This window comes from Burkholderia sp. SRS-W-2-2016, from assembly GCF_001931485.1.
Lineage (GTDB): Bacteria > Pseudomonadota > Gammaproteobacteria > Burkholderiales > Burkholderiaceae > Paraburkholderia.
On the sequence record NZ_MSDV01000046.1, the window covers coordinates 227,370 to 283,934 of the forward strand.

Here is a 56,565-nt window from a genome sequence, read left to right on the forward strand (position 1 = left end):
CATGAAAGTCGTAAGGGTATCGCTAATCCCCTTTGGAATCAACGTTCGACGGCCCAGACGCCGCGTACCGCCGGCCGGCCAGGCCGATAGCCGCTGGTTTGACGAGGTTTGACAAAGCACTTAGCTCATTCAGGCTAAACTTAGCTCGACCGTGAACGAACATCGATGCCGGGAGCGCATGCGGTTGTCGGGAAGGTGTCCGGTTGCGGTTGAAAGTGCCTGGAACTGCTCAGCCGAAAGGCTGCGTCGTTGCCATTTTTCGGGGTGGCATTTCCCCAGCTTGCCCTGAGGCGTGCCCATTGCGGGCACGTCTTTTTTTTCAGGGACGCGCCGGTCGGGTGACCGGCTCGTGGGCCTGCGAGAGATCAGCGACTTCAGACCCCTGCGGCAGGCCAATCCTTCAGTCGAATCGACTCGTGCGATCAGCGGGTCGCGGTGACGTCCGCCACCAGCAGCGCCGTCATGTTGACGATCCGGCGCACCGTCGCCGACGGCGTCAGCACGTGCACCGGCTGAGCCGCGCCGAGCAGCATCGGGCCGATCGCGATGTTGTTGCCGGCCGCGGTCTTCAGCAGGTTGTACGAGATGTTGGCCGCGTCGATGTTCGGCAGCACCAGCAGGTTCGCGTCGCCTTCCAGCGTCGAATCCGGCAGCACTTCACGGCGCAGGTTCGCGTCGAGCGCGACGTCGCCATGCATTTCGCCGTCGATCTCCAGTTCCGGCGCGCGTTCACGCAAGATAGCGAGCGTATCGCGCATCTTCTGCGCGGTCGGCGCGTTGCTCGAACCGAAGTTCGAATGCGACACCAGCGCGACCTTCGGCTCGATACCGAAGCGGCGCACTTCTTCCGCCGCCATGATCGTGATCTCGGCCAGTTGCTCCGGCGTCGGGTCGACGTTCACGTGCGTATCGACGAGGAAAATCTGCCGGTTCGGCAGCACCAGCGCGTTCATCGCCGCGTACACGTTGCAGCCCGCGCGCTTGCCGATCACCTGGTCGATGAAGTGCAGATGGCGGTGCGTCGTGCTGACCGTGCCGCAGATCATCCCGTCCGCCTCGCCCTTCTTCACCATCATCGAGCCGATCAGCGTGGTGCGGCGGCGCATTTCGAGCTTGGCCATCTGCTCGGTGATGCCCTTGCGCGACATCATCTTCGAGTAGTCCTGCCAGAACTCGCGGTAACGCGGGTCATGGTCGGTATTGACGACCGTGTAGTCCTGGCCGTTGACGAGGCGCAGGCCGTACTTCGCGATACGCTGCTCAATCACCGCCGGACGGCCGATCAGGATCGGCTTGGCGAGCTTTTCGTCGACGATGATCTGCATTGCACGCAGAACGCGCTCTTCTTCGCCTTCCGCGAACACGATGCGCTTCTTCTCCGGCTCGACGCCGCGCGCCAGCTGGAAGATCGGCTTCATCGTCGTGCCGCTGTGGTAGACGAACTGCTGCAGATGCTGGCAGTACGCGTCCATGTCTTCGATCGGACGCTCGGCGACGCCGCAATCCATCGCGGCCTTCGCCACCGCCGGCGCGACCTTGACGATCAGACGCGGATCGAACGGCTTCGGAATCAGGTACTCGGGACCGAACGACAGATCCTGGATGCCGTACGCGGTCGCGACGATGTCGCTCTGCTCCTGGCGCGCCAGTTCGGCGATCGCATTGACCGCGGCGATTTCCATTTCGCGGGTGACCGTCGTCGCGCCGGCGTCGAGCGCGCCGCGGAACAGGAACGGGAACACCAGCACGTTGTTGACCTGGTTCGGATAGTCGGTACGGCCCGTGCACAGCACCGCGTCCGGACGCACTTCGAGCGCCAGTTCCGGCAGGATTTCCGGGGTCGGATTGGCGAGCGCGAGGATCAGCGGCTTGTCGGCCATCTTCTTGACCATGTCCTGCTTCAGCACGCCGCCGGCCGACAGACCGAGGAAGATGTCCGCGCCTTCGATCACTTCGGCGAGCGAGCGCGCATCGGTTTCCCGCGCGAAACGCTCCTTGTCCGGATCCATCAGCTCGGTGCGGCCCTTGTAGACCACGCCCGCGAGGTCGGTCACGGTGATGTTTTCCAGCGGCAGGCCGATGTCCACCAGCAGATCCAGACACGCGAGCGCCGCGGCGCCGGCGCCGGACGACACCAGCTTGACCTTCTTGATGTCCTTGCCGACCACCTTCAGACCGTTGGTGACCGCCGCCGCGACGACGATCGCGGTGCCGTGCTGGTCGTCGTGGAAGACCGGAATCTTCATCCGCTTACGGCATTCGCGCTCGACGATGAAGCAGTCCGGCGCCTTGATGTCTTCGAGGTTGATGCCGCCGAAGGTCGGTTCGAGCGCGGCGATCACGTCGACCAGCTTGTGCGGGTCGGTTTCGTTGATCTCGATGTCGAACACGTCGATGCCGGCGAACTTCTTGAACAGCACGGCCTTGCCTTCCATCACCGGCTTCGACGCGAGCGGGCCGATGTTGCCCAGACCCAGCACCGCGGTGCCGTTCGTGACGACGCCGACGAGGTTGCTGCGCGCGGTGAAGCGCGCGGCATTCAGCGGGTTTTCGACGATTTCCTCGCACGCGAACGCGACGCCCGGCGAATACGCCAGCGCGAGATCGCGCTGGTTGATCATCTGCTTGGTCGGGGCGATCGCGATTTTGCCGGGAGTGGGGAACTCGTGGTAATCGAGGGCGGCTTCGCGGAGTTTGGTGTTCACGGGATTCGACATAAGGCGGGCTTCGGTGCAGATTAGAATAGATGTTCGACGGCATTGTAGCCCCAATTGCCCGCTCAATTCCTTCAATACGGGTACAACTGCCGCGACTGAAACAGCGTGAACGGGCAATGCCGGATGGACTGCCGGGCACGCGCTTTGGTTCTCGTCGGTTCTCTGTGCTTCTCCACCGTAATCCGCTCTTTTTCCGCCAACATGCTTTCCGAGTTCTCGCTGATCGACCGCTTTTTCGCCCGCCGCGCCGCCGCGGCACGACCGTCCACCGCTGACGGGGGCACCCTCGGCATCGGCGACGATTGCGCGCTGCTCGCGCCACGTAGCGGCGAGATGCTGGCGATTTCGACGGACATGCTGGTGGAAGGCCGCCATTTCTTCGCCGACGTCGATCCCGAGGCGCTCGGTCATAAAGCGCTGGCGGTCAATCTGTCGGACCTCGCGGCGATGGGCGCCGAGCCGCAGGCGTTCACGCTGGCGTTTTCTCTGCCGAAAGCCGAAGAAGCATGGCTCGCCGCGTTCAGCGAAGGGCTGTTCGCGCTGGCTGAACGCCACGGCTGCGAGCTGATCGGCGGCGATACGACCGGCGGTCCGCTCAATCTGTGCATCACCGTGTTCGGCAGCGTGCCGCCGCAAACCGCGCTACGCCGCGACGCGGCACGCCCGGGCGACGACATCTGGATCTCCGGCACACTCGGCGACGCGCGCGCCGGCCTCGGCGTGCAGCGCGGCGAGTGGCACGCGGAAGCAGACGACGCCGCCCTGTTCCGAACCGCGCTCGAACGCCCAGAGCCGCGCATCGCGCTCGGTCTCGCGCTGCGCGGCGTCGCCCATGCGGCGCTCGATCTGTCGGACGGGCTGGCCGGCGATCTGATGCATATCCTCGAACGCTCGGCGCTGCGCGCGAGCGTCGATATCGACGCGGTGCCCCGCTCGGCCGCGCTGCGCCGTCTCGCGCCCGAGATCCAGCGGCGCTGCACGCTGGCCGGCGGCGACGACTACGAACTGTGCTTCACCGCCCCCGCCGGCGCGCGCGCCGCGGTCGAAGCGGCGGGCCACAAGGCCTCGGTCCCGGTGACCCGCATCGGTACAATAAGCGCTCTCGATGCGGCCCACGACCGGCCGGCCATCGCATGGCACGACGCGGCCGGCGCGCCGCTCTCTCTCACGTTGCAAGGTTTCGACCACTTCCATGCAGAATGACCCCTCGCTCGGCCCCGCCGACGATCTGATCGGCGCCCCGACGCCCGGCCCGAGCGCGCCGAAACCGCAGCCGCCGCGCCGCGCGAGCGCGCGTTTCATGCTGTCGCATCCAATGCACATCCTGTCGCTCGGCTTCGGCAGCGGGCTCTCGCCGATCATGCCGGGCACCGTCGGCACGCTGTTCGCGTGGGCCTCGTTCATCGTGCTGAACCGCTATCTGACCGTGCTCGGCTGGGGTGCGCTGATCATCGTCGGCTTTATCGGCGGGATCGCGCTGTGTGGGTTTACCGCGCGGCGGCTCGGCGTCGGCGATCCGTCGGCGGTCGTGTGGGATGAGATCGTCGCGTTCTGGCTGGTGCTGCTGATGGTGACCCCCGCCACGCTCACCGGACAGTTCTGGGCTTTCGTCGTGTTCCGCTTCTTCGATATGGTGAAGCCGCCGCCGATCGGCTATTTTGACCGGCGCCTGAAAGGCGGCTTCGGCATCATGTTCGACGACCTGATCGCTGCCTTTTTCACGCTGCTCGTAATCGCGTTGTGGCGGATGTCGGTTTGATTTTGCGGTGAGCGCCGGTTGCCGCCGGCGCTTTCGCCGCCCCCGATCATCGCTATTCGCCGTGCCTCGCCGCCGGCTTCGTTTCCCGGATTGACGCCATGCCTACCGATTCCGTCGTTCACCAGCTTGCGATCCGCGTGAGCAACCGTCTGCGCGACGAGCGCCTGATGCTCGCGACCGCCGAATCCTGCACCGGCGGCATGGTCGCGACCGCGATCACCGACATCTCCGGCAGCAGCGGCTGGTTCGAGCGCGGCTTCGTTACCTATTCGAATCAGGCGAAAAGCGAAATGATCGGCGTGCCGGCCGATCTGATCGACAAACACGGCGCGGTCAGCGAGCCGGTCGCGCGCGCGATGGCCGAAGGCGCGCTGCGCAACAGCCGCGCGCAGGTCGCGCTGTCGATTACCGGCGTCGCCGGCCCCGGCGGCGGCACCGCGACCAAGCCGGTCGGGATGGTGTCGTTCGGCTGGAGCAACCGGCTGCATACGTCGGTGGAAACGAAGATTTTCAAGGGCGACCGCGAGCAGATTCGCGTGCAGGCCGCCGCGCACGCGCTGCGCGGCGTGCTCGCGCTGCTCGATGAGCGTGAGCATTGAGCGGCGCCGCCCCGCGCGGAACAACGTCGCACCGGCGCACCGGCGCGGCAGCGGCGCCCGGCCGGCCGGCAACTTTGAACAGGTGGACCTATCTATGTCTGATTCGCGTGCGCTCGCGGACGAGCTGATCCGCCGCTTCGACCTGAAGCCGCATCCGGAAGGCGGATTTTTCGCGGAAACCTATCGATCGAGCGCCCGTGTGCGGCGCGACGGCGAGGCGGCCGACACGCGTTCAGCGTCGACCGCGATCTACTACCTGCTGTGCGACGGCGCGCATTCGGCGTGGCATCGGATTCGCTCCGACGAGGTCTGGCACTTCTATGCGGGCGCACCGCTGCTGGTGCATGTGCTCGACGAGACAAACGGCGCGCTGGTCACGCACCGGCTCGGCAATCCGCTCACCGATCCCGGCACCGTGTATCAGGCGGTAGTGCCGGCGGGCTTGTGGTTCGCGGCGGAATGCGCGGACCCCGCCACGTTCGCGCTGGTCGGCTGCACGGTCGCACCGGGGTTTGAATTCAGCGAGTTCGAACTCGCTGAGGTGGACGCGCTGAAGGCGCGGTATCCGCGCCATGCGGAATTGATTGGGCGGCTAGCGCCCAACGAGTAGCGAGCGCTCGCGGACCCTGACGCGCGGCATCCGCGACAGGTTGAGTTGGTCGGGAGGCTAGCGCCCAGCGCCAGGCAGCCCTCCACAATGTCAACGCGTGGAACGCGCGGCATCCGCCGTACCTGAAGCTGAAGCTAAAGCTGATTGGCGGCTCGCCGCAGCGCCGCGCCAATGTTCAACACCAGCGCCGCCTCCACTCCCCGCCCTACCTCACCGCTTACCGGAACGCATTGATCCGGTCGCGCGTATCCTTCGCGGCTTGAGCGGCTGCCTGCGCGAAGTCATCGCCCTTGCCCGCGTAAATGATCGCGCGCGACGAATTGATCAGCATCCCGTTGCCGTTCGCGGTGCGGCCCGCGTTCACGGTCGCCTGCACGTCGCCGCCTTGCGCGCCGATGCCCGGAATCAGCAGCGGCATGTCGCCGACGATCCCACGCACCACTTCGATTTCCTTCGGGAACGTCGCGCCGACCACGAGGCTGAGCTGACCGCTCGCGTTCCATTTGTCGGCCGCCAGTTGCGCGACGACCTGGTACAGCGGCCGCCCGCCCGTCTCCAGAAACTGCAGATCGGAGCCGCCCGGGTTCGAGGTGCGGCACAGCACGATCACGCCCTTGCCCGCATGCTCCAGATACGGCTCGATCGAGTCGAAACCCATGTACGGATTGACCGTCACCGCGTCGGCCTGGTAGCGCTCGAACGCTTCGCGCGCGTACTGCTCGGCGGTGCTGCCGATGTCGCCGCGCTTCGCGTCGAGGATCACCGGCAGGCCCGGATGGTTCGCGTGAATGTGGGCGATCAGCTGCTCGAGCTGGTCTTCCGCGCGATGCGCGGCGAAGTACGCGATCTGCGGCTTGAACGACGACGCGTACGGCGCGGTCGCATCGACGATCGTGCGGCAGAACTCGAAGATCGCATCGGCGCGGCCGGCGAGCGCGCCGGGGAATTTGCTGGGCTCGGGATCGAGGCCGACGCACAGCAGCGAGTTGGTGCGCTGCCAGGCGTCGTTGAGTGTCTGGATGAAATTGGACATGGTGGGTCTCGCGGCGAGCCGGTAATCGGAAGAAGGCGCGTATTTTACCTGCGTCCGGCGCGGCGCTCGCCGCCCTCTCGCCTGCCGCGCCTGCCGCCGCTACTGCCTGCGCCGCGACCCGCGCGCGCCCGGCATCGAGCGCAAGCCGGTGCGCTCGACGGTAAACCGGAACGTGCGCGTGAGCCGCTCGCCGCGCTTGAGCAGCGTCATCCCGTGTTCGCTCGCGCCGCCGGCGAGGTTCATCGCGTTGATCGGATGATCGACCGGTTCGAAGCAGAAGAAGTCCTCGCCGGGCGGCGTGTACAGCACGTAGTAGTCGGTATCCGCCGCGATGTTCAGCGACAGCCGCCGCTTCGGCCACACCACCGCCGCCTGCCCGCTCCAGCCGGTGAACGCGTGATTGACGATCGTCTCCGGCAACGGATACGCGACGCCGAACTGCCACGCGGGCGGCGCCGGCACGTGCCGCACCGGCAGCCAGTCGTCGCCCGACAGCCACAGCCCGCCGGCCGCCGCCGACAGCTCGGTATCCGCGTCGCGCACGAAGAACGGATGCACGCCGAGCCCGAACGGCAGCGTGTCACGCCCGGTGTTCTCGATTTCGAGCGCGATCACGAGCGTCGGGCCGTCGAGCGTATAAGTTTGCGTCGCGCGGAACGCATACGGTTTGCCGTCGCTGCGATCGAGCGTCAGCCGCACGTGCTCGCGGCCGGCCTCGAGCACCTGCCACTGCGCGAGCCAGCCGTCGCCGTGGATCGGCAGCGGCTCGTCCGCGCGGTTGCGCGGCACCTCGACACGGCGTCCGGCAACGCTGAAACGCCCGCCGCCGATCCGGTTCGAATACGGCAGCAGCGGATAGCAGGCGAGCTCATTGGGTTGCGTGGCGGCGCCGACCTGGCGGCAGCGCCGGAAGATCGGCGTCAGCGCGCCGTCGTTGCGCCAGTCGAAGCGGGTCACGCCGCCGCCGAGCGACGGCGCGACGTCGAGGCGCAACTGCGCGTTGGCGAGCGTGATGCACGCGACATCGGCGGCGCTGCCTTCGCCGCGCGCGACCGCCGCGGTACTGGGACCGGGCAGCACCGGGTTGGCCGCCGCGGCAAGTCGCGAGCGTCGGGTCTGGGCGTTCTGGGATGCGGCTGAAACGAGATTCGTCACAGTCATAGCGGGGCTCCATCGAGAGGCTTGGGACGTTGCCGTCAGAGGCTGACGGATGGTGTGGGCGATTATTTTTCTGACGGATCGCCTCTGTCCGAACTGCATGCTGCCGATTCGTTGCCGGCCGGTCGCGTGCCGCGAGTTGCCTGGAGGCGCGCTTGCCGGCGCGCCGTGACACGCACTGGCGAGCGCTTCGGCCCGCGTACCGGAACTGCCACATCGACTTCTGCTTCACCTGCACGATTGCGCGGTTCCGGCGCGCGGGCCGGAACCGCGTCATTCTGCGCTAGACAGGCGCGCCTTCAAACAGCGGCTCGGGCACGCCGCGCCGCGCGAGCGTCGCGACGAACACGCCGCCCGCGAGCGTATCGGCCGCGCGGTCGACCGCATCGAGTTCCGCGTACGCGCTCGTGATGTACAGCGTGTCGAGCTGCGGGCTGCCCGCGGCGAGGCCGCTCGGCGGACCGCCGAACGCGACGCAGCTCGGCTGCGAGGTCGGCACGTCGACCCGCTCGGTTTCGACGCCGTCGGCGCCGTAGCGCACCACCCGCGCGCCGCCCCACTGCGCGTTCCACAAGCCGCCGTCGGCGTCGACGGTCGAGCCGTCGGGGATGCCGGTCGCGTCGGTCAGGCGGGTGAACACGCGGTCGTTGGCGATGCCGCCGTCCGCGCGATAGTCGCACGCGCGAATTTCACGCGACGGCGAATCGCAGTAATACATCGTCGCGCCGTCCGGGCTGAACGCGATGCTGTTCGAAATCGCCGGCGCCGGCAACGGCAGCCGTTCGAGCGACAGATCGTGATTAAGCCGGTAAAAGCCGGCGACCGGCTGCCGCTGGCCGCTTTCGTCCTTGGTGCCGAATACGAAACGGCCCTGGCGATCGCAGCGCCCGTCGTTCACGCGCGTGTTCATCCCCGGCTCGACATCGACGATCCGCTGGGTCTTGCCGGTATCGAAATCGAAGAACGCGAAATGCGACGCGAGACCGACCAGCAGATAGCGCGGATTCGCGCACAGCGCGAAGGTCGCGAGCCGCTCGGGCATCGCGAACGAATCGCTGCGGCCGTCGGCCGGATCGTAGCGCCACAGCCGCGCGCCTTCGATATCGGTCCAGTAGAAGCGGCCGCTGCGCGCGCACCACGTCGCGCCCTCGCCGAGCTCGCATTGGGTGTCGAGCAGCAGCGTCGCCGCCTGCACGCGTGCGCCGGCAGTCACGCCCAGCCTCCGTCGACGACGATGTCCTGCGCGGTGATCATGCGGCTGTCGTCGGCGGCGAGGAACAGCGCCATCCGCGCGAGGTCGGCCGGCAGCAGCTCCGCGTCGATGCACTGGCCTTCCTTGATCTGGCGGCGGCCGTTGTCGTCGAGCCACAGGCGCAACTGCTTCTCCGTCATCACCCAGCCCGGCACCAGCGTATTGACGCGGATATCGAAGTGGCCGAGGTCGCGCGCGAGACCGCGCGTGAGCCCCTGCACCGCCGCTTTTGAAGTCACGTAGACCGGATAGCCGCCGTTCTTCAGCATCCAGCTGATCGAGCCGAGGTTGATGATCGAGCCGCTGCGCGCGGCCTTCATGTCTTCCATCACCGCCTGGGCCGCGAAGAACTGGTGGCGGATATTCACCGCGATGCCGGCGTCGAACGACTCGCGCGTGACTTCGCCGATCTGGTGGCGCTTGTCGTTCGCGGCGTTGTTGACCAGCACCTGGATCGGGCCGAGCGCGGCCTTCACGTCGGCGATCGCTTTTTGCAGCGCGTCGACGTCGGTCAGATCGACGCGCAGAAACAGCGGCTTGTGCTTCGAGTCGCCGAGCTGATCGGCGAGCGCTTCACCGGCGCTCGCGTCGATATCGAAGAACGCGACGCGCGAACCCTGCGCGGCGAAGTGCTCGACGAACGATGCGCCGATCCCGGTCGCGCCGCCCGTGATCAACACCGTACGGTCGACGAGACTCGGATAGCGCGCGTACGCGCTGTCCGCGAGGCGGGCATTTGCATTGGCCGGAGACGACATCGTGCGATTCCTTTAATGAGCTTGAGATAAGGAGAAGCGGTATAAGGTGCGCGTCGCGGGTTCAGTCGCGCGAGCCGCGGTTCTTCAACTGGTCGAGCAGCACGGCCGCGAGCAGGATCGCGCCGCGCACGAGGTACTGGTAGAACGCGTCGATGTTCAGCAGGTTCATCACGTTTTCGACGGTGCCCATGATCAGCACGCCGATCACGACGCCGGAGATCGTCGCGCGACCGCCGAGCAGCGACACGCCGCCGAGCACGCACGCCGAGATCACGTTCAGCTCGAAGCCTTCGGCGGCATTCGGCTGACCCGAGGTAATGCGCGACGCGAGAATCACGCCGGCCAGCGCGGTGACCGCGCCCTGGATCAGGAAGATCCACACTCGCGTGCGTTCCACATTGATACCGGCGAGCCGCGACGCTTCCGGATTGCCGCCGATCGCGAGCGTGTTACGTCCGTACACGGTCTGGTTCAGCATCACGCCGAACACGACGAAGCACAGCAGCGTGACCCAGATCGGCAGCGATACGCCGAACATCGTCAAGCCGCCGAGCGCGATGAAGGTATCCGACGACACCCCGACCGCCTGCCCGTGCGACACGATAAAGCCGAGGCCGCGGACAATTTCCATCGTCGCGAGCGTGGTGATCAGCGCGTTGATGCGCAGATACGCGATCACCGCGCCGTTGACGAAACCGATCACCGCACCGGCCGCGACCGCCGCAATGATCGCGATGAAGGTGTTGTTGGTCGCGTTGAGCACCATCGCGCACAACACGCCGGCGAACGCGACGGTCGAGCCGACCGACAGGTCGAAGTCGCGCGACGCGAGACAGAACATCATCGTGCACGCGACCATGCCGATCTGCGAGATCGACAGCGCGAGGCCGAGCATGTTCTCGATCGAGAAGAAATGGTCGACGGTCAGCGACATCGTCACGAACATCACGACGAAGATCACGATCAGGCTGTACTCGGTGATCTGCTGCCACCATTTGGCCTTGTCGCTGGTCTGCGGAATCAGCGCGTCGGCCGCGCTCTTGGCGGCCTGCTGCGCGAGGTTTTCTCTGGCTTGCATGTTCAATACTCCTCCCCGTTCCCCACGGGTTGCGGACTCGCGTCCGGATCAGGTTCAGGCCGCGCGCGAACCGCTCTGGTTGGCGGCGTTCGTGCTTGCGTTGGCGTTCGCATCGGCGTTCTCGGGTAGTGCGGTCGAGCTTTGCGGCAGCGCGAGGCTCAGCACCGCCTGCTCGTTCGCGTCCTTGCGCGCGAGCTCGCCGGAAATGCGGCCCTGGCGCATCACGACGATGCGGTCGGACACACCGAGCACTTCCGGCAATTCCGACGAGATCATCACGATCGCGCAACCGCGCTCGGCGAGCTGATAGATCACGTTGTAGATCTCGTGCTTCGCGCCGACGTCGATCCCGCGAGTCGGTTCGTCGAGAATCACGACCTTCAGATCGGGCTCGGCGAGCCAGCGCGACAGAATCGCCTTCTGCTGATTGCCGCCCGACAGGAAGCGGATCTTCTGCCGGCGATGCGGCGTCTTGATCTTCAGCAGCTTGATGAAACGGTCGGCGGTCTGCGCCTCTTTCTTGCGATCGAGGAACATCCCCGCGCGCAGATAGTGACGGCGGCAACTGATGTTGATGTTCTCCGCGACGCTCGCCATCGCGACGATGCCCTCTTCCTTGCGGTCTTCCGGGCACAGCACGATCCCGTGTTTAATCGCTTCGCCGGCGCTGCGCACCTTGATCGGCTTGCCGTCGAGCAGCAGTTCGCCGCCCTTCTTGTGCTCGGCGCCGTACACCAGATGCATCAGCTCGCTGCGGCCCGCGCCGACCAGCCCGAAGAAGCCGACAATCTCGCCGCGGCGCACTTCGAAGCTCGCCGGCTGCGCGAGCGGATGGCCTTCGATCGCCTTCGCCGCGAAGCGCACTTCGCCCAGCGGGCGCGCCGTATAACTGTAGATATCCGAAATTTCCCGCCCGACCATCTCGCTGACGATGGTGTCGCGCGACACTCCCGCGAGCGTCGGATGCGAGGCGACCTTGCGGCCGTCGCGGAAGATCGTGCACGCGTCGCACAGCTCGTAGATCTCGTCCATCCGGTGCGAGATGTAGATCATCGCGCGGTTGTCGGCGCGCAGATCGCGCACCAGCTTGAACAGCACCTCGGTCTCGCGATGCGACAGCGAGCTGGTCGGTTCGTCGAGCGCGATCACGCGCGCGTTGCGCAGCAGCGCCTTGCAGATTTCGACCATCTGACGCTGCGCGATCGACAGCTTGCGCAGCTTCGCGTTCGGGTCGAGCGCGACGCCCATCGCTTCGAGCCGCTCGCGCACGAAGCGTTTGGCCTCGCGTTTGTTGACCCAGCCGAGCGAGTTCGGCAGCTGGCCGAGCAGCAGATTTTCCGCGACCGTGAGGTCGGGCACGTATTGCAGTTCCTGGTGAATCACCGCGATTCCGGCGCCGATCGACGCGGCCGCGCTTGCAAAGCGCACCTCGTTGCCGTCGATCATCATGCGGCCCGAATCCGGCTGATACTCGCCGCCGAGTATTTTCAGCAGCGTCGATTTCCCCGCGCCGTTCTCGCCCATCAGGCCGTGAACCTGGCCGGCGTTGACGTCGAAGGACACACCGTCGAGCGCGCGCACGCCTGGAAAGACTTTGCCGATATTGTCAAAACGTAGCGTCGCTGACACTTCGCCTCCTCTCACGACCGGGGTCGGCGCTTGAGCGCGTTGCCCGGTCTCATGCAATTTCTTGCTGCCTCGTGTGGGCCGCGCGTATCGCGCGCGGTCCCTGTCTGTACCGCAGTTCTTCTGCAGGTCTTCTATTTGCCGTCGCCGGCGCGTGGCGAACGCGACGCGCCGGCGGCGTACTTCAGCTCACAGCGAACTCACGCGCTTACTTCGACGCGAGGCCCATCTTCTCGCGCACTTCGCCGACGTTGTCGCGGGTGGCCAGCATGCCGGTCGTCAGCGTGAGCTTCGGCGGTTCCTTGCCTTGCGTGATCCACGCGTACATCAGTTCCGAGGTTTCCTCGCCGTGGCGCTTCGGGCTGATGATCACGGTGCCGTAGAAACCGGTCGGTTGCGGCTTCTTGAACTCGTTCAATGCGGAGTCCGAACCGCCGATGCCGATGCCGATCATGTTGTCGGCCTTGAAGCCGCGGCCTTCCGCTGCGCGCACCGCGCCGAGCACGCCTTCGTCGTTCAGCGCGTAAGCGACCCAGTGCTTGTACTGCGGGTTCTTCGTCAGCGCGATGTTGGCCGCGTTGAACGCGTTTTCGGTGTCGGTCTTCGCTTGCGGCGCGGCGATGATGTTCGCCTTCGGGAAGCCCGCGGCGACCAGCGCGTCGGTCGCGCCGCTGGTGCGGTCGTGCGCGGTCGGCAGCTGTTCGTAGGTCACGTCGATCGCGCCGACGTCCTTCATGTCCCAGCCGCGCTTCTTGATTTCGGCCGCGATGCCGTCGCCGACCTGCTTGCCGATGTTGTACGCCGAGATGCCCATATGCGGGACCGATTCGATCGGCTTGCCGGCGCCGTCGACGAGGCGGTCGTCGACCGTCATCATCTTCAGGTTGTCGGCCTTCGCCTTCGCGACGATGCCCGGTCCGAGCTTGACGTCCGGCGTGCAGATCACGAAGCCCTGGGCCTTCTGCGCAGCGAGGTTGTCGATCGCGCTCATCACCTTCTCACCCGACGGCGCGCCGATCTTCACGAGCGTGAAGCCCTTCTCCTTGGCGGCCATTTCGGCGAACTTCCATTCATCCTGGAACCACGGTTCTTCCGGCTGCTTGACGAGGAAGCCGATCTTGACCGAATCGGCTGCCTGCACAACCGGCGCGTTGAACAGCACGCCCGTCGCCGCGGCTGCCAGCGTGAGGAAAATTCTGCGTTTCATGATGCAAGTCTCCTGACTAATTGATAACGAGAAGGTATCGGCCGCGTCTTCTTATACCGGTCTGACACACGCGGCCAGCGCGTCGTCCGGTTTTCTGTGCGCGCCGCCGGCGTGGGCGCGCGCGTGTCTGTTCTGTATTTCTTTTCAGTTCTTTCAGTCGTGGTACAGCGCCGAGCGCCCGCCATCGACGGTGATGCAGCTCGCGTTGATGAACGGCGCCTCGTCCGATGCGAGGAACACCGCGGTCATCGCGACTTCCTCCGGGCGGCCGATGCGGCCCATCGGTTGCAGGTCGAGCGTCGCCTGTTGCGCGGCGGCCGGGTCGGCCTGTTCGTTCCACCAGTCGTGCGTCAGTTGCGTCTCGATGTAGCCGGGCGCGATCGCGTTCACCCGCACGTTGCGCGGCGCGTATTCGATGCCGAGCGCGCGCGTGAGGCCAATCACACCGTGCTTCGCGACCGGGTACGGAAAGCAGCCCGGGATGATCTTGAACGCGTGCGTCGACGCGATGTTCACGATGCTGCCCGCGCCGCGTTCGACCATCCCCGGCAGCACCGCGCGGCAGCCGTTCCACACGCCGTCGAGATCGACCGCGAAGCAGCGCCGCCAGTCGGCGTCGGTCATCGTCAGCGGATCGCAGAACACGTTGATGCCGGCGTTGTTGACCAGCACGTCGAGCGCGCCGAATGCGCGTTCGCCTTCGCTCACTGCATGCTGCACCGACGCGGACTGCGTGACGTCGGTCTCTACCGCGAGCACGCGCGCGCCGCCTTGCGCCGCGAGTTGCTCTTCGATCAGCGCGGCCGTGCGACGGGCCGCGTCGATATCCAGTTCCGCCAGCACCACCGCCGCGCCCTCGCGCGCGAACGCGAGCGCGATCGCCGCGCCGATGCCGCGGCCGGCGCCGGTGACGAGCGCGGCCTTGCCGGCGAGCCGGCTCATTTCTTCACGCCCGCGCGGGCGATCCGCAGCCCGTTGATAAACGCCTTCGCGTGCGACGCGGTCACCGCCGCGCTCTGGCCCGGCTTGTACAGCGCCGAGCCGAGCCCGAAGCCGTTCGCGCCGGCACTGAGGAACGGCCCCATGTTGTCCGGGTTGATCCCGCCGACCGGCACCAGCGGCACCTGCGCGGCGATCACCGCGCGCCATGCCTTGACGACCTGGCAGCCGAGCTGCTCGGCGGGGAACATCTTCAGCACGTCCGCGCCGTTCTTCAGCGCGATGAATGCCTCGGTCGGCGTCGCGACGCCGGGCGCGCACGCGAGACCCTGCTGCTTCGCCGCGAGCACCACGTCCGGATCGCTATGCGGCATCACCACCAGCTCGCCGCCGGCCGACTTCACATCGGCGACGAAGCTCGGATGCAGCACCGTGCCCGCGCCGACGATCGCGTCGGCCGGCAGCACCTTGCGGATCGCGGCGATGCTGTCGAACGGCTGCGGCGAATTGAGCGGCACCTCGACGATGCGAAAGCCCGCTTCATAGAGCGCCTGGCCGTGATCGGCGGCGTCGGCGGGCGTCACGCCGCGCATGATCGCGATCAGCGGACACGCTTCGAACGCGGCGATCAGCCCCGCGTGCGGCATGTACGCTCCGGGCAGATTGATGTGAGGTTGCATGTCGGTTCCTTGTTTCGTGTGCGGCCGTGCCGCTGATTAGCCCGCGTGCGCCGCGCCGGCGGCCGGCGTGACCAGCCCCGCCTCGACGGCGACGCGCCACAGGCCGCGCTCAGTCGCTTGACGCACCGGCTCCGCGCGCAGACAGCCGAATTGCGCGAGCGCGAGACGGTAGCGCTCGCACAGCGCGTCGTTGCCGATCAGCCGCAGACTCTGCTGCGCGAGCGAGCTGTGCTGCTGCGTCAGTACCGCTTCGAGGCCGGCCAGTTCGTGGCCGATCAAGAGTCCCGACAGATAGTCGGGCTGCGCTTCGGCCGCCAGCTGGCCGGTCAGGCCGAGCGTGCGGGTGCTGAACATGGTCGCGAGCACGCCCGCCTGGCCCTTCTCGCGCGCGATGTTCACGCCGCGCAGGAATGCTTCGGTATCCGGACGATCGGGGGTGACCATCGTGCGGCCGAGGATCGTGTGTTCGCGCAGCGCGGCGAATACTTCGCCGGTCATGAAGGTGTGAAAGCGTTCGATGCGCCCGCCCTGGACGACGGCCCATTTCGCGTGGGTGCCGGGCAGGCCGATCAGCGAGCGGGAAGTGTCGGCGGAGCCGTCCGCGCTCAGCGCGCCGAAAATCTGTGTCTCCTCGCCGCGCATCACGTTCGGCAGCTCGCCGCGTTGCAGCACACCCGGCACGATATGCAGCGTCGCGCCGCACGCGGTCTGCACCCGCACGAGACCCGCCACCAGCGCATCGGCATTCGCGGGCGTGTCGACGTACGGCGCTTCGCGCCAGCCCTGCGCGCTGCCGACCATGCCGGCCGCGATCACCGGCACGCCGCGCGCCTGCTCGAGCCATGCGCCGCAGACGTCGTCGAACGCGGCATCGAAGCCGCCTTCGGCCGCGCGCTTCGGCAGATTCATGATGCCGGCCGGCGACGCGCGCAGCGCCAGCACCTGGCCGTGCGCGTCGAACAGATACGCGCGCAGCGACGAGGTGCCCCAGTCGAGCGCGATCAGCGCGGCGCGAGAAAAGTCGATGCTAGCGACTTCGACCGGCGCGTTCGCGTCAGCCTGGCGCCCCGCTTCGGTCGCGACGGCCGCCTGATGATTCGCCAGCGTGGCGGTAACGGCCGTCATCGTTTGATCCTGCGGGTAGCCGGTTGCGGCGCGCGCCAACCGAGTTCCTCCGAGATCGCGCGCGCCTCGCGCTGCACGACCGCAATCAGTTCGTCCATCCGTTCGAGCGGCATGTACGGAATCGTGCTCGCCACCGACAGCGCCGCGACGATCGCACCCGACGCGTCGCGCACCGGCGCCGCGACGCAGCGGATCGCTGCTTCGTTCTCCTCCAGATCGAACGTGTAGCCGCCGGCCGCGTAGTTCGCCATGCGCTGCATGAAGGTCGGCGCATCGGGACGGTTGTCGGGCGTGAAGCTGACGCCGGCGAGCGCGCGGCGCGACGCGTCGAACATCGACTGCCATGCGTCCGGGCTCAGGTCGAGCATCATCGCCTTGCCGATCCCGGTCGACGCCAACGGCATCCGGTGACCGACCCGCGAGCGCATTTCGAGGCCGCGTGTGCCGGGGATCTTGTCGATGTACAGCACATCGTCGCCGTCGCGCACGCCGAGGTGGATCGTGTCGAGCGTCTGCTCGGCGAGCGACTCCAGATGCGGACGCGCGACCGCGGTCAGCGGCATCTGTTCGAGCGCGATCGTGCCGAGTTCGATCAGCTTCGGTCCGAGCAGATAGCCGCCCTGCACCTGGCGCAGATAGCGCGCCTGCACGAGGCTGCTGACCAGCCGATGCGTGGTGCTGCGGGTCGTGCCGAGCGCGGCGCCGAAGCTGCGCAGATCGCGCACGCCGGCTGCCGCCGCTTCGAGAATCGCGAGGCCGCGCAGCAGCGTCTGCGTGCCGGCCTGTTGCGGAGTGATGTCGCGCAACGTGACCGGCAGTCCGAGCGCATCGCCGTTCGCGGCGCGCGCGACCGGGCGCGAGGCCCGCGCGGTCGCGGTGGCGGTGGCCGCGGCACTGGTGGTGGCGGCGCCGGTCTGGCGCGGCGCGGCGCTGGTTGCGGGGGTCACTGCCTGCGGCAGGTCGGCGGATTCGGCCGCGCTGACCGCGTGATTCGACATCGCTTTGTTCATGGCGATTCGCTGGTGGATGGTTTTTTGCGCTCAGCGCGCGGGGCCGGAGAACTGCTCGAAGCGGCGGGCGGCGGGAATGCTCGAGATGCCGCGCTCGCGCGGCTGGCTATGGCTGCCAGTCATGGTGGGCCTCGTCTCCGGTTTTTTGTGTCGCTAGTCGCGTGGTCGGCGGGCTGAAAGCGCGTGACTCGCGGTGCGTGTTGGCTGGATTGTAGGGCGAGTTTTGCGAATCACCAATATGTGAATGTTGAGTCCATATAGTGAGATTTTAGTTGTCGATCAGGGGCTTAGCGGCGCTGCGCGGACGCAAAAAAGCCCGCGCGCGGCGGGCTTCATGCTGAGGAGAACGGTGGAGATGGCGAGGCTTTCGGCGGCCGGGCGCGAGTCGCGCGATGGCTAGTTGCACTCACTAGTTGCGCCAGCGGCGCGGCTCATTGCGTGAGCCGTGATGCAGCGGTTTCACTCCGGCAATTCGGCCGCGCCCATGCGCCGCGCGATCACCCGCGAGCGTTGCGCGAGATACGCCGAATTCCTGTGTTCATCGAAGTATTTCGGGCGCGGCAGCATCACCGCGAGGCGCGCGGCCTGAGCGGCCGAGAGCTTGCTCGCCGAAGTCTTGTAGTAGTACTGCGCGGCCGCCTCGGCGCCGTACACGCCGTTGCCCCACTCGACCGAATTCAGATAGATCTCGAAGATGCGCTGCTTGTCCATCAGCGTTTCGAGCATCCACGTGATGATCAGCTCCTGCCCTTTGCGGATATAGCTCTTCTCGCGCGACAGAAACAGATTGCGCGCGAGCTGCTGCGAGATCGTCGAGCCGCCGCGCACGATCCGGCCTTTCGCCTTGTTGCGCTCCCACGCCTGCAGGATCGCATCGGTTTCGTAGCCGTTGTTGTTGACGAAGTTCGCGTCTTCGGACGCGATGATCGCGCGCTTCAGGTTGCGCGAGATCTGCTCATACGGCACCCAGGTGCGCTGCACCGCGAGGTCCGGCCGGTCCTGCGACAGACGCCACGCGTCCGAGCGCATGAACGCGGTCGAGCGTGGATCGACGACGTTCCACAGCGCGATCTGCGCGAAGTAGTACGCCTGGGTGGCGAGCCATGCGAACGCCAGCACCGCGATCAGATAAGCGAGCCAGCGCAGCGGACCGGGCCGCCTGCCGTGGCCGCCGTGGCTGACCTGAGCGCGTGCGCCTTCGGCGCGCCGCATGGCTGTCATCGCGCGCTCAGGCGGGCGACGGCGCGCTCAGCAGCGCGCGCAATTCGGCGAGCACCGGCGCGCCGTCCGGGCGCACGCCGCGCCACACGTAAAACGATTCGGCGGCCTGTTCGACCAGCATGCCGAGACCGTCGGCCCCACGCGCGCCGAGCTTGGCCGCATGCGCCATGAACACCGTCGGCTGCGCGCCGTACATCATGTCGTACGCGAGCGTGCCGTTGCCGAACGCGCGGTCGTCGCACTCGGGCAACGACGCGTCGAGGCTGCCGGCGGTCGCGTTGACGATCACGTCGTACTGGCCCGCTTCGATTGCCTGCGCGCTGCCGCCGGTGAGCCGGCAGTGCGCGTCGCTTGCGGCCTGTGCGAATTGCGCGACCAGCGCTTCGGCTTTTTCAGCGGTGCGGTTGACGATGGTCAGCGTGTGCGGCGCGCGGTCCAGCATCGGCAGCACCACGCCGCGGGCGGCGCCGCCCGCGCCGAGCAGCAGGATGCGCGCGCCTTTCAGCGGCACGCCCAGATTCACTTCGATGTCGCGCACGAGGCCGAAGCCGTCGGTGTTGTCGCCATAGATGCCGTCCGCGTCGATCCGCAGCGTATTGACCGCGCCGGCCGCCGCCGCGCGCGGCGACAGCGTGGTCGCGAACGCGTGCGCGTCGAGCTTGAACGGCACGGTCACGTTCAGACCGCGCCCGCCCGCGTCGATGAACGCGCGCACGTGCGGCACGAATGCATCGACCGGCGCCAGCAGATGACCGTAGTCGATCGGCTCACCGGTCTGCGCGGCGAAGCGGCCGTGGATGAACGGCGACTTGCTATGGCCGACCGGGTTGCCGATGACCGCGTAACGGTCGCGTGCTGCGTTGCTGCTCATCGTCCCGGCTCCGTGATGTGCTGGTCGGTGTCGTTGGTGTCGCCGTTGGTGTCACCATCAGGTTTGCCGTCGGCCGCGTCGTCTGCCGCGTTCTCCGCGCCGCCGTCCGCTTCCGCTTCGGCCTCTGCCTCACTCTCGGCGCTCTCGTCGGCGCTGTCGAGCAGTTCTTCTTCGTCGCCGTCTTCCGCTTCCCCGGCTTCAGCGCCGCTCGTGACGGCCGGCGCGTCGAGCACGTGCAGCAGACGCACCGATGCTTCGATCGTCAGCTCGTCGAGCGACATCACTTCCATCAGCAGACGCGTGCCGCGCGCATGCACGCCGAGACCCGGCACGTGCAGCAGCAGCGGAATCTCTTCGAGGCGAACCAGATCGCCCTTCACGACCGACGCCACCACCTGCTTGCGCTCTTCCTGCTTGAGCCAGCGCAGACACCAGAAGTACTCCATCCGGCGCTGATAGTCGGCGTACGCGGTGTAGGTGTCGTCGAAGCCCTGCACGACCGCGAACAGGTCGGCGTCCTTCGGCTTGAACGGCGCGGCGAGCTTGGCGGTCACGCCGTGCTGCACGCACGCGATCAGCTGCCACTGGTTCACGAGGTCGACGTAGCGGCGCAGCGGCGAGGTGCTCCACGCGTACTGGGTGACGCCGAGGCCTTCGTGCGGCGCCGCGTTGGTCTGCATGCGGGTGCGCTTCGGGCCGCTCGGCGCGCCGAACGCGCGCTGCGTGCGATAGATGCCCGGCACGCCGTGATCGTGCAGGAACGCGCCCCACGACGAGTTCGCGAGAATCGCCAGTTCGGCGACGATCGTGTCGAGCGGCGAACCGCGCCGGCGCGGAGTGATCGTGATGTGCTCGCCTTCCACATAGAAGTTGAAGTCGCTGTTGCGCTGCACTTCGCGGCGCAGACCGTAGCCGGCGCGCGCGGCCTGGCGCTTTTCGAACAGCGCCTGCGCGAACGGCCACAGCACCGCGATGTCGTCCTTGTGCGCGTATTCGCCGGTGCCGGCGGCGAGCGCCTCTTCGGTGACGATCTCGTCGAGCGTGTTGTGACGCAGATTGCTCTTCACGAACACGCGCTCGGCGCGCGTCTCGCTCGCGACGATCTCCTGCGTCTCGCGATTGACGATCACATACAGCGACAGCGCCGGGCGATAGTCGCCCTCGCCGAGCGTGAAGGTTTCGACGACGCTGTCCGGCAGCATCGTGATCTTGTCGCCGGGCATGTAAACAGTGGACAGGCGCGCGCGCGCGATCGCGTCGACCTCGTCGCCGCGCTGGATGCCGAGCGCCGGCGCGGCGATGTGCACGCCGATGCGCACGCGACCGTCGGCCAGATGCTCGACCGAGAACGCGTCGTCGATTTCGGTGGTGGTGACGTCGTCGATCGAGAACGCCTCTACGTTCGCTTGCGGCAGATCATCCGGCACGAGTGCGGGAGCGACCGGCGGAAAACCGGTGCCGTGCGGGAAGAATTCCGACAGGAACTTCGCCTCGTGCAGCGCGCGCGGCGACGCGATCGCGCCGTTTTCGAGCATCAACCGCGCCTGCGAAATCCCGCGCGCGGCGGCGGCGCCTTCGAGCGCCTTGTATTCGATCGTGTTCTTGTCCGGCTTCGTCAGCAGCCCAAGCGCCTTCGCGCCGACGAACGCTTCCGGCAGACGGCCTTCCTTCAGCTCTTCCTCGTACTGCGCCTGCACCAGCGCCTGCTGACGTTTGCGCTCGAGCCCCGCAAGCGCCATCTTCAGCTGCTCCTGCGGCGCGCGCTGGTACATGCCGCGGCCCTTGCGGCGGAAGTAGACCGGCGCGCCATGCATGCGCAGCACCAGCGCCGCACGCTCGGTCGCGCCGAAGCTCGCGCCGAAATACTCGGCGCCGAGCGTCGCGAACGGGAATTCGTCGTCAGGCGCGCATTCCCACAGGAAGTCCAGATCGATCTCCTGCGCGAGCGCGTCGGCCTGCTGCATCAATTCCGCGGCGGTGGGCTTCTCGAATTCGATCAGCACATCTTTCGCACGCACCTTCGCGCGCCGGCCGCCCGGCAACTCGACCTGAAACGCGTCACCCTGGCGCGACAGCACGCTGCCGGCCTTGAAACTGCCCGATTCCTCGAAGAAAACGTTCACTCAATAACTCTCGTTCTGACTTGCATCTGCCGGCGCGCCCGATCCAGTTTAGCGATCGATCACTGCGTGCGCGGCACGGCAACCTGTTCGTGATGAAGAAGCCGCCGCGCGCAGCACGCACGCCAGCGGGTTGAATTTTGTGTCCGGCGACTGGGGGCCGCATCACGCCGCGGCCGCCCGGGTATATATAGCTTTTGTCGCGCGCGACCGGTGCGTGTTCCGCCGCCGGTGGCCGGCCTGCTCAGACGGTCGCTTGCGGCGCCGGCGGCACCGCGTGCGCGGCGTCGCAGAACGCCACGACCTGATCGAGGTACTGCGCGAACTCGCTGATCGCGTGGTCGCTGCCTTCGATCAGCGTGGTGCGTGCGCCCGGATAATGCGCGAGCATTTCGCGGTAGTCGAGCACTTCGTCGCCGGTGGCGGCCACCAGATAATAGCGTTCGGGGCGCGTAATCGACGCGACGCCGAGCGCGCGCAATTCATCCAGATGATGCGGCTCGACCACGATGCTGCCGCCGCCATGCCACAACGGCTGCTCGCCCAGATACGCGCTGAGGTCGCGCTGCGGCACGACCGCCGGGTTCAGCAGCACGGCCGGCCAGCCGTGCTTCTCGGCCAGATGAGTCGCGAAATAGCCGCCCAGCGAGCTGCCGATCACCGTCACACGCTGCGCGCCGCCTTTGCCGCGAGCCTCGGCGACCAGCTTCTCGGCAAGCGCGACCGTCTCGAACGGCGACACCGGCAGCATCGGACAGCACCATTCGTCGGCGCGGCCGAGTTCGGCCAGATGCGCGGCGAGCACGCGCGCCTTGAACGAATTCGGCGACGAGCGGAAACCGTGCAGATAGAGAATCACGACGCGCCTCGCGCGGACAGCGCGTCGAGCAGCTTCTGATGCACGCCGCCGAAGCCGCCGTTGCTCATCACCAGAACCTGGTCGCCGGGGCGGGCCGCGTGGACCACCGCCTTGACCAGCGCGTCGAGATTGTCGAATGCCTGCGCGCGGCCGCCGAGCGGCGCGAGCGCGTCGCCGAGATTCCAGCCGAGCGCGTCGCGCCCGCTCGGCGCGCCGTAGCCGAACACCAGGTCGGCATCTTCGAGGCTCGCCGGCAGTTGCGCCTTCATCACGCCGAGCTTCATCGTGTTCGAGCGCGGCTCCAGCACCGCGAGAATCCGCGTGTTGTCGCGGCCGACGCGCGCGCGCAGCCCGGCCAGCGTGGTTTCGATCGCGGTCGGATGATGGGCGAAGTCGTCGTATACAGTCACGCCGTCGACGCTACCGCGCACTTCCATCCGCCGCTTCACGTTGCGAAAGCTCGACAGCGACTTCGCGGCCTGCGCGGGCGGCACGCCGACGTGGCGCGCGGCGGCGATCGCGGCCAGCGCGTTCATCCGGTTGTGCTCGCCCTGCACCTGCCAGTCGACCACGCCGACGCGCTCGCCGTTGTGATAGACCGCGAAGCGTTCGTCGACCGGCACGCCCGGCTCGGCCGGCTGCATCTCCCAGCCGCCCTGCACGCCGAAGCGCTCGACCTCGCTCCAGCAGCCGCGCGTCAGCACGCGCTCCAGCGCGTCCTCGCGGCCGTTGGTGACGACGCGCCCAAGCCCCGGCACCGTGCGGATCAGGTGATGGAACTGCGTTTCGATCGCGGCGAGATCGGGGAAGATGTCCGCGTGATCGAATTCGAGGTTGTTCAGCACCGCGGTTTTCGGGCGGTAATGGACGAACTTGGAACGCTTGTCGAAGAACGCGGTGTCGTACTCGTCGGCTTCGATCACGAAGAAGCTCGAATCGGTGAGGCGCGCGGACACGCCGAAATTCAACGGCACGCCGCCGATCAGGAAACCCGGATTGAGGCCCGCGTCTTCGAGCAGCCAGGTCAGCATCGAGCTGGTGGTGGTCTTGCCGTGCGTGCCGGCCACCGCCAGCACCCATTTGCCGTTCAGCACGTGCTCGCCGAGCCATTGCGGACCGGACACGTACGGCAGGCCGCGGTCGAGAATCGCTTCCATCAGCGGGTTGCCGCGCGTGACCACGTTGCCGATCACGAACAGGTCCGCGTTCAGGCCGTTCAGCTGGTCCGCGTCGTAACCCTCGATCAGTCCGATGCCTTGCGCCTCGAGCTGGGTGCTCATCGGCGGATAGACGCCGGCGTCGCAGCCGGTCACCGTGTGGCCCGCGCCGCGCGCGAGCACCGCGAGGCCGCCCATGAAGGTGCCGCAGATGCCGAGGATGTGGATGTGCATAAGCCTGTCGTGCCGCGCGGGCGTGTTTTGCGAGGGATGGGAGCGCCGCAGGACGGCCGGAACGGCCGTCTGCAAAGGACGCCTATTGTAACCGACGCGGCGCGGGCCGCCGCTTGGGGCCGCGCCCGGAGAGGCTTGCGCCGGGGCGCGCTGCCGCGTCGCCAGGGCCGATCTAGTATCATTGACGGATGGCTCGCAAATCACATTTCGACCCGCAGCGCGTGCGCGAGGAAATCGCCATTGCGGCTGCGCGCCTGATTGCCGAAGACGGTCTGGACTACGCCACCGCGAAGCGCAAAGCGGCCCGGCAGGTCGTCGGCGAGACCCGGGTGGCCGGCGAATGGCTGCCCGACAACGACCAGATCGAAGAAGAAATCCGTGAATATCAGTCGCTCTTTCAGGGCGACAGCCAGCCGGCGCTGTTGCGCCGGTTGCGCGTCGTCGCGGTCGACTGGATGGAGCGGCTTGCGCCGTTCAATCCGTATCTGACCGGCGCGGTGCTCGGCGGCACGGCCGGCGAATATTCGGACGTGCATCTGCAGGTGTTCTGCGACAACCCAAAGGAAGTCGCGATTTATCTGCTGAATGCGAACATCCAGTACGACGTATCGGAAACACGCCACTTCGCGGGCCGCGGCTACGTGGAGACGCTGAGCTTCCTGTGGCGTCCGCCCGGCGAGCGCGCGGCCGACCCGGTCGGCATCCACCTCGCTCTGTACGAGACCGACGACCTGCGCGGCGCGGTGCGCGCCGACGCGCGCGGCCGTACCGCGCGGGCCAATCTGCAGGCGGTGCAGGCGCTGCTCGACGGCGACGAACTCACCTCCTTCATCAATTGAACAGACTGAACAGGGCACGATGAATACGAGACGGATTCTGGCGGGCGCGGTCGTCGCGGTGATCGCCGCGGGCGGCGGCGTGGCGGCCAATCACTGGTTCAATCGCGACGCCGAAGTCGCGTACGCGGCGCAGCCCGACAACCATCAGGGCGCGGTGCAACAGTTATGGAACGCGCCGGTGACCGGCGTCGACGGCAAGCCGCAGTCGCTCACTCACCTGAAGGGCCATCCGATCGTCGTCAACTTCTGGGCCTCGTGGTGCGGCCCGTGCGTCGAGGAAATGCCGGAGCTGTCGCAGATCCAGCGCGAGTACGCGAGCAAGGGCATCCAGTTCGTCGGCCTCGGCGTCGACTCCGAAAAGAACATCCAGACGTTCCTGCAGAAGGTCAAGGTCGCGTACCCGATCTACGTGACCGGTTTCGGCGGCGCCGATCTCGCGCGCGCGTTCGGAAATAACGCGGGCGGGTTACCGTTTACCGTCGTGATCGACGCAAAAGGCAACATTCGCTCGACAAAATTGGGCCAGATCGACGCAAAGGCGCTGCGCCAGACGCTCGACACTCTGTAAGTTTCCGCAATTTCTCCCGTCGTTTATTTTGCTGTCCGATTCCGTGCAGAACGAGTAAAAATGCACGGGAATTTCCCGACTTTGAGTGAAGTTGGCTTTGCAGCCGGCGCGCGGCGAGCGCCGGCGCGTCCCGCCTATTTACGGGAAACTAGACAAGTTTCTCTAATCAGCGCTAAAGTGCGCCCAATTCCACGGAAATAGAAGCGACCATGACGCGACTGCTGGTACTGCACGGACCCAACCTCAATCTTCTCGGCACCCGGGAACCTGAGGTCTACGGTCGCGTGACCTTGCCGCAGATCGATCAGGCGCTGGCAGACCGGGCCGCGGACGCAGGCGTCGAACTGGCGTCGTTCCAGAGCAATCACGAAGGCGCGCTGGTCGACCGCATTCAGGCCGCCCGGACTGAAAAGACCGATTTCATACTGATCAATCCCGCCGCGTACACGCATACCAGCGTCGCGGTCCGGGACGCACTGGCGGGGGTGGGCATTCCGTTCGTCGAGATTCATCTGTCGAACGTGCATCGTCGTGAACCGTTCAGGCATCACTCGTATTTCTCCGACCAGGCAGAGGGCGTGATTTGCGGCCTCGGCTGGAAGGGGTATCTGTACGCGCTCGAATTCGCGCTCGACCGGCTCAAGGCCGGTTCGTCGCGCGACTGAATCCAAACACGTCCAATTTGAGCCGGCAACTGCACACTTGCATGCGCCGGCACACTACGCATTGAAAGGGGCACCCTGATGGATCTACGTAAACTCAAAACTCTGATCGACCTCGTCTCGGAGTCCGGTATTTCCGAACTCGAAGTGACCGAGGGCGAAGGCAAGGTCCGCATCGTCAAGAATGCGCCGCCGGTTTACGTGCAGCCGTCCGCCGCCTACGCCGCCCCGCAATTCCCGCAAGCGGCTCCGGTCGCCGGCGAAGCCGCGGCAGCCGCGGGCGCACCGGCCGCGCCGGCCGCCGCCGCGCCGCAGGGCCACGTGGTGACCTCGCCGATGGTCGGCACGTTCTACCGCGCGCCGTCGCCGGGCGCCGATCCGTTCGTGCAGGTCGGCGATACGGTCAAGGAAGGCCAGACGATCTGCATCATCGAAGCGATGAAGCTGCTCAACGAGATCGAGTCGGACAAGTCCGGCGTGGTCAAGGAAATCCTCGTCGAAAACGGCCAGGCGGTCGAGTACGGCCAACCGCTGTTCGTGGTCGGCTAACGCGGCACGCACTATTTGCCGCCCGCGCGCCGCTTCCCGAGGCGCGCGACCGATCCTCTGCGGCAGCCGGCGTCCTGAACGACCCGGCGCCCATTGATGAGTCGAAAACCCGCTATGTTTGAAAAAATCCTCATTGCCAATCGTGGCGAGATCGCGCTCCGTATCCAGCGCGCGTGCCGCGAACTCGGCGTCAAGACGGTCGTCGTCTATTCGGAAGCCGACAAGGAAGCCAAGTACGTGAAGCTCGCCGACGAGGCGGTCTGCATCGGACCGGCACCCTCGCCGCTGAGCTATCTGAATATGCCGGCGCTGATCAGCGCGGCCGAAGTCACCGACGCCGAAGCGATCCACCCCGGCTACGGCTTCCTGTCGGAGAACGCCGACTTCGCCGAGCGCGTCGAGCAGTCCGGCTTCACCTTCATCGGCCCGCGTCCGGAAACGATCCGCATGATGGGCGACAAGGTCACCGCGAAGCAGACGATGATCAAGACCGGCGTGCCGTGCGTGCCGGGCTCGGAAGGCGCGCTGCCCGACGATCCGAAAGAGATCGTCAAGATCGCCCGCCAGATCGGCTATCCGGTCATCATCAAGGCGGCCGGCGGCGGCGGCGGCCGCGGCATGCGCGTGGTCCACACGGAAGCGGCGCTCGTCAACGCGGTCAATATGACCCGCGAGGAAGCCGGCCGTGCGTTCGGCAACCCGCAGGTCTACATGGAGAAATTCCTCGAGAACCCGCGCCACATCGAAATTCAGGTGCTGTCCGACTCGTTCCGCAACGCGGTGTGGCTCGGCGAGCGCGACTGCTCGATGCAGCGCCGTCACCAGAAGGTGATCGAGGAAGCGCCGGCGCCGGGTATCGCGCGCCGTCTGATCGACCGGATCGGCGATCGCTGCGCGGACGCGTGCAAGAAGATGGGTTATCTCGGCGCGGGCACCTTCGAGTTCCTGTATGAAAACGGCGAGTTCTACTTCATCGAGATGAACACGCGCGTGCAGGTCGAGCACCCGGTGACCGAGCTGATCACCGGCGTCGACATCGTGCAGGAACAGATCCGCATCGCGGCCGGCGAGAAGCTCACGTTCCGTCAGCGCGACATCCAGTTCCGCGGTCATGCGATCGAATGCCGGATCAACGCTGAAGATCCGTTCAAGTTCACGCCGTCGCCGGGTCGACTGACCTCGTGGCACATGCCGGGCGGCCCCGGCATCCGCGTCGATTCGCATGCGTACAACGGCTATTTCGTGCCGCCTAACTACGATTCGATGATCGGCAAGCTGATCGCTTACGGCGCGACCCGCGAACAGGCGATCAAGCGGATGCGCATCGCGCTGTCGGAAATGGTGGTCGAAGGGATTCAGACCAACATCCCGCTGCATCGCGAGCTGATGCTGGACGCGAAGTTCGTCGAAGGCGGCACCAGCATTCACTACCTCGAAAACCGGCTGGCCGCGCGTCAGCAGGTTGCGCCGGAAGAAGCCTAAGTCATGAGCTATCGGGAACTGGTCGCCGAACTGGCGCGCGAGCACGCCGAGGAATTCTCCGACGCGCTGCTCGAGCTGGGTGCGTTGTCCGTGTCGGTCGAAGACGCGGACGCCGACACGCCCGACGAACAGCCGCTGTTCGGCGAGCCCGGTCTGACGCCGGATCGCACCGCATGGCAGCGCTCGCGCGTGATCGCGCTGCTCGCGCCGGAACACGACCCGGCGGTGCTGCTGACCGCCGCGGCCAACGAGATCGGCCTCGACGCCGCGCCCGCGTTCAGCGTGCGCGAAGTCGAAGAGCAGGACTGGGTGCGGCTCACGCAGTCGCAGTTCGATCCGATCCAGATCGGCGAACGGATCTGGGTCGTGCCGTCGTGGCACGACGCGCCGGACCCCGACGCGCTCGTGCTCGAACTGGATCCGGGCCTCGCGTTCGGCACCGGCAGCCACCCCACTACCCGTCTGTGCATGGAATGGATCGAGCAATCGGTCAAGGCCGGCCAGTCGGTGCTCGACTACGGTTGCGGCTCGGGCATTCTCGCGATCCTCGCGAAGAAGTGCGGCGCCGATCCGGTGTTCGGGATCGACATCGATCCGCAGGCGGTCGAATCCGCACGCCACAATAGCGAGCGCAATCGCGCCGAAGTCACCTACGGGCTGCCCGATGCATGTCCGGCCGGCGAGTTCGACGTGGTGGTCGCGAACATCCTGTCGAACCCGCTGAAACTGATGGCGTCGATGCTGGCGTCGAAGGTCAAGCCGGGCGGCCGCATCGCGCTGTCGGGCATCCTTGCGCGCCAGGCAGACGAAGTCGCGCAGGTGTACGCGCGCTGGATCGACATCAGCGTGTGGCGCGAGCACGAAGGTTGGGTGTGCCTCGCCGGAACGCGTCGCGAAAGCCATTAGAATAAGGCGTATTGTCAAACCAACGGCCCCTGGCTCAACGGCTCGATATGCTTCTGGCGACGCGTTGTCCCTTCTGCGAAACTGTTTTCCGCCTGCAACCGGCACAACTTGCGCAGCGCCGCGGTCTCGTGCGCTGCGGGCATTGCCAGGAAGTCTTCGACGCGTCGAGCAGTCTGTTCGACGTCAGCGAAGGCGGCGACTTCTCTACTGCTAAACCGGTGGCTGCTTCGGCGGTCGAAGCGCTCGCGGGCGCACAGCAGCCGAGCCCTGACTTCAGCGGCCAGTCTCTGGATCCGTGGGCGCCGGCCGCGGGCAACGCGCCCGCCGGTGCGGCGATCGGCCATGCGGCGGGAAGCGCTGTCGGCAGCTCCGGCAGCACGCTCGACACCCGTTTGCGCCATCACGCCGACAGCATGCAGTTGACGCCGCTGCCGCTCGGCAGCGACTACCACTCACCGCCCGCCGACATCCCGTCCGCCCCACCGCCGAGGCCGAGCGAGCCGAAGGTGCCCGCCGGCGGCTTCAGCGCGCCGTTCCCCCCCGATCAACAGGAACCGACGCTCGCCGACGCGCCGCTCGAACCGTTCGCCTATCCGTCCGACGAGCCGGATGACGACACGCTCGCCGCGCCGCCGCTGGCGCCACCGTTCGTGCCACCCGTCGTGCCACCAGCGCCGCCCGCGGCGTCGGCCGCCGACACGCTGGTTCGCCCGCCCGTCACACCGTCACCGCCGCCCTTCTCCTCCGCGCCTGCCGCGCCGCCGCCATTCGCCGAAGAGACACCGCGCGAAGAGTCACCGCGCGTCTGGCACCGGGCCGGCCGCCAGGAGCCGTCCGCATTCGACGAACCCGAGCTGCGCGAGCCGGCGAGCCTGCACGGCATCCCCGATAACGAGCCGCGTTTCGGTTCGATCGGCGCCGGCCCTGGCAGCTTCGGCGCGGCTGCGGGTGCGGCCACCGGCGCGGCTTTCGGCGCCGCGGCGTCGGGCGGTGCAGGCGCAGGTGCGGGTGCAGGCGCACAAGCACGCGCAAGCACGGCCGCGGGTGCCGGCGGACCGCGCGGTCCGCGGCCGCCCGGCGGCGGCACCGCCCCCCCGCCATCGAGCGGCGAGCCGTTCTCGGTGCGCCCCGTCAACGACGGCAGCGAACCGTTCCCGGTCACGCGCGAAACCCGCCCCGCCGAAGCGGGACGCACCGGCTGGGTCGCGGCCGGCATCGTGCTCGCGGTACTGCTGCTGATCGCATTGCTCGCGCAGCTCGCGTGGTGGCAGCGCGAGAGCGTGCAGGTCGCGATTCCGGGCTCGCAGGCGGTGTACGCGAAGCTATGCGCGCATCTGGGCTGTCAGTTGACCCCGCCGCACGACATCGACGGCCTGCTGGTCGAGCCATCCGATCTGCGCCAGATCGACGGCCCGCACAAGCTCGAACTGAGAATGCCGCTGCGCAACCGGCTGAATCTCGCGCTCGCGTACCCCGCTATCGAACTGACGCTGCTCGACGACCAGAACAACGTCGCGGTGCGGCGCGTGCTGTGGCCGCAGGATTACGTGCCGCCCGGCACCGTGATCGCGGCCGGCCTGCCTGCGCACAGCACGCAGACGATGATCGTGCATCTCGATACCGGCAACGCGGTCGCCTCCAATTTCCGCGTACAGATTTTCTATCCGTAACGCAGCCCACGCGCCCGCCTCGAGCGGGCGCTTCATTGTCATTACTGACGCCCTTTCGGAGCACAAACATGAGTCAAGTCACGCTGGGTGGCAACCCGATCGAAGTTAGCGGCACGTTCCCGTCGGTGGGCCAGCAGGCCGCCGCGTTCTCGCTGGTCGGCAAGGACCTCAAGCCGCTGACGCTCGCCGACTTCGCCGGCAAGCGCAAAGTGCTCAACATCGTGCCGAGCCTGGACACGCCGACCTGCGCAACCTCGACCCGCAAGTTCAACGAAGCGGCCGCCAAGCTGAACAACACGGCGGTGATCGTCGTGTCGGGCGACCTGCCGTTCGCCGCGTCGCGCTTCTGCACGACCGAAGGCATCGAGAACGTCGTGACCGCCTCGACGTTCCGCGGCCATGAATTCGCGCAAGCGTATGGCGTCGACGTCACGAGCGGCCCGCTGACGGGCCTGACCGCGCGCGCGGTCGTCGTGATCGACGAAAACGACAAGGTCGTGCACGCCGAACTGGTCGGCGAAATCAAGAACGAGCCGAACTACGACGCCGCGCTCGCCGCGCTGAAGTAAGCCCGCCGCGCACGATCCCCAGCGCCGCGCGAAGCTCGACTTCGGCGCGGCGCTGTCGCATCGTCGCCGCTTTTTCCAACGCTTTTAACAGGAACGCTCGCCTTGGCTACGCTCATCTGCGGCTCGCTCGCGTACGACAACATCATGACCTTCGAAGGCCGCTTTCGGGAGCACATCCTGCCGGAGCAGGTCCACATCCTGAACGTTAGCTTTCTCGTGCCGACCATGCGCCGCGAGTTCGGCGGCTGCGCGGGCAACATCGCGTACGCGCTGCATCTGCTCGGCGGCGACGCGCGCATCATGGGCGCGATCGGCGCGGTCGACGCGCAGCTCTACATGGACCGTCTCGCGACGCTCGGTCTGCCGGCGGACAACGTGCTGGTAGTGCCGGACACCTACTCGGCGCAGGCGATGATCACCACCGATCTCGAGAACAACCAGATCACCGCGTTCCATCCGGGCGCGATGATGCAATCGCACCTGAACCGCGCCGACGAAGTGAAAGGGATCACGCTCGGCATCGTCGCGCCGGACGGCTACGACGGCATGGTTCAGCACTCCGAACAGCTGGCGGCAGCGGGCGTGCCGTTCATCTTCGATCCGGGTCAGGGTCTGCCGCTGTTCGACGGCGCCACGCTGCGGCGCATGATTGAACTTGCCACTTACGTGGCGGTCAACGATTACGAAGCCGCGCTGGTCAGCAACAAGACCGGCTGGTCGATCGACGAGATCGCCGGCAAGGTCGACGCGCTGATCGTCACGCTCGGCGAAAAGGGTGCAAGAATCCATCATGCCGGCGGCATCGAAGAGATTCCGGCGGTGCAGGCCAAACAGGTACTCGATCCCACCGGTTGCGGCGATGCATTTCGCGGCGGCTTGCTGTACGGTATCGAGAATGGTCTCGGCTGGGCCACCACCGGCCGTCTCGCCAGCCTGATGGGGGCATTGAAAATCGAACAGCAAGGCCCGCAAAATTACGCGCCCACCCGGGCGGAAATCAACGAGCGGTTCAAGCAGGCCTTCGGATACGACCTGTCCTGATATCGCGAGCTATGGGAGTTTGGCAATGAGAACAACGAGTCGCCTGGTCGTCGCCACCTTGATCGCCGGTTCGCTGGCCATGTCGGGGTGCGCGGTCAACAGCAGCTCTCCCGACGTGTTCACCGCGTCGCAGGCGCAGCGTGAACAGACGGTTCGCTTCGGCACGGTCGACAGCGTGCGCGCGGTGCGGATCAGCTCCAACAACGGTCAGCCGAGCGGCGTCGGCGCACTCGGCGGCGCCGCGCTCGGCGCGCTCGCCGGCAGTGCGATCGGCGGCGGACGCGGCTCGGTCGCCACCGGCATCGTCGGCGGTATCGGTGGCGCGGTGGCCGGCAACGCGGTCGAGAACAGCGTCGCGATGCGCGACGGTCTGGAGATCACCGTGCGGCTCGACAACGGCGACATTCGTGCGATCACGCAAACTTCCACCGGCGAGATCTTCCGCGCCGGCGATCGCGTGCGGCTGCTCTCGAGCGGCGGCGTCACCCGCGTGACCCACTAAGCGGCCGCCAGGCCTGCCCTTCTCTCGCGCGGCCGCGTACGGCTCAGGCCGACGCGCCGCGACGACGAACTCACACGCATGCGCCTTCACGGGCCCATGCGTGTTTTTTCGTCCGGGCGCCGCTCAGCGGCCCATGCACGCGCCGGGCAAAAAAAATCCCGCCACCGGCAAGCCGGTAACGGGACATCGACCGGGCGGCGCTCGCTGCAGCGCCAGCACGACCCGGTCAGCCGGCACATCGATCGATGTGCCGAGGTACGACTACTGCTTACGGACGGCTGCCCGTCGGGAACGGCCATGCCGCTGCCGGGTTCAGCGCGGTCTTCACCGTCGCCGCCGGAGCCGCGCTCGTGACAGCAGGCGCAGCGGGAGCAGGCGCTGCCTTCTTGGCGACAGCCTTCTTCGCGGGAGCAGCCTTCTTCGCAGGCGCAGCGGCCTTCTTCGCGGCAGCCTTCTTGGCAGGTGCAGCTTTCTTCGCGGCAGCCTTTTTCGCAGGCGCGGCCTTCTTGGCGGCTGCCTTCTTAGCCGGTGCGGCCTTCTTCGCCGGCGCTGCCTTCTTCGCTGCAACCTTCTTGGCTGCCGGTGCCTTCTTCGCCGCGACCTTCTTCGCTGCAACCTTCTTCACCGCGGCTTTCTTCGCCGGTGCTGCCTTCTTCGCAGCAACCTTCTTCACTGCGACTTTCTTCGCTGCAACCTTCTTCACCGCGACTTTCTTAGCCGCGACTTTCTTTGCAGCAGCCTTCTTCGCCGGCGCTGCCTTCTTCGCAGCAACCTTCTTCACCGCGACTTTCTTCGCTGCAACCTTCTTCACTGCGACCTTCTTGGCAGCGACCTTCTTGGCCGGTGCTGCTTTCTTCGCCGGAGCAGCCTTCTTGGCTGCGGTCTTCTTCGCTGCGGGCTTCTTGGCCGCGGCCTTCTTTGCAGTTGCCATCATTTTCTCCTTCAGGTTTTCAGATGAGGTCAGTTCAAACTACACCCTTCGTCAAAACCCGCTTCCCGCAGACGCTTCTCAGGGCGCGCGCTACGAAGCGGGCTATTCATCGGCGTACGCAGGTGCCGCGCGCTTACGCTAATGAATGCGGTAAGGCGCGCCGTGCCCCAAGGCACCGCGCGCCAGATCTGGTCGACGTCGCTGGGCGACGCCGGCAATTGCTTGATCGAACCGCCGGCGCTCACGCCAACGGCTTTTTCCGGGGGGAAGTTTGCCCATCCCACTGAAGGGTCCGCAAAGTGCCTGTCATGTTTGTGGGCCGCCAAGGCACCGGACACGCTTTGCATCAGGCCGTTCTGCTCCTAATCCAGGTTGCCGCGACCTCGGCCGGCGGCACCCCCATCAATGAATACATCTGCGACGCGAAATCCCGGCTTACTCCCAGGAGAGCGCACCGCCAGTCTGGTATTCGATCACTCGCGTCTCGAAGAAATTGCGTTCCTTCTTCAGATCGATCATCTCGCTCATCCACGGGAACGGGTTTTCCTCGTTCGGGTACAGCGGATCGAGACCGATCTGCTGGCAACGGCGGTTGCAGATGAAGCGCAGATAGCTCTTGAACATCGACGCGTTCAGGCCGAGCACCCCGCGCGGCATCGTATCTTCAGCGTAGCGATATTCGAGTTCAACCGCCTGCTGGAAGATCGCGCGGATTTCAGCGCGGAATTCAGCCGTCCAAAGGTGCGGGTTTTCGAGCTTGATCTGGTTGATCAGGTCGATGCCGAAATTGCAGTGCATCGACTCGTCACGCAGGATGTACTGGTACTGCTCCGCCGCGCCGGTCATCTTGTTCTGGCGGCCGAGCGCCAGGATTTGCGTAAAGCCGACGTAGAAGAACAGCCCTTCCATCACACAGGCGAACACGATCAGCGAGCGCAGCAGCGTCTGGTCTGCTTCGAGCGTGCCGGTCTTGAAGGCCGGATCGGTCAGCACGTGGATGTACGGAATCAGGAATTCGTCTTTCGCGCGGATCGACGTGACTTCGTGATACGCGTTGAAGATTTCGCCTTCGTCGAGACCGAGCGATTCGACGATGTACTGGTAAGCGTGCGTGTGGATCGCCTCTTCGAACGCCTGGCGCAGCAGGAACTGGCGGCATTCGGGCGCCGTGATGTGGCGGTAGGTGCCCAGCACGATGTTGTTGGCGGCGAGCGAGTCGGCCGTCACGAAGAAGCCCAGGTTGCGCTTGACGATGCGGCGCTCGTCCTCGGTCAGCCCGTTCGGGTCTTTCCACAGGGCGATGTCGCGCGACATGTTCACTTCCTGCGGCATCCAGTGGTTGGCGCAACCAGCCAGATACTTTTCCCACGCCCACTTGTACTTGAACGGCACCAGCTGATTGACGTCGGTCTGGCCGTTGATGATGCGTTTGTCGGCGACATTGACGCGCGCTTCGGAAGCAGCGGCGCCGGCGACCGGGTTGGCTGCATGAGCGACGGGAGCGACAGCGATGTCGTTCGCGAAGACTTCCTGAGCCGAGGGAGCGTGAGGAGCGGAACGCGTTCCGATTTGCGAACCCACAGCCGATCCAGCAGCGTTGCGCAACACGTTCGGTTGCGTCGCGCTCGAGGGAGTTACGGCAGTGATCTCGTCATCCCAGTTGAGCATAAATGTCACCATCAATTTAGAACGGTTTGTACCATCTTTTCACGAGCGATAAAAGAGTTCGCTGATGAAAATTCCTGTTTTCGATTCGCGTTGCTACGTTCATACAACACTTTGTTCAACCGACTCTCTGCGATGCGTCGAGTGACGTGTGTTGAAGCTGTGTTGAAGAGGTGCTTCGCGAACTCGAAGAGCAACGTTTCGTCGTGACGTTTCGCGGCTCTTTCTATCTTGTTGCGCAGTGCGTTGCTGCGCAGTGAGTTGCTATTCGTTGCCGGCTCGCTGCTGAGCGCATCGCTCGATCGCGAGTGTCCGGTGTGCTGCGTCGACCGTGTTGCGTGCGCGCTCGCGAATGAGTTCGAAGGCGCTGCTGCGCGCGGTGTTGCGCGCTTCGTCGGTGGGCGGCTGCTGTGTCGTGACCGCTGTTTCGTTGCCGCCTGTTGCTGCTTCATCGCGTGCGTTACAAACCGAAACCGACTACGACCTGCCGACTGCTTTGCTGCATCGATGAACGGCGCGACTTCGATCTGCCCCACCGTTCATCGAACTACATCTACTGCTCTACTGCACCTGCGTGAATCGCGACGAGCGTCGCTCGCTGCATGCGGGTCATCACCTACGACCTCGTGTGCAGTTAGCAAGCAACGCTCCCGCTACTTGCCGCCTGCTTACTGGCAAGCCTCGCACTCGTCGAAGCCAGGATCGCCCGGACGCATCATGCAAACCGGACCTTCCGCTTCGGGCGCTGCTTCGACTGCCGCTGCCGAAGCCGCCATACCCGCAGCTGCTGCAGCCGCTGCCTGGAAGCCGCCTGCCGCGTTACCCGCGCCGCCGCTCACGCCGAAGCCGCCGCCAGCCGCGCCGCCTGCGCCGCCCGAACCTTCATGACCCGAGCTCACCGCGTTCAGCGCGCCGTGCGCGACCGTCGATTTCTCGACGTGCGTCGCCGCCATCGTGCGGAGATAGTAGGTGGTCTTCAGACCGCGCAGCCATGCGAGCTTGTAGATCTCGTCGAGCTTCTTGCCCGATGCGCCGCCCATGTAAATGTTCAGCGACTGCGCCTGGTCGATCCACTTCTGACGACGCGAGGCCGCCTCGACGAGCCACGTCGGATCGACTTCGAACGCCGTTGCGTAGATCGCGCGCAGGTCGGCCGGGATGCGGTCGATGCGCGACAGCGTGCCGTCGAAGTACTTCAGGTCGGCGACCATCACTTCGTCCCACAGGCCGCGTGCCTTCAGGTCGCGCACCAGGTAGTCGTTGACCACCGTGAATTCGCCCGACAGGTTCGACTTCACGTACAGGTTCTGGAACGTCGGCTCGATACAGGCCGACACGCCGATGATGTTCGAGATCGTCGCGGTCGGCGCGATCGCCACGCAGTTCGAGTTGCGCATCCCGTAGGTTGCGATGCGCGAGCGCAGCGAGGTCCAGTCCATCGATTCGCTCGAATCGACTTCGACGTAGCCGCCGCGCGCTTCGGCCAGCAGCTTGACCGAATCCTGCGGGAGGATGCCGCGGTCCCACAGCGAGCCGCGGTAGCTCGAGTAGCGGCCGCGCTCTTCGGCGAGTTCGGTCGACGCGTAGTACGCGTAGTAGCAGACCGCTTCCATCGAACGGTCGGCGAACTCGACTGCTTCCGGCGACGCGTACGGCGTGCGCAGCAGGTGCAGGCAGTCCTGGAAGCCCATGATGCCCATGCCGACCGGACGGTGCTTCAGGTTCGAGTTACGGGCCTTGGCGACCGCGTAGTAGTTGATGTCGATCACGTTGTCGAGCATGCGCATCGCGACGCTGATCGTGCGCTTGAGCTTGTCGTGGTCGAGCGCGAGCGTGCCGTCGGCCTGTTCCTTCAGGTGCGCGACGAGGTTCACCGAACCGAGGTTACAGACGGCGATTTCCGAGTCGCTGGTGTTCAGCGTGATTTCCGTGCACAGGTTCGACGAGTGGACCACGCCGACGTGCTGTTGCGGCGAGCGCACATTGCACGGATCCTTGAAGGTGATCCACGGATGGCCGGTTTCGAACAGCATGCCCAGCATCTTGCGCCACAGCTGCGCCGCCGGAAGCTTCTTGAACAGCTTGATCTCGCCGCGCGCGACCTTGTCTTCGTAGGCGGTGTAAGCCGTTTCGAACTCGGCGCCGAACTTGTCGTGCAGGTCCGGGCAGGTGGACGGCGAGAACAGCGTCCATTCGCCGCCTTCCATCACGCGCTTCATGAACAGGTCGGGAATCCAGTTCGCGGTGTTCATGTCGTGCGTACGACGACGGTCGTCGCCGGTGTTCTTACGCAGCTCGAGGAATTCCTCGATGTCGAGGTGCCACGACTCTAGGTACGCGCACACCGCGCCCTTGCGCTTGCCGCCCTGGTTCACGGCCACCGCCGTGTCGTTGACAACCTTCAGGAACGGCACGACGCCTTGCGACTTGCCGTTGGTGCCCTTGATGTGCGAGCCGAGCGCGCGCACGCGGGTCCAGTCGTTGCCCAGACCGCCGGCGAACTTCGACAGCAGCGCGTTTTCCTTCAGCGCTTCGTAGATGCTGTCGAGGTCGTCGTCGACCGTGGTCAGGTAGCACGACGACAGCTGCGAGCGATGCGTGCCCGAGTTGAACAGCGTCGGCGTGGACGACATGAAGTCGAAGCTCGACAGAATGTTGTAGAACTCGATCGCGCGCGCTTCGCGGTCGATCTCGTTCAGCGACAGGCCCATCGCGACACGCATAAAGAATGCCTGCGGCATTTCGATCCGCACGCCGTCGTGATGCAGGAAGTAGCGGTCGTACAGCGTCTGCAGACCGAGGTAGCCGAACTGCAGGTCGCGGTTCGAGTCGAGCGCGTTACCGAGGCGCTTCAGGTCGAACTGCTGCAGCTTGTCGTCGAGCAGGCCCGCGCCGATGCCGCGCTTGATGAACTGCGGGAAGTAGTCGGCGTAGCGCATGCCCATTTCGGCTTGCGTGACTTCTTCTTCGAGGATTTCGCGGCGGATCGTGTGCAGCAGGATGCGCGCGGTGACCTGGCTATACGCCGGGTCTTTTTCGATCATCGTGCGGGCCGCGAGAATCGCCGAGTCGTAGACCTGGCTCATCGGCACGCCGTCGTACAGGTTCTTCACCGTTTCCGCGACGATCGGATCGGCGCTCACCGCGTCGCCGAGGTTCGCGCAGGCGGACTCGATGATGCCGCGCAGCGCGGCCAGATCCAGCGGACGGGTGATGCCGTTGTCGGTCACGTTCAGGCCCGGCGTGCTGGCGGCCGGCTCTGCCTGCTCGTCATGCGCGCGCGCCTGGTTGCGCTTCTCGCGATACAGCACGTACGCACGCGCGACGTTGTGTTCGCCGCCGCGCATCAGCGCGAGTTCCACCTGATCCTGGATGTCTTCGATGTGGAACGTGCCGCCGTTCGGGCGGCTGCGCACCAGCGCGCGCACCACGTTCTGCGTGAGTTGCTCGACCAGTTCGCGCACCCGTGCCGACGCCGCGCCCTGCCCGCCGTTGACGGCGAGGAACGCCTTCGTCACGGCGATCGCGATTTTCGACGGCTCGAACGACACCACGCTGCCGTTGCGGCGGATCACCTTGTAGTCGGCGTAGTTCGCCTGCGGCGCGAGCGCTTGTGCGCCCTGGTCCTGGCCGAAGGCCTGGCCAGCCGGTGAGCCTTCGTAACGGGTCGTCACGTTGTCGGTGGTTTGCATTTGCAAAGCTCCTGGTCTTGGAAATTGCGGCGAGTGCCGCGGATTAAATCGAACGCCGCGCCGCCGCGAGCGCGAGCGATAGGGTGCGGAAAGGCCGGCTACGCCGGTTGGCGGGATGCGACTGCGAGGAAGCCTGATTCGATTTGATGTCGGTCTTCATCGGGTTGGTCGCGATCACTGGCTGGTCCTTTCCTGAATGCTTCTGGATGCGGCCGGAGATCCCCCTACCGGCCGCGCCCCAGGAATTTTTTCGGTGCCCGGAATGCTTGCGGCGCCATGCTCCAGGAGCGGGGCGCCGCACACTTATACACTTGGTTATTCACAAGGTTATACACAGAACAACACAAGATATAGTGCACACCCCGCTTTGTGGCACCAAGTATAGTGGAAGTTGGAGGCAGGTCAAACCGATTTATTTGCCTTCGATATCTTGACTTTTCGCGACGCGCGGCACGGCCGGGCTCCCCGGAGAATGAGGCGGCGCCTCGTTCTCCGCGGGTCTCGCGAGCGCACGCAAAGGTGCCTAGCGCGTTCCGGAAAACTTGAGATAGGGGAAATACCGGGCGTCGAGCGACGTGTCGTTTTGCAGCCGCGACCACTCGAAGTGCGGACCGGGATCAGTCTTGCGGCCGGGCGCGACGTCGGAGTGACCGGCGAGCGCGTCGATTGGATAGCGCGCCTTCAATGCGTCGACCAGCGCGGCGAGCGTGCGGTATTGCGCCGCTTCGAAGGCGACGGTGTCGCTGCCTTCGAGCTCGATGCCGATCGAGAAATCATTGCAGCGTTCGCGGCCAAAAAAATTCGACGGCCCCGCGTGCCACGCGCGCTCGTTGCACGACACGAACTGCTCGAGCGCGCCGTCGCGATGAATCACGAAATGCGCGGACACCCGCACGCCGCGCAGATGCGTGTCGTAGTACGGATGGGCGTCGCAGTCGAGGGTGTTCTGGAACAGCTCGGCAATCGCGCTGCCGCCGAACTGGTTCGGCGGCAGGCTGATGTTGTGGACCACGATCAGGGTCGGCACCGCGCCTTGCGGGCGCGCTTCGAAGTTCGGCGAGACCAGCTTGCGGGCGGCGGGCACCCAACCGTCGGCGTCGACGGTATAGCTGCCGCTCATCGCGCGTCGCGGCCGGACGGTCGCGCGCTGTGGCGCTGCGCGTGGGCGGCGCAGCAGAACACTTGCCCCGCCACCGACACCGAGTCGCTCTTCGGCGCATGCACGCCGCACTCGACGCAGCGGATCATCGGCTCGGGCAGTTGCGGCTGCGCTTGCGCATTGGCGCCGTGCGCGCCACCTGCGCCATTCGCGGCACCCGTCGAAGCGCCGTTCGCCGCACCGTTCGCGGTGCGAGCGCCGCCGCCGCGTTGCGCGCTGTGCGCGTCGTGACGGCGCAGCGCCTTCACGAGCCATTGGCCGACGATGAACAGCAGGATCAGCAGAAAGATTTGTCGCATGAAGACACGCTCACACTACAGGCCGGTGCAACAGCACCTCGAAGACAAAACGGCTGCCGACGTACGCGAGCAACAGCGCGACGAACGACGCCAGCACCCAGCGCAACGCCGCACGGCCGCGCCAGCCGGACACCTTGCGCGCGGTCAGCAGCGCGCCGAACATCAGCCAGGAAAGAATCGCGAACACGGTCTTGTGATCGAGCCGCAGCGCGCGGTCGATCAACTGCTCGCTAAATAGAATGCCCGACACGAGCGTCAGCGTGAGCAGTACGAAGCCGGCGCCGATCAGACGGAACAGCAGTTTCTCCAGCGTGAGCAGCGGCGGCAGCGTATCGAGCCAGCTCGACCACCAGCCGTTGCCGGCGGCAGCCGCGTGGCGCTGCGCGAGACCGCCGCGCATCGCATGCAGACGGCGCTCGACCGCCAGCATCAGCACCGCGTGCAGCGCCGCGATCGCGAACAGACCGTACGCGATGTTCGCGATCAGGAAGTGTAGTTTGAACATCGGCGCGGCCGCATACGGCAGCACGCGCACGCCGCCGAACGCGAGCGGCAGCAGCGACGCGACGCACGCGAGCGGCAGCACCAGCAACCGCAGCCCGTCGAGCGGGAAGAAGAAACTCTCGATCCAGTAGATGCCGGAGCCGAGCCAGAACATCGCCGACAGTGCGAACGCGAAGCCGAACACCATCGCGTTCTGCGGGAAGATCGTGGTGTGCAGCAGCAGGCCGTGCGCGAGCAGCGCGATGAACAGCAACGCCCGCCCCTGCATACTCATGCCGGTGGCGACCGATGCGCCCGGCGCGGCGTGAGCGGGCAGCGGCGGCACGCTTTCGAGCAGCGGCCGCGCGCTCGCGTGGCGGTGCGAGCGCCAGCCGGCCACGGCGAGGCCGCCGTAGAGAAGCGCGGTGAGGGCATACAGTACAATATCCATGTTCGAAGTTTACACTAGGCCCCTGCTCCACGACGTCTCGCACTTCGCGCGTCGCCCGGGCCCCACCCTTCATCGCTCCCCATGCTCGACAATCTGACTCAACGGATGGCGCGCGTCGTCAAGACGCTGCGCGGCGAAGCCCGGCTTACCGAGGCGAACACCCAGGAAATGCTGCGCGAGGTGCGTCTCGCCCTGCTCGAGGCCGACGTGGCGCTGCCCGTCGTGCGCGAGTTCATCGCCAAGGTCAAAGAGAAGGCGCTCGGCGAGGAAGTGATCAGCAGTCTGTCGCCGGGTCAGGCGCTGGTCGGCGTGGTGCAGCGCGAGCTGACCGCGGTGATCGGCGGCGATTACGAAGGCAAGGCGTCCGAACTGAATCTCGCCGTTACGCCGCCGGCCATCATCCTGATGGCGGGTCTGCAAGGCGCCGGTAAGACGACCACGGTCGGCAAGCTCGCCAAACTGCTGCGCGAGAAGTACAAGAAGAAAGTGCTGACGGTGTCGTGCGACGTCTATCGCCCGGCCGCTATCGCGCAGCTGAAAACGGTGACCGAGCAGGTCGGCGCGGACTTCTTCCCGTCGGAGCCGAACCAGAAGCCGGTCGACATCGCGCGCGCCGCGGTCGACTGGGCCAAGCGTCATTACCATGACGTGCTGCTCGTCGACACCGCAGGCCGCCTCGGTATCGACGAAGCGATGATGCAGGAAATCGCCGCGCTGCACGCCGAGCTGAAGCCCGCCGAAACGCTGTTCGTGGTCGACGCGATGCTCGGTCAGGACGCGGTCAACACCGCCAAGGCGTTCAGCGACGCGCTGCCGCTCACCGGCGTCGTGCTTACCAAGCTCGACGGCGATTCGCGCGGCGGTGCGGCGCTGTCGGTGCGTCATGTGACGGGCAAGCCGGTCAAGTTCGTCGGTGTCGCCGAAAAGCTCGACGGCCTCGAAGTGTTCCACCCGGACCGGATGGCGAGCCGGATCCTCGGCATGGGCGACATTCTCGCGCTGGTCGAGGAAGCGCAACGCGGCGTCGACGTGCAGGCCGCGCAGAAGCTCGCCGACAAGGTCAAGAAAGGCGGCGACTTCGACCTCAACGATTTCCGCGCGCAACTCACGCAAATGAAAGGGATGGGCGGTCTGTCGTCGCTGATGGACAAGCTGCCCGCGCAGTTCCAGCAGGCCGCGGCTGGCGCCGACATGGGCCAGGCCGAGAAACAGATGCGCCGCATGGAAGGCATCATCAATTCGATGACGCCGGCCGAGCGCGCGAAGCCCGAACTGATCAAGGCGACCCGCAAGCGCCGTATCGCCGCCGGCGCGGGCGTGCAGGTGCAGGAAGTCAACCGCATGCTGAATCAGTACGACCAGATGCGCACGATGATGAAGAAGCTCAAGGGCGGCAATCTGCAGAAGATGATGCGCGGCATGAAGGGCATGATGCCCGGCATGCGCTAAGCTTTGAGGACGGCGCCGCGCGACCTGGGATTCGCGCGGCTGACTTCGGGTCCGCGCGGGTTTATTCTGTAGCGCGTGCCGCCGTCCTTCGCAGGATCGTCCTCCGGGATGGTCCGACCCACACTATGTATACAGTTACCGCCCGTCAGACGTCATGAACCGCGAAGAAGCCCTCCATATTTTTCAACACTCCGAAGAAATCGTTTCGGCCTCGGACGTCAATGCATCGATCGTCCGCATGGCGGGCGCCATCCGCGACGAGATGAGCGAGGACTTCCCGCTCGTGCTGTCGGTGATGGGCGGCGCCGCGGTGTTCACCGGCATGCTGCTGCCGCACCTCGATTTCCCGCTCGAGTTCGACTACATCCACCTGACCCGCTACCGCAACACCACCAAGGGCGGCAACGAGATGCAGTGGCGCGTCGCGCCGGCCGAGTCGGTGAAGGATCGCGTCGTGCTGGTGCTCGACGACATCCTCGACGAAGGCGAGACGATGGCCGCGATCCGCGACCGGATCCTCGCGATGGGCGCGAAGCGCTTCATGTCCGCGGTGCTGTGCGAGAAGATCATTCCGAAGGCGAAACCGCTGCGTCCCGACTATTGCGGCTTCGAAGTGCCGGACCGCTATGTGTTCGGCTGCGGGATGGATGCGAAGGGGTACTGGCGTAATCTGCCGACTATCCGCGCGCTGACCGAAGGCGCGTGAGCCTCATCGGCTCGGCGCGCCGCGGCGTTTGAAGTTGCCGTAGCGCGGCATGCCGGCTTCCCCGCCGGCGAAAAAAAAGCGGCCAGCTTTAAAACTGGCCGCTTTTTTCATGGCTGCGCCGGCAGCCGGTTCTCCAGGTCACAGCTTGTGCACGAAAGAGCGGATGCCGCCGAGCATCATCTCGACCGAGATCGCGACCAGCACCAGTCCCATCAGCCGCTCGAACGCGGCCATCACCCGTTCGCCGAGCCACGCCTGAATCCGCTCGGCGAGCATCAGCACGATAGCGCAGACGATCATCGTGACCGTCAGCGCGCCGATCCACTCGAAGGTCTTGCCCGGCGCCTGCGAACTCAGCAGCATCACGGTTGCCAACGCCGACGGCCCGGCGAGCGCCGGAATCGCGAGCGGCACGATCAGCGGCTCGCCGCCGCGCGCGTCGCCGCCGAACGGCCCGTCCGGATGCGGAAACACCATCCGTAGCGCGATCAGAAACAGCACGATCCCGCCGCCGATCCGCAATGACTGGTCCGACAGGCTCATGATCCGCAAGAAGCCCTGCCCCAGCACCATGAACAGCAGCAGGATCGCAAACGCGATCGCGACCTCGCGCAGAATCACGATCGTGCGCCGCTCGGGCGCCACACCGCGTAGACAGCTGATGAACAGCGGGATGTTGCCGAGCGGATCGGTGATCAGGATCAGCAGCACGGTCGCGGACAGGAAGGTGTACTCCACTGTCCGCTCCGCTTAGCGCGCGAGTGCCGCGCGCACTTTGTCGATCACCGTTTGAGCGGCGTTCTCGACCGGCAGCAGCGTCGCTTCGGTATCGCGACGGCCCTGATATTCGAGCTTGCCGTCCTTCAGACCGCGGTCGCCGATCACCAGGCGATGCGGCACGCCGATCAGCTCCCAGTCCGCGAACATCACGCCCGGGCGCTCGCCGCGATCGTCGAGGATCACGTCGATGCCCGCGGCGGCCAGTTCCGCGTACAGCTTGTCGGCCTGCTCGCGCACCGCGTCGCTGCGGTCATAGCCCATCGGGCACAGCACGACTTCGAACGGCGCGATCGATTCCGGCCAGATGATGCCCTTGTCGTCGAAGTTCTGTTCGATCGCGGCGCCCAGGATACGCGTGACGCCGATGCCGTAGCAGCCCATTTCCATCGGCCGCGGCTTGCCGGTTTCGTCGAGGCAGGTCGCGTTCATCGCTTCGGAATACTTGGTGCCGAGCTGGAACACGTGGCCCACTTCGATGCCGCGGCAGATATCGATCACGCCCTTGCCGTCCGGCGACGGATCGCCCTTCTTCACGTTGCGGATATCGGCGACGACCGGTTCCGGCAGATCGCGGCCCCAGTTCACGCCGATGATGTGGTAGTCGACCTCGTTCGCGCCGACCACGAAGTCGCTCATGTTCGCGACCGTGCGGTCCGCGATCACGTTGACCGGCTTCTTCGTGCCGATCGGGCCGAGGTAGCCCGGCGGCGTGCCGAAAGTCTCGACGATCTCGGCTTCTGTCGCCATGCGGAAGTTAGCGAGGCCGGGCAGCTTGGCCGCCTTGATCTCGTTCAGGTCGTGATCGCCGCGCAGCATCAGCAGCCAGATGGTGGCCGGCGCGCCTTCGTTCTCGGTCGCGAGCACGACCGACTTGATCGTGCGCTCGAGCGGAATGTTCAGCAGTTCGGCGACCGCCTCGCACTTCGCCTTGCCGGGCGTCGCGGTCTTCTTCATGTCTTCCGCCGGCGCCGCGCGCTCAGCGAGCAGCGGCAGCGCTTCCGCCGCCTCGACGTTCGCGGCGAACTCCGAGGTCGGGCAATAGGCGATGTCGTCTTCGCCGGTCTCGGCGATCACGTGAAATTCATGCGAGCCGCTGCCGCCGATCGAACCGTTGTCGGCCGCGACCGCGCGGAAGTCCAGACCGAGGCGCGTGAAAATGCGCACGTACGCGTCGTACATCTTGCGATACGACTCGCGCAGACCTTCGGCGTCCTTATCGAACGAGTACGCGTCCTTCATGATGAACTCGCGGCCGCGCATCACGCCGAAACGCGGACGGATTTCGTCGCGGAACTTGGTCTGGATCTGGTAGAAGTTGACCGGCAGCTGACGGTAGCTCTTGATCTGGTTGCGCGCGATGTCGGTGACGACTTCCTCGTGCGTCGGGCCCATCACGAAGTCCGCCTGCTTGCGGTCCTTGAAGCGCAGCAGCTCGGGGCCGTACTTTTCCCAGCGGCCCGATTCCTGCCACAGTTCGGCCGGCTGCACCGCCGGCATCAGCAGCTCGATCCCGCCTGCCCGATTCATTTCCTCGCGCACGATCGCTTCCACCTTGCGGATCGAACGCAGGCCGATCGGCAGGTAGTTATAGATACCGCCGGCCACGCGACGGATCATGCCCGCGCGCACCATGAGCTTGTGGCTGATGATTTCGGCGTCGGCGGGCGCTTCTTTCAGGGTGCCGATAAAGAAACGGGAGGCTTTCATTCAGATTATCCAAAAGCGGCGGCTCCGGAAGGACCGCCCGAAAAGGTGAAAACGTTGGGAAAATCGACACGGATCCGTCGCGCGGCCGGCGCGCTTCGCTCGACCGGCGCCGCGCGCTGCCCCGGCACGGCGCTGCAACCGCCGCGCAAAGCCTTTCTCACAAGGGATCAGGCACGGAAAACCGACAGGCTACCGCAAACACCGGCCGGTTGCGGCTAATCGCTCCATTCTTATGCGATTCGGTGCGTAGGGTCCGTTATCTGTTTATAATCAAAGCAATTTTAAAGGATTCGAAGGTGGTTGTATGCTGGATCGTGAAGGCTTTCGCCCGAACGTCGGCATCATCCTCTTGAACGCGCACAACGAGGTGTTTTGGGGCAAACGGCTCCGTGAACATTCCTGGCAGTTTCCGCAAGGGGGCATCAAATACGGTGAGACCCCCGTGCAAGCGATGTATCGGGAGTTACACGAAGAGACCGGACTGCTGCCTGAGCACGTCAAGGTGATCGGTCGCACGCGCGACTGGTTGCGTTACGAGGTGCCTGACAAGTTCATCAAGCGTGAAGTACGCGGTCATTACCGCGGCCAGAAGCAAATCTGGTTCTTGCTACGGATGGTAGGACGCGACTGCGACATCTGCTTGCGCGCCACCGACCACCCCGAGTTCGATGCGTGGCGCTGGAACGAGTACTGGGTGCCGCTCGACTGTGTGATCGAGTTCAAGCGGGATGTGTATCAGTTGGCGCTGACGGAGCTGTCCCGTTTCATGCGCCGGCCTGCGCCGCGTGCGGAAAAACCTGGCGGGCATCATGGATCGCGCTACCCCCGGGTAGCGTCGTCGATGCAAAGCCCGCCGGATTCCACGGTAAGCACGGTCACTACGGTCGTGTCCGTGAGTTCGGTCAGCGTCGAGACTTCGACGCGCGTGCTGATTCTGCCGGATTGCGGTGCCGGTGGTCAGGGTTCGCTAAACCCCGAGCACGAGCACGAAACGGCCGACGAAGCCGCCGCCCCGCTGGTCCGGCGGAGCGTGCGCGATTAACCATTCCGGGCGGCTGTCCACGCCGCCTCTCTCCGGCGCGGCTTTCGAGCCGCGCCCGTCTTTTGAGGGAATCAGATTGAAAGCATTTGCACTCGCTGTGGCGTGCGTCGCCACCGGCGCCCTGCTGGCAGGCTGTTCGAGCGCCGGCAAACCGAGCAATAAAGACGACAGCGCGTTCGTGTATCTGCTGGACCGCAAGGGCACCTGGGTGGAGAACAAGGTGGACACGTTGCCGCCGCTGCCGACCGACGCGAATCTGCTGCCGTTCGAAGTTTCCGGCAACACGCCGCTGCACTTTGCGATCGATCCGAAGTCGCTCAGCGTCGGCGACGACGGCGTCGTGCGTTATACGGTGGTGGTCACGAGCCCGGGCGGTGCACGCAACGTCAGCTATCAGGGCATTCGTTGCGACACTTACGAATGGCGTCAATACGCGGCCCTGAATGCCGATCACGACGATTGGGACCGGACCGTCGCCAATGATTTTTCGCGGATCGAAAACGGCGCGCTGAATGCGTATCAGGCTGCGCTGTATCAGGACTACATGTGCGCGAACAAGATCCCGGTCGGCGGTGCGAAGCAGATCGTCGAGAACATTCGCTACAAGCGCACGCAGACGTCGCTGATTCACTGAAGCTGCATACCGTCCGCGGATGAAAAAAAGCCGTTCCAGCCTGCGCTGGAACGGCTTTTTTATAGCCTTGTGCTTCTTATTGATTCTCTTCGCGTGTCCGAAGAAACATCAAATCAGCACGAGATTGTCGCGATGAATCAGCTCCGGCTCGAGCATGTATCCGAGCACCGATTCGATCTCGCCGCTTGGGCGCCGCTGGATCAGCTTGGTTTCCGCGCTGCTGTAGTTGGTCAAACCGCGCGCGACCTCGCGGCCCTGCGCGCTCACGCACGCAATCACCTCGCCGCGCGCAAACGCGCCCTGCACGCCGACGATGCCGATCGGCAGCAAGCTCTTGCCGCCCGCGGTCAGCTTTTCGACCGCGCCATCGTCGATCACGACGTGGCCGCGCACCTGCAGGTGATCGGCCATCCATTGCTTGCGTGCCGCCATGCGCGCGGTCCGCGCGATCAGCTGGGTGCCGATCGCCTCGCCCGCGGCCAGCCGCAGCAGCACGTCCGCCTCGCGGCCGCTCGCGATCACCGTATTGGCGCCGCTATGTGCCGCGCGCTTGGCGGCGAGAATCTTGGTCAGCATGCCGCCGCGGCCGAGGCTCGAACCCGCGCCGCCAGCCATCGCTTCGAGTTCCGGCGCGCCGGCATCGGCTTGCTGCACGAGCGTCGCGCTCGGATCCTTGCGCGGATCGGCGGTGAACAGGCCCTGCTGGTCGGTCAGAATGATCAGCGCGTCGCCTTCGATCAGATTGGCAACCAGCGCGCCGAGCGTGTCGTTGTCGCCGAACTTGATTTCGTCGGTCACGACCGTGTCGTTCTCGTTGATGATCGGCACGACGCCCAGACGTAGCAGCGTCAGCAGTGTGGAGCGCGCGTTCAGATAGCGCTCGCGGTCGGCGAGGTCGGCGTGCGTGAGCAGGATTTGCGCGGTCTGGATCGAGTGCTCGGCGAAACGGCTCTCGTACACCTGCGCGAGCCCCATCTGGCCGACGGCCGCGGCCGCCTGCAATTCGTCGATCTCACGCGGCCGCTTGGTCCAGCCGAGCCGCTGCATGCCTTCGGCAATCGCGCCCGAGCTGACCAGCACCACTTCCTTACCCTGCGCGCGCAGCGCGGCAATCTGCGCGGCCCAACGGCCGATCGCCGCATGATCGAGGCCGCGCCCGTCGTTGGTGACGAGGCTCGAGCCGACTTTGACTACCAATCGCCGTGAATCTGCGATGACGGAACGCATTGTGCGCTGTCTCCCAAGATGACCCCTGATGCATACCGGCAGCCGCCGCTGGCCGCCGGCGCTCGAGTTTTATTCCTGCGGTTCGGTGCTGGAGTCGCCGGCCGGGCGCGCCGCGTCCGCCCCTTCGCGGAAGCGCACGTCGGACGCGAGATCTTCGGCTTCGGCCGCGCGCTGCGCGTCGGAATGCTCGGCGAGATAGTCGAACACCGCGTAGCAAAGGTTCTCACAGCCCTGACCGGTCAGTGCCGAGATTTCGAACACCGGGCCGTCCCAGCCGAAGCCTTCGAGGAAGTTCGCGACGCGTGCTTCGCGCTCATCCTCGGGCACCATGTCGAGCTTGTTCAGCACGAGCCAGCGCGGCTTCTGGTACAGCAGTTCGTCGTATTTGCGCAGTTCGTTGACGATCGCCTTCGCTTCCGCGACCGGGTCGACCGATTCGTCGAACGGCGCGATGTCGACGATGTGCAGCAGCAGACCTGTGCGCTGCAGGTGACGCAGGAACTGATGGCCGAGGCCCGCGCCTTCCGCCGCGCCTTCGATCAGGCCCGGAATGTCGGCGATCACGAAGCTGCGGCTCGGCCCGACGCGCACCACGCCGAGATTCGGCGCCAGCGTCGTGAACGGGTAGTCGGCGATTTTCGGCTTCGCGTTCGACACCGACGAGATAAACGTCGACTTGCCGGCATTCGGCATGCCGAGCAGACCGACGTCGGCCAGCACCTTCAGCTCGAGGCGCACCATGCGGCGCTCGCCCGGCTTGCCGTCGGTCTTCTGACGCGGCGCGCGGTTGGTACTGGACTTGAAATGCAGGTTGCCGAGGCCGCCGGCGCCGCCCTGCGCGATCTGCACGCTCTGATTGTGCTCGGTCAGATCGGCGATCAGCTCGCCGGTTTCCATATCGGTGATGGTCGTGCCGACCGGCATGCGCAGCGTGATGTCGTCGCCGCCCTTGCCATAGCAGTCCGAGCCGCGGCCGTTTTCGCCGTTGCGCGCCAGATGCTTTTTCGCGTAGCGGTAGTCGATCAGCGTATTGATATTGCGATCGGCGAGCGCGATCACGCTGCCGCCTCGGCCGCCGTCGCCGCCGTCGGGGCCGCCGAACGGAACGAATTTCTCGCGGCGCATCGACGCGCTGCCATCCCCTCCGTCGCCGGCGATGACTTCAATCCTCGCTTCGTCAATGAACTTCATGCGTAACTCCGTCCCGTTGTACTGCCTGATTGGTGCTGCCTGATTGTGCCGCAGAGGTGATGCAGGAATGCTGCCGACCTGATTCTGCTATTTTGCCGCGCGCGCCGCGCGTTGATCAATCGACCGAACGGCATATGGCCGCCGCCGATATGCGCTCTGCGCCACGGCCGCGGCACGCTACAGCGCGCCGCAATAAAAAAGGCCCCGCGAACTTCGCGGGGCCTTTTTTCGGTCCTGAAGCCCGTGCCTGATTAAACTCAGGCTGCCGGGACGACGGAAACGGTGTGCTTCTTCGCCGCGCCCTTGGTCGAGAACTGGACGTGGCCGTCCTTCAGCGCGAACAGGGTGTGATCCTTGCCCATGCCGACGTTCTCACCAGCGTGCATACGCGTACCGCGCTGACGCACGATGATGCCACCAGCGTTGATAGCCTGGCCGCCGTAAACCTTCACGCCGAGGCGTTTCGATTCGGAGTCGCGGCCGTTCCGGGACGATCCGCCTGCCTTTTTGTGTGCCATTTGATGTGCTCCTTAACCGGTGCGCTTACGCGTTGATCGCGTCGATGCGCAGTTCGGTGTAGTTCTGGCGGTGGCCGCCATGCTTCTGGTAGTGCTTCCGGCGACGCATCTTGAAGATGGTCACTTTTGCGTGACGACCTTGCGACACGACGGTAGCCTTGACGGAAGCCCCACTGACCAGCGGCGTACCGAACTTAATCGATTCGCCTTCGCCCACTGCGAGAACCTGGTCGAGCGTGATTTCAGCGTCAATGTCTGCCGGTATCTGTTCTACTTTAAGTTTTTCGCCGACGGCAACTTTATACTGCTTGCCACCGGTTTTTATGACCGCGTACATTGAGAACCTCACTCTGTGTTCATTTTTTCCCACGCACCGCGCGCGGAAACCCTCGATTATACATAGAGTTAGCTTCGCGGTCAAAGACCGCTTAGCAAGCGGGCGGGTTCGCCGCGCCACCCTTTCCCACCGCCGCTGCGAGCCGCCACCGGACGCCACGAGCAGCCTCGGACACCCCACGCGCAACCCCGGCGCCCGGCGCCAGCGCCGCCCGGAACGCAGCCGCGCCACAGTCAAACGACCCGGAAATAGCCCGCTCGCCTTATAATTCGCGGCACTACTCAATTCAGCCATCATGTCGTCGACCGCCACCCCCTCTCCCAACGTCGCCAACCTGCTTGCTCCGATCTCCGAAGACATGCAGCAGGTCAATCGCGTCATCCGGCAACGTCTTGCGTCGGACGTGATGCTGATCAACCAGATCTCCGAGTACATCATCAGTGCCGGCGGCAAGCGGCTGCGTCCCGCGCTGCTCCTGCTGGTGGCGGGCGCGCTGGGCGACACGACGGGACACCGGCACGAACTGGCCGCGGTCGTCGAGTTTATCCATACGGCGACGCTGCTGCATGACGACGTGGTCGACGAATCCGATCTGCGGCGCGGCCGCCAGACCGCCAATGCGCTGTTCGGCAACGCCGCCAGCGTGCTGGTCGGCGACTTCCTTTACTCCCGCTCGTTCCAGATGATGGTCGGCGTGGGCAAGATGCGCGTGATGGAAATTCTGTCCGAGGCGACCAACATCATCTCCGAAGGCGAAGTGCTGCAGTTGCTGAACATGCACGATGCGGACGTCGACGAAGCCCGCTATATGCAGGTGATCCGCTATAAGACAGCCAAGCTGTTCGAAGCGGCGGCCCAGCTCGGCGCGGTGCTCGCCGGCGCGGACGCGAAGACCGAAGCGGCCGCCGCCGAATACGGCCGCCGCATCGGCACCGCGTTCCAGATCATGGACGACTGGCTCGACTACACCGGCACGGCCGAATCGATGGGCAAGAACGCCGGCGACGACCTGCGCGAAGGCAAACCGACGCTGCCGCTGATCTATCTGATCGAACGCGGCACGCCCGAACAGTCGGCGCTCGCGCGCGAAGCGATCGAGCAAGGCGGCACGGACCGTTTCGACACGATTTTCGACGCGATCACGCGTTCGGGCGCGCTCGACCACACGCTGGAATGTGCGAAACAGGAAGCTCAAGCAGCCGCCGTAGCAATTTCTTCATTTCCCCATTCCATTTTCAAAGAGAGCCTGCTAGAATTATGTTCTTACTCGACGGCAAGACAGTCTTGAACAAGACTGAAACGCCGGATTAGTCTGAATCGAGTCAGCAGTACCAAATCGGGGTGTAGCTTAGCCTGGTAGAGCGCTACGTTCGGGACGTAGAGGCCGGAGGTTCGAATCCTCTCACCCCGACCAGATTCTCCTTGTTAGATCAAGGTTCAAAAACCGCCGCAGCGATGCTCGGCGGTTTTTTGTTTTGCGCGGCATGTTTTCGTACGCGTCTCTTTGCGCCGCACTGCTATCTTCTCTTTGTGACGGCCGGCCGCAAGACTGCCGCCGGTCCACGCTAGTCGGGCCGCCAGACCGCCGCCGCGGCGGTACGCGCAGGTCCCTCTGCTATATTCTCTCCATCCTTTCCCTCATTTTTCACGACGCGTGGAACAACTTCCCTTATGGGCGCAGATCGGCGCCGTCTTTCTGCTGCTTATCTGCTCCGCCTTCTTTTCCATTTCCGAGACAGCGATGATGGCGCTCAACCGCCATCGACTGAAACATCTCGCCAGTAAAAACGCGCTCGGCGCGAAAACCACTCAAGGGCTGCTCGCGCGCACCGATCAACTGCTGAGCGTGATCCTGATCGGCAACAACCTGTTCAACACGATCATCCCGGTGCTTACCACGTCGATTGCGCTGCATACGTTCGGCCGCAATAACCTGGTGCTGTCGATCGCGACCGGTATCGTCGCGTTCCTGATCATCGTGTTCGCGGAAATCACGCCGAAGATCGTCGGCGCGACGTTCCCCGAAAAAATCGCGCTGCCCGCGAGCCTGCTGATCGGACCACTGATGCGCGTCGGCAAGCCGCTGATCTGGTTCGTCAATCTGTTCGCGACCGGCATCCTGCGCGTGCTGCACATCAATACGAAGGGCGCGCGCGAACAGCGGCTCTCCACCGAAGAACTGCGCACCATCGTGCTCGAATCCGGCAGCTTCATGCCGACCAAGCACCGCAGTATCCTGCTGAACCTGTTCGACCTCGAAAACATCACCGTCGACGACGTAATGATCCCGCGCCGCCGCATCGAGGCACTCGACTTCGACGCGCCGTTCGAGCAGATCCTGCATCAACTCGAAACCTGCTATCACAACAAACTGATCGTCTATCAGGGCGACATCGACCGCGTGCTCGGCGTGCTCCATGTGCGCAAGACGCTCGCCGGGCTGCACAACCAGGAGCTCGAGCGCGATACGCTGCGCGAGCTCCTCGCGGAGCCGTACTTCGTGCCGAGCGGCACGCCGGTGTTCCAGCAGCTGCAGTACTTCCAGGAGAGCCGCCACCGCATCGCGCTCGTCGTCGACGAATACGGCGAACTGCAAGGCCTCGTCACGCCGGAAGACATCATCGAGGAGCTGATCGGCGAATTCACCACGTCGATTCCGCGCAGCGCGAGTTCGCGCGGCGGCTGGAACGACGCGGGCGAATGCATCGTCGCGGGCAGCATGCCGCTGCGCGAGCTGAACCGCTGGCTGCAACTGGCGCTGCCGACCGACGGCCCGAAAACGCTCAACGGCCTGATTCTCGAAATTCTCGAAGACATCCCCGACGGCGACGTCTGCGTGCAAATCGGCGACGTCAAACTCGAAGTGATGCGCAGCGACGATCAGGCGATCCGCACCGTCAAGCTGTTCAGACCGGCGTCGCGCGGCAAGAGTAATAAAGTCCGCGCGGGCTGAACCGCGTGGCTGCGGGCGCTGCGGCTCGGCCCAGCACCCAGCTTCACACACGCCGGCCGCGCGCGCCATTAGCCGAACGGCCGAATGGCGCTCACCCGCCGATAGCCGGAAGATGAAGCCGTCACGATTCACAGCGGCTCATCACCGGTCTCTCATGCAAACGTCTTTTCCTTCCGCCTCGGCGTCACCGCGTCCCGTCGCGTTCAGCGACGAGCACAACGCGGCCCATCTGACCGACGCCGACACTGCCCCCGCAGTACGCCTGTTGACCGACACGCTGCAGGAAGCGACGCGGCGTAACGCATCGGACCTTCACATCGAACCGGCGGAGCACGGCTGGCGGATGCGTCTGCGCATCGACGGCGTGCTGCATGAACTCCCACGGCCGCCCGCGCATCTGCGCGACGCGTTCGTCACCCGCGTGAAGGTGCTCGCCCGGATGGACATCGCCGAGCGGCGTGTGCCGCAGGACGGCCGGCTGCGGATCGCGACTTCGCCGGGCCGGCTCGAAGACTATCGCGTGAATTCGCTGCCGACGCTGTTCGGCGAAAAGCTCGTATTGCGGCGGCTCGACGCGTTGCCCAGCGATCTTTCATTGGACTCGCTCGGTCTCGACCCGCAGCAGCGCGACGCCGTCGATGCGGCGATTCGCGCGCCACACGGACTGATGCTCGTCACCGGACCGACTGGCAGCGGCAAGACGCTGTCGCTGTACTGCTTTCTGAATCTGCTGAACGACGAAGCGCGTAATCTCTGTTCGGTCGAGGATCCGGCGGAGATTCAGCTGGCCGGCATCAATCAGGTCAGCGTGCGCGAAAAGGCCGGGCTCACGTTCGCGGTCGCGTTGCGCGCGTTTCTGCGCCAGGATCCGGACGTGATCATGGTCGGCGAAATCCGCGACAGCGAAACCGCCGACGTCGCGGTGAAGGCCGCGCAAACCGGCCACCTCGTGCTGTCCACGCTGCATACGAATGACGCGCCGGCGGCGATCGCGCGGCTGATCGATATTGGGATCGAGCCGTACAACCTCGCGGCCGCGCTGCGCATGGTGACCGCGCAACGGCTGGTGCGGCGGCTGTGCGTGGCGTGTCGGGTGCCCGCGCCGCATTCGGCGGCGGCGCTGCGGGCCGCTGGCTTTGCCGAAGCGCAGCTCGACGGCTGGCAGCCGTATGCGGCGACCGGCTGCGCCGCGTGTCACGGCATCGGCTATCGGGGGCGCGTCGGTATCCATCAGGTGATGCCGGTTTCCGAGGCGATGCGCGAGTTGATCGTCGGGGGCGCGGGCGTGCACGAACTGGCACGGCTCGCGCAGAGCGAACAGGTCGCGACGTTACGCGACGCCGCTCTGGCGCGCGTGCGCGACGGCACCACCAGTCTCGCCGAAGCGCTCGCCGCCACCGAGGTCGCATGAGCACCGCCCCACTCGCGCCGCCGGTGGCGACCGATCTGCGCTTTCGCTGGCGAGGCGTCAACGCCGACGGCACGCGTCAACGCGGCACGCTGATCGCGCCGGACGCGAGCGTCGCCCGCAACATGCTCAAACGTGACGACCTCTTCATCGTCGACCTCTCGACGCAAGGTCCGGCCCCCCGCCCGCGAGCCCGCGCGGCCGACGTCACGCGCTTTACGCGGCAACTCGCGAGTCTGCTGCGCGCGGGTCTGCCGCTCGCGCCCGCACTCGAACTGCTCGCGCAAGCGCCAGCGTCGACATCGTCATCCAGCCGGCGGCAAGGAATGCCGCGCATCGTCGGCGCGCTCGCCCGCGACATCACCGCCGGCCTGCGGTTTTCCGCGGCCCTGCAACGGCATCCGGCGCAATTCAACACGCTGTACTGCCAGCTGGTCGAGGTCGGCGAAGCGGCGGGCGCACTGGCCACCGTGCTCGCCCGTCTGGCCGACGACCGCGAACGCGCGGCCGCGCAGCGCGCGAAAGTGCGCGCCGCGCTGACCTATCCGGTCGCGATCCTGCTGCTCGCCGTCGCGATCACAGCAGCGTTGCTGGTGTGGGTCGTGCCCACCTTCAAACAGATCTTCGACGGCTTCGGCGCGACGCTTCCCGCGCCGACGCAGTTCGTGCTCGCGTTATCGGCCGGCGCGGCGCGCTGGAGCGTGCCCTTGCTCGTGCTGATGGGCGCCGCGAGCTCCCTGCTTGCGTGGATCCTGCGGCGCTCGATCAACGCGCGCATCCGTTTCGCGCGCGCGTCGCTGAGCCTGCCGGTGGCCGGTCCGCTTCTGCGCACGCTGTGCGCGGCGCGCTGGAGCCGCGCGCTCGGCACGCTGCTCGCAGCCGGCACCCCGCTCGCCGACGCATTCGACTCGCTCACCCACGCAACCGGCAACGCGTCGTTCGATAACGCGACAGCCGGCATCGCCGCACGGCTACGCCGCGGCGAACGGCTCGCCGCGGCGATGCAGGCCGCGCAGTGCTTTCCCGCCGAGGTCGTGCAGCCGGTCGCGGTCGCCGAAGAATCGGGCGCGCTCGACAGCATGTTGCTCGACGTCGCGTCGCTCGCCGATCGTCAGGTGGACGAAAAGATCGG

At 65.7% G+C, this 56,565-nt stretch carries 53 protein-coding genes and 1 tRNA gene (1 of these 54 cut by a window edge); 23 read left to right on the plus strand and 31 right to left on the minus strand.

The window, feature by feature from the left end:
- Positions 1-422: 422 nt before the first annotated feature.
- Complete coding sequence (locus tag BTH42_RS20755; RefSeq protein WP_075302844.1) at positions 423-2,717, minus strand: NADP-dependent malic enzyme; 2,295 nt, start codon at positions 2,715-2,717, stop codon at positions 423-425.
- Between the two features lie 201 nt (positions 2,718-2,918).
- Between BTH42_RS20755 and thiL the strand changes: the two genes are divergently transcribed.
- The 4 genes from thiL (at position 2,919) to BTH42_RS20775 (ending at position 5,685) form a co-directional block, all read left to right on the plus strand.
- Positions 2,919-3,920 carry a thiamine-phosphate kinase gene (thiL, locus tag BTH42_RS20760; RefSeq protein ID WP_075302846.1) on the plus strand — a complete coding sequence of 334 codons (1,002 nt, stop codon included), beginning with the start codon at positions 2,919-2,921 and terminating at the stop codon, positions 3,918-3,920.
- On the plus strand, positions 3,910-4,476 hold the full coding sequence (locus BTH42_RS20765; RefSeq protein WP_075302848.1) for a phosphatidylglycerophosphatase A: 567 nt from the start codon (positions 3,910-3,912) through the stop codon (positions 4,474-4,476). Before thiL ends, BTH42_RS20765 begins: the two co-directional genes overlap by 11 nt.
- A 98-nt stretch (positions 4,477-4,574) precedes the next feature.
- Positions 4,575-5,075 carry a CinA family protein gene (locus tag BTH42_RS20770; RefSeq protein ID WP_075302850.1) on the plus strand — a complete coding sequence of 167 codons (501 nt, stop codon included), beginning with the start codon at positions 4,575-4,577 and terminating at the stop codon, positions 5,073-5,075.
- Between the two features lie 94 nt (positions 5,076-5,169).
- Entirely contained in the window at positions 5,170-5,685 is a 516-nt protein-coding gene (locus BTH42_RS20775; RefSeq protein WP_075303026.1) for a cupin domain-containing protein, read from the plus strand.
- A gap of 217 nt (positions 5,686-5,902) precedes the next feature.
- Here the strand turns inward: BTH42_RS20775 and pyrF are convergent, their stop codons facing one another.
- The 16 genes from pyrF to mpl form a co-directional block, all read right to left on the minus strand.
- Positions 5,903-6,718: an orotidine-5'-phosphate decarboxylase gene (gene pyrF / locus BTH42_RS20780; protein WP_075302852.1), complete on the minus strand. Its 816-nt coding sequence runs from the start codon at positions 6,716-6,718 to the stop codon at positions 5,903-5,905.
- Between the two features lie 99 nt (positions 6,719-6,817).
- Positions 6,818-7,879, minus strand: coding sequence for an aldose 1-epimerase (locus BTH42_RS20785; RefSeq protein ID WP_075302854.1), 1,062 nt, complete (start codon positions 7,877-7,879; stop codon positions 6,818-6,820).
- 280 nt (positions 7,880-8,159) lie between these two features.
- Entirely contained in the window at positions 8,160-9,089 is a 930-nt protein-coding gene (locus tag BTH42_RS20790) for an SMP-30/gluconolactonase/LRE family protein (protein ID WP_075302856.1), read from the minus strand.
- Positions 9,086-9,886 (minus strand): SDR family NAD(P)-dependent oxidoreductase, encoded by an 801-nt coding sequence (locus BTH42_RS20795; RefSeq protein WP_075302858.1) that lies wholly within the window; start codon positions 9,884-9,886, stop codon positions 9,086-9,088. The genes BTH42_RS20790 and BTH42_RS20795 overlap by 4 nt, the downstream gene beginning before the upstream one ends.
- A gap of 61 nt (positions 9,887-9,947) precedes the next feature.
- A complete protein-coding gene (araH, locus tag BTH42_RS20800) occupies positions 9,948-10,964 on the minus strand; it encodes an L-arabinose ABC transporter permease AraH (RefSeq protein WP_075302860.1) in 1,017 nt (338 codons plus the stop codon).
- Between the two features lie 54 nt (positions 10,965-11,018).
- Positions 11,019-12,593: an L-arabinose ABC transporter ATP-binding protein AraG gene (araG, locus tag BTH42_RS20805; RefSeq protein WP_075302862.1), complete on the minus strand. Its 1,575-nt coding sequence runs from the start codon at positions 12,591-12,593 to the stop codon at positions 11,019-11,021.
- A 205-nt stretch (positions 12,594-12,798) separates the two neighbouring features.
- Positions 12,799-13,797: an arabinose ABC transporter substrate-binding protein gene (locus BTH42_RS20810; RefSeq protein WP_075302864.1), complete on the minus strand. Its 999-nt coding sequence runs from the start codon at positions 13,795-13,797 to the stop codon at positions 12,799-12,801.
- A 153-nt stretch (positions 13,798-13,950) separates the two neighbouring features.
- Positions 13,951-14,739: an SDR family oxidoreductase gene (locus BTH42_RS20815; RefSeq protein ID WP_075302866.1), complete on the minus strand. Its 789-nt coding sequence runs from the start codon at positions 14,737-14,739 to the stop codon at positions 13,951-13,953.
- Positions 14,736-15,416, minus strand: a complete 681-nt coding sequence (locus BTH42_RS20820) for a 2-dehydro-3-deoxy-6-phosphogalactonate aldolase (protein ID WP_075302868.1) — start codon at positions 15,414-15,416, stop codon at positions 14,736-14,738. Before BTH42_RS20820 ends, BTH42_RS20815 begins: the two co-directional genes overlap by 4 nt.
- A 36-nt stretch (positions 15,417-15,452) precedes the next feature.
- Positions 15,453-16,541 (minus strand): 2-dehydro-3-deoxygalactonokinase, encoded by a 1,089-nt coding sequence (locus BTH42_RS20825; RefSeq protein ID WP_075303028.1) that lies wholly within the window; start codon positions 16,539-16,541, stop codon positions 15,453-15,455.
- A complete protein-coding gene (locus tag BTH42_RS20830; protein ID WP_075302870.1) occupies positions 16,538-17,551 on the minus strand; it encodes an IclR family transcriptional regulator in 1,014 nt (337 codons plus the stop codon). The genes BTH42_RS20825 and BTH42_RS20830 overlap by 4 nt, the downstream gene beginning before the upstream one ends.
- 459 nt (positions 17,552-18,010) lie before the next feature.
- Positions 18,011-18,772: a monofunctional biosynthetic peptidoglycan transglycosylase gene (gene mtgA / locus BTH42_RS20835; protein WP_075302872.1), complete on the minus strand. Its 762-nt coding sequence runs from the start codon at positions 18,770-18,772 to the stop codon at positions 18,011-18,013.
- A 7-nt stretch (positions 18,773-18,779) separates the two neighbouring features.
- Complete coding sequence (gene aroE, locus BTH42_RS20840; RefSeq protein WP_075302874.1) at positions 18,780-19,643, minus strand: shikimate dehydrogenase; 864 nt, start codon at positions 19,641-19,643, stop codon at positions 18,780-18,782.
- Positions 19,640-21,766, minus strand: coding sequence for a ribonuclease catalytic domain-containing protein (locus BTH42_RS20845; protein ID WP_075302876.1), 2,127 nt, complete (start codon positions 21,764-21,766; stop codon positions 19,640-19,642). Before BTH42_RS20845 ends, aroE begins: the two co-directional genes overlap by 4 nt.
- A 241-nt stretch (positions 21,767-22,007) precedes the next feature.
- Complete coding sequence (locus BTH42_RS20850; protein ID WP_075302878.1) at positions 22,008-22,622, minus strand: YqiA/YcfP family alpha/beta fold hydrolase; 615 nt, start codon at positions 22,620-22,622, stop codon at positions 22,008-22,010.
- Complete coding sequence (mpl, locus tag BTH42_RS20855) at positions 22,619-24,064, minus strand: UDP-N-acetylmuramate:L-alanyl-gamma-D-glutamyl-meso-diaminopimelate ligase (protein WP_372237276.1); 1,446 nt, start codon at positions 24,062-24,064, stop codon at positions 22,619-22,621. The genes BTH42_RS20850 and mpl overlap by 4 nt, the downstream gene beginning before the upstream one ends.
- A 137-nt stretch (positions 24,065-24,201) precedes the next feature.
- Here mpl and BTH42_RS20860 point away from each other — a divergent pair, with 137 nt between their 5' ends.
- The 10 genes from BTH42_RS20860 to BTH42_RS20905 all read left to right on the plus strand — a co-directional run bounded on the left by BTH42_RS20860 (position 24,202) and on the right by BTH42_RS20905 (position 32,801).
- Positions 24,202-24,852, plus strand: coding sequence for a UDP-N-acetylmuramate--alanine ligase (locus BTH42_RS20860; RefSeq protein ID WP_075302882.1), 651 nt, complete (start codon positions 24,202-24,204; stop codon positions 24,850-24,852).
- Positions 24,853-24,871: 19 nt separating this feature from the next.
- The gene (locus BTH42_RS20865) at positions 24,872-25,420 is read left to right on the plus strand and encodes a TlpA disulfide reductase family protein (protein ID WP_075302884.1); all 549 of its coding nucleotides are present in this window, start codon (positions 24,872-24,874) and stop codon (positions 25,418-25,420) included.
- Between the two features lie 209 nt (positions 25,421-25,629).
- Positions 25,630-26,085: a type II 3-dehydroquinate dehydratase gene (aroQ, locus tag BTH42_RS20870; RefSeq protein ID WP_075302886.1), complete on the plus strand. Its 456-nt coding sequence runs from the start codon at positions 25,630-25,632 to the stop codon at positions 26,083-26,085.
- Between the two features lie 78 nt (positions 26,086-26,163).
- Positions 26,164-26,631 carry an acetyl-CoA carboxylase biotin carboxyl carrier protein gene (gene accB, locus BTH42_RS20875; RefSeq protein WP_075302888.1) on the plus strand — a complete coding sequence of 156 codons (468 nt, stop codon included), beginning with the start codon at positions 26,164-26,166 and terminating at the stop codon, positions 26,629-26,631.
- A 114-nt stretch (positions 26,632-26,745) separates the two neighbouring features.
- Positions 26,746-28,113 carry an acetyl-CoA carboxylase biotin carboxylase subunit gene (accC, locus tag BTH42_RS20880; RefSeq protein WP_075302890.1) on the plus strand — a complete coding sequence of 456 codons (1,368 nt, stop codon included), beginning with the start codon at positions 26,746-26,748 and terminating at the stop codon, positions 28,111-28,113.
- Between the two features lie 3 nt (positions 28,114-28,116).
- On the plus strand, positions 28,117-29,019 hold the full coding sequence (prmA, locus tag BTH42_RS20885; RefSeq protein ID WP_075302892.1) for a 50S ribosomal protein L11 methyltransferase: 903 nt from the start codon (positions 28,117-28,119) through the stop codon (positions 29,017-29,019).
- 47 nt (positions 29,020-29,066) lie between these two features.
- A complete protein-coding gene (locus BTH42_RS20890; protein ID WP_075302894.1) occupies positions 29,067-30,689 on the plus strand; it encodes a zinc-ribbon and DUF3426 domain-containing protein in 1,623 nt (540 codons plus the stop codon).
- Positions 30,690-30,757: 68 nt separating this feature from the next.
- Positions 30,758-31,258, plus strand: a complete 501-nt coding sequence (gene tpx, locus BTH42_RS20895; protein WP_075302896.1) for a thiol peroxidase — start codon at positions 30,758-30,760, stop codon at positions 31,256-31,258.
- A 102-nt stretch (positions 31,259-31,360) separates the two neighbouring features.
- Positions 31,361-32,299, plus strand: coding sequence for a carbohydrate kinase family protein (locus BTH42_RS20900; protein ID WP_075302898.1), 939 nt, complete (start codon positions 31,361-31,363; stop codon positions 32,297-32,299).
- A 25-nt stretch (positions 32,300-32,324) separates the two neighbouring features.
- Complete coding sequence (locus BTH42_RS20905; RefSeq protein ID WP_075302900.1) at positions 32,325-32,801, plus strand: glycine zipper 2TM domain-containing protein; 477 nt, start codon at positions 32,325-32,327, stop codon at positions 32,799-32,801.
- Between the two features lie 268 nt (positions 32,802-33,069).
- Here BTH42_RS20905 and BTH42_RS20910 read toward each other — a convergent pair whose 3' ends face one another.
- The 8 genes from BTH42_RS20910 to BTH42_RS20940 form a co-directional block, all read right to left on the minus strand.
- The gene (locus tag BTH42_RS20910) at positions 33,070-33,732 is read right to left on the minus strand and encodes a histone H1-like DNA-binding protein (RefSeq protein WP_075302902.1); all 663 of its coding nucleotides are present in this window, start codon (positions 33,730-33,732) and stop codon (positions 33,070-33,072) included.
- 29 nt (positions 33,733-33,761) lie between these two features.
- Positions 33,762-34,079, minus strand: a complete 318-nt coding sequence (locus BTH42_RS20915; protein ID WP_075302904.1) for a hypothetical protein — start codon at positions 34,077-34,079, stop codon at positions 33,762-33,764.
- An 88-nt stretch (positions 34,080-34,167) separates the two neighbouring features.
- On the minus strand, positions 34,168-35,400 hold the full coding sequence (locus BTH42_RS20920) for a ribonucleotide-diphosphate reductase subunit beta (protein ID WP_075303030.1): 1,233 nt from the start codon (positions 35,398-35,400) through the stop codon (positions 34,168-34,170).
- A gap of 11 nt (positions 35,401-35,411) precedes the next feature.
- Positions 35,412-35,933 (minus strand): hypothetical protein, encoded by a 522-nt coding sequence (locus BTH42_RS34920; protein WP_143752145.1) that lies wholly within the window; start codon positions 35,931-35,933, stop codon positions 35,412-35,414.
- Positions 35,934-36,065: 132 nt separating this feature from the next.
- Positions 36,066-39,089: a ribonucleoside-diphosphate reductase subunit alpha gene (locus BTH42_RS20925; protein ID WP_075302906.1), complete on the minus strand. Its 3,024-nt coding sequence runs from the start codon at positions 39,087-39,089 to the stop codon at positions 36,066-36,068.
- A 523-nt stretch (positions 39,090-39,612) separates the two neighbouring features.
- Complete coding sequence (gene ampD, locus BTH42_RS20930; protein ID WP_075302908.1) at positions 39,613-40,209, minus strand: 1,6-anhydro-N-acetylmuramyl-L-alanine amidase AmpD; 597 nt, start codon at positions 40,207-40,209, stop codon at positions 39,613-39,615.
- Entirely contained in the window at positions 40,206-40,547 is a 342-nt protein-coding gene (locus BTH42_RS20935; protein ID WP_075302910.1) for a PP0621 family protein, read from the minus strand. Before BTH42_RS20935 ends, ampD begins: the two co-directional genes overlap by 4 nt.
- 10 nt (positions 40,548-40,557) lie before the next feature.
- Positions 40,558-41,481, minus strand: coding sequence for an inner membrane protein YpjD (locus BTH42_RS20940; RefSeq protein ID WP_075302912.1), 924 nt, complete (start codon positions 41,479-41,481; stop codon positions 40,558-40,560).
- Between the two features lie 81 nt (positions 41,482-41,562).
- Here BTH42_RS20940 and ffh point away from each other — a divergent pair, with 81 nt between their 5' ends.
- Together ffh and BTH42_RS20950 are read left to right on the plus strand one after the other, a co-directional pair.
- On the plus strand, positions 41,563-42,930 hold the full coding sequence (gene ffh / locus BTH42_RS20945; RefSeq protein ID WP_075302914.1) for a signal recognition particle protein: 1,368 nt from the start codon (positions 41,563-41,565) through the stop codon (positions 42,928-42,930).
- 154 nt (positions 42,931-43,084) lie between these two features.
- On the plus strand, positions 43,085-43,636 hold the full coding sequence (locus tag BTH42_RS20950) for a hypoxanthine-guanine phosphoribosyltransferase (protein ID WP_075302916.1): 552 nt from the start codon (positions 43,085-43,087) through the stop codon (positions 43,634-43,636).
- 138 nt (positions 43,637-43,774) lie between these two features.
- Here the strand turns inward: BTH42_RS20950 and BTH42_RS20955 are convergent, their stop codons facing one another.
- Together BTH42_RS20955 and BTH42_RS20960 are read right to left on the minus strand one after the other, a co-directional pair.
- Positions 43,775-44,374, minus strand: coding sequence for a MarC family protein (locus BTH42_RS20955; RefSeq protein WP_075302918.1), 600 nt, complete (start codon positions 44,372-44,374; stop codon positions 43,775-43,777).
- Positions 44,375-44,386: 12 nt separating this feature from the next.
- On the minus strand, positions 44,387-46,123 hold the full coding sequence (locus BTH42_RS20960) for a proline--tRNA ligase (RefSeq protein WP_075302920.1): 1,737 nt from the start codon (positions 46,121-46,123) through the stop codon (positions 44,387-44,389).
- Positions 46,124-46,427: 304 nt separating this feature from the next.
- Here BTH42_RS20960 and BTH42_RS20965 point away from each other — a divergent pair, with 304 nt between their 5' ends.
- Together BTH42_RS20965 and BTH42_RS20970 are read left to right on the plus strand one after the other, a co-directional pair.
- Positions 46,428-47,165, plus strand: a complete 738-nt coding sequence (locus BTH42_RS20965) for an RNA pyrophosphohydrolase (protein ID WP_075302922.1) — start codon at positions 46,428-46,430, stop codon at positions 47,163-47,165.
- A gap of 76 nt (positions 47,166-47,241) precedes the next feature.
- The gene (locus BTH42_RS20970; protein WP_075302924.1) at positions 47,242-47,799 is read left to right on the plus strand and encodes a CNP1-like family protein; all 558 of its coding nucleotides are present in this window, start codon (positions 47,242-47,244) and stop codon (positions 47,797-47,799) included.
- A 108-nt stretch (positions 47,800-47,907) separates the two neighbouring features.
- Here BTH42_RS20970 and proB read toward each other — a convergent pair whose 3' ends face one another.
- The 4 genes from proB to rplU form a co-directional block, all read right to left on the minus strand.
- On the minus strand, positions 47,908-49,026 hold the full coding sequence (proB, locus tag BTH42_RS20975) for a glutamate 5-kinase (RefSeq protein WP_075302926.1): 1,119 nt from the start codon (positions 49,024-49,026) through the stop codon (positions 47,908-47,910).
- Positions 49,027-49,095: 69 nt separating this feature from the next.
- Entirely contained in the window at positions 49,096-50,217 is a 1,122-nt protein-coding gene (cgtA, locus tag BTH42_RS20980; RefSeq protein WP_075302928.1) for an Obg family GTPase CgtA, read from the minus strand.
- Positions 50,218-50,474: 257 nt separating this feature from the next.
- Complete coding sequence (gene rpmA / locus BTH42_RS20985; RefSeq protein ID WP_008923994.1) at positions 50,475-50,735, minus strand: 50S ribosomal protein L27; 261 nt, start codon at positions 50,733-50,735, stop codon at positions 50,475-50,477.
- Between the two features lie 25 nt (positions 50,736-50,760).
- Positions 50,761-51,072 carry a 50S ribosomal protein L21 gene (gene rplU / locus BTH42_RS20990; RefSeq protein ID WP_007180329.1) on the minus strand — a complete coding sequence of 104 codons (312 nt, stop codon included), beginning with the start codon at positions 51,070-51,072 and terminating at the stop codon, positions 50,761-50,763.
- 295 nt (positions 51,073-51,367) lie between these two features.
- Here rplU and BTH42_RS20995 point away from each other — a divergent pair, with 295 nt between their 5' ends.
- From BTH42_RS20995 to BTH42_RS21015, 5 genes are all read left to right on the plus strand, one after another.
- Entirely contained in the window at positions 51,368-52,360 is a 993-nt protein-coding gene (locus tag BTH42_RS20995) for a polyprenyl synthetase family protein (RefSeq protein ID WP_075302930.1), read from the plus strand.
- 49 nt (positions 52,361-52,409) lie between these two features.
- Positions 52,410-52,486 (plus strand) — tRNA-Pro (locus BTH42_RS21000).
- Positions 52,487-52,813: 327 nt separating this feature from the next.
- A complete protein-coding gene (locus BTH42_RS21005) occupies positions 52,814-54,025 on the plus strand; it encodes an HlyC/CorC family transporter (protein WP_372237275.1) in 1,212 nt (403 codons plus the stop codon).
- 154 nt (positions 54,026-54,179) lie between these two features.
- Positions 54,180-55,436 (plus strand): GspE/PulE family protein, encoded by a 1,257-nt coding sequence (locus BTH42_RS21010; RefSeq protein ID WP_075302934.1) that lies wholly within the window; start codon positions 54,180-54,182, stop codon positions 55,434-55,436.
- A protein-coding gene (locus BTH42_RS21015; protein WP_075302936.1) for a type II secretion system F family protein crosses the window boundary here: on the plus strand, positions 55,433-56,565 show its 5' portion. It continues 112 nt past the right edge of the window; only the first 1,133 of its 1,245 coding nucleotides appear in the window; it begins with the start codon at positions 55,433-55,435; its stop codon lies off the right edge, out of view. The genes BTH42_RS21010 and BTH42_RS21015 overlap by 4 nt, the downstream gene beginning before the upstream one ends.

Excerpts from the sequence above, each read along its gene's own strand:
- BTH42_RS20755 (WP_075302844.1), bottom strand. The coding sequence starts at position 2,717 with ATGTCGAATCCCGTGAACACCAAACTCCGCGAAGCCGCCCTCGATTAC.
- thiL (WP_075302846.1), top strand. The coding sequence starts at position 2,919 with ATGCTTTCCGAGTTCTCGCTGATCGACCGCTTTTTCGCCCGCCGCGCC.
- BTH42_RS20765 (WP_075302848.1), top strand. The coding sequence starts at position 3,910 with ATGCAGAATGACCCCTCGCTCGGCCCCGCCGACGATCTGATCGGCGCC.
- BTH42_RS20770 (WP_075302850.1), top strand. The coding sequence starts at position 4,575 with ATGCCTACCGATTCCGTCGTTCACCAGCTTGCGATCCGCGTGAGCAAC.
- BTH42_RS20775 (WP_075303026.1), top strand. The coding sequence starts at position 5,170 with ATGTCTGATTCGCGTGCGCTCGCGGACGAGCTGATCCGCCGCTTCGAC.
- pyrF (WP_075302852.1), bottom strand. The coding sequence starts at position 6,718 with ATGTCCAATTTCATCCAGACACTCAACGACGCCTGGCAGCGCACCAAC.
- BTH42_RS20785 (WP_075302854.1), bottom strand. The coding sequence starts at position 7,879 with ATGACTGTGACGAATCTCGTTTCAGCCGCATCCCAGAACGCCCAGACC.
- BTH42_RS20795 (WP_075302858.1), bottom strand. The coding sequence starts at position 9,886 with ATGTCGTCTCCGGCCAATGCAAATGCCCGCCTCGCGGACAGCGCGTAC.
- araH (WP_075302860.1), bottom strand. The coding sequence starts at position 10,964 with ATGCAAGCCAGAGAAAACCTCGCGCAGCAGGCCGCCAAGAGCGCGGCC.
- BTH42_RS20810 (WP_075302864.1), bottom strand. The coding sequence starts at position 13,797 with ATGAAACGCAGAATTTTCCTCACGCTGGCAGCCGCGGCGACGGGCGTG.
- BTH42_RS20815 (WP_075302866.1), bottom strand. The coding sequence starts at position 14,739 with ATGAGCCGGCTCGCCGGCAAGGCCGCGCTCGTCACCGGCGCCGGCCGC.
- BTH42_RS20820 (WP_075302868.1), bottom strand. The coding sequence starts at position 15,416 with ATGCAACCTCACATCAATCTGCCCGGAGCGTACATGCCGCACGCGGGG.
- BTH42_RS20825 (WP_075303028.1), bottom strand. The coding sequence starts at position 16,541 with ATGACGGCCGTTACCGCCACGCTGGCGAATCATCAGGCGGCCGTCGCG.
- BTH42_RS20830 (WP_075302870.1), bottom strand. The coding sequence starts at position 17,551 with ATGAACAAAGCGATGTCGAATCACGCGGTCAGCGCGGCCGAATCCGCC.
- mtgA (WP_075302872.1), bottom strand. The coding sequence starts at position 18,772 with ATGACAGCCATGCGGCGCGCCGAAGGCGCACGCGCTCAGGTCAGCCAC.
- aroE (WP_075302874.1), bottom strand. The coding sequence starts at position 19,643 with ATGAGCAGCAACGCAGCACGCGACCGTTACGCGGTCATCGGCAACCCG.
- BTH42_RS20860 (WP_075302882.1), top strand. The coding sequence starts at position 24,202 with ATGGCTCGCAAATCACATTTCGACCCGCAGCGCGTGCGCGAGGAAATC.
- BTH42_RS20865 (WP_075302884.1), top strand. The coding sequence starts at position 24,872 with ATGAATACGAGACGGATTCTGGCGGGCGCGGTCGTCGCGGTGATCGCC.
- aroQ (WP_075302886.1), top strand. The coding sequence starts at position 25,630 with ATGACGCGACTGCTGGTACTGCACGGACCCAACCTCAATCTTCTCGGC.
- accB (WP_075302888.1), top strand. The coding sequence starts at position 26,164 with ATGGATCTACGTAAACTCAAAACTCTGATCGACCTCGTCTCGGAGTCC.
- accC (WP_075302890.1), top strand. The coding sequence starts at position 26,746 with ATGTTTGAAAAAATCCTCATTGCCAATCGTGGCGAGATCGCGCTCCGT.
- prmA (WP_075302892.1), top strand. The coding sequence starts at position 28,117 with ATGAGCTATCGGGAACTGGTCGCCGAACTGGCGCGCGAGCACGCCGAG.
- BTH42_RS20890 (WP_075302894.1), top strand. The coding sequence starts at position 29,067 with ATGCTTCTGGCGACGCGTTGTCCCTTCTGCGAAACTGTTTTCCGCCTG.
- tpx (WP_075302896.1), top strand. The coding sequence starts at position 30,758 with ATGAGTCAAGTCACGCTGGGTGGCAACCCGATCGAAGTTAGCGGCACG.
- BTH42_RS20905 (WP_075302900.1), top strand. The coding sequence starts at position 32,325 with ATGAGAACAACGAGTCGCCTGGTCGTCGCCACCTTGATCGCCGGTTCG.
- BTH42_RS20910 (WP_075302902.1), bottom strand. The coding sequence starts at position 33,732 with ATGGCAACTGCAAAGAAGGCCGCGGCCAAGAAGCCCGCAGCGAAGAAG.
- BTH42_RS20915 (WP_075302904.1), bottom strand. The coding sequence starts at position 34,079 with ATGCAAAGCGTGTCCGGTGCCTTGGCGGCCCACAAACATGACAGGCAC.
- BTH42_RS20920 (WP_075303030.1), bottom strand. The coding sequence starts at position 35,400 with ATGCTCAACTGGGATGACGAGATCACTGCCGTAACTCCCTCGAGCGCG.
- BTH42_RS20925 (WP_075302906.1), bottom strand. The coding sequence starts at position 39,089 with ATGCAAACCACCGACAACGTGACGACCCGTTACGAAGGCTCACCGGCT.
- ampD (WP_075302908.1), bottom strand. The coding sequence starts at position 40,209 with ATGAGCGGCAGCTATACCGTCGACGCCGACGGTTGGGTGCCCGCCGCC.
- BTH42_RS20935 (WP_075302910.1), bottom strand. The coding sequence starts at position 40,547 with ATGCGACAAATCTTTCTGCTGATCCTGCTGTTCATCGTCGGCCAATGG.
- BTH42_RS20940 (WP_075302912.1), bottom strand. The coding sequence starts at position 41,481 with ATGGATATTGTACTGTATGCCCTCACCGCGCTTCTCTACGGCGGCCTC.
- ffh (WP_075302914.1), top strand. The coding sequence starts at position 41,563 with ATGCTCGACAATCTGACTCAACGGATGGCGCGCGTCGTCAAGACGCTG.
- BTH42_RS20950 (WP_075302916.1), top strand. The coding sequence starts at position 43,085 with ATGAACCGCGAAGAAGCCCTCCATATTTTTCAACACTCCGAAGAAATC.
- BTH42_RS20960 (WP_075302920.1), bottom strand. The coding sequence starts at position 46,123 with ATGAAAGCCTCCCGTTTCTTTATCGGCACCCTGAAAGAAGCGCCCGCC.
- BTH42_RS20965 (WP_075302922.1), top strand. The coding sequence starts at position 46,428 with ATGCTGGATCGTGAAGGCTTTCGCCCGAACGTCGGCATCATCCTCTTG.
- proB (WP_075302926.1), bottom strand. The coding sequence starts at position 49,026 with ATGCGTTCCGTCATCGCAGATTCACGGCGATTGGTAGTCAAAGTCGGC.
- cgtA (WP_075302928.1), bottom strand. The coding sequence starts at position 50,217 with ATGAAGTTCATTGACGAAGCGAGGATTGAAGTCATCGCCGGCGACGGA.
- rpmA (WP_008923994.1), bottom strand. The coding sequence starts at position 50,735 with ATGGCACACAAAAAGGCAGGCGGATCGTCCCGGAACGGCCGCGACTCC.
- rplU (WP_007180329.1), bottom strand. The coding sequence starts at position 51,072 with ATGTACGCGGTCATAAAAACCGGTGGCAAGCAGTATAAAGTTGCCGTC.
- BTH42_RS20995 (WP_075302930.1), top strand. The coding sequence starts at position 51,368 with ATGTCGTCGACCGCCACCCCCTCTCCCAACGTCGCCAACCTGCTTGCT.
- BTH42_RS21005 (WP_372237275.1), top strand. The coding sequence starts at position 52,814 with ATGATGGCGCTCAACCGCCATCGACTGAAACATCTCGCCAGTAAAAAC.
- BTH42_RS21010 (WP_075302934.1), top strand. The coding sequence starts at position 54,180 with ATGCAAACGTCTTTTCCTTCCGCCTCGGCGTCACCGCGTCCCGTCGCG.